Origin of the sequence: Winogradskyella immobilis (assembly GCF_021887715.1) — a bacterium.
Lineage (GTDB): Bacteria > Bacteroidota > Bacteroidia > Flavobacteriales > Flavobacteriaceae > Winogradskyella > Winogradskyella immobilis.
This window is the reverse complement of the sequence record NZ_JAIQXX010000016.1, coordinates 1-57,671: the sequence shown is the minus strand read 5'-3', so window position 1 is coordinate 57,671 and position 57,671 is coordinate 1. Positions and strand designations below refer to the sequence as shown.

At 31.6% G+C, this 57,671-nt stretch carries 54 protein-coding genes and 1 tRNA gene (1 of these 55 running past the window's edge); 24 read left to right on the top strand and 31 right to left on the bottom strand.

Features of this window, described 5'->3' with window-relative positions; all coding sequences use genetic code 11:
* From K8Z87_RS11265 to K8Z87_RS11245, 5 genes are all read left to right on the top strand, one after another.
* Positions 1-2,346, top strand: partial view of a M16 family metallopeptidase gene (locus K8Z87_RS11265; RefSeq protein WP_227477666.1) — the 3' portion only. It extends 501 nt beyond the left edge of the window; only the last 2,346 of its 2,847 coding nucleotides appear in the window; its start codon lies off the left edge, out of view; its stop codon occupies positions 2,344-2,346.
* A gap of 160 nt (positions 2,347-2,506) precedes the next feature.
* Entirely contained in the window at positions 2,507-3,469 is a 963-nt protein-coding gene (locus K8Z87_RS11260; RefSeq protein WP_227477665.1) for a hypothetical protein, read from the top strand.
* 154 nt (positions 3,470-3,623) lie between these two features.
* A complete protein-coding gene (locus K8Z87_RS11255; protein ID WP_227477664.1) occupies positions 3,624-4,361 on the top strand; it encodes a DUF6090 family protein in 738 nt (245 codons plus the stop codon).
* A gap of 324 nt (positions 4,362-4,685) precedes the next feature.
* Positions 4,686-5,639 carry a Fic family protein gene (locus K8Z87_RS11250; RefSeq protein WP_227477663.1) on the top strand — a complete coding sequence of 318 codons (954 nt, stop codon included), beginning with the start codon at positions 4,686-4,688 and terminating at the stop codon, positions 5,637-5,639.
* A 264-nt stretch (positions 5,640-5,903) separates the two neighbouring features.
* Complete coding sequence (locus K8Z87_RS11245; RefSeq protein WP_227477662.1) at positions 5,904-6,785, top strand: cyanophycinase; 882 nt, start codon at positions 5,904-5,906, stop codon at positions 6,783-6,785.
* Positions 6,786-6,873: 88 nt separating this feature from the next.
* Here K8Z87_RS11245 and K8Z87_RS11240 read toward each other — a convergent pair whose 3' ends face one another.
* Complete coding sequence (locus K8Z87_RS11240; protein ID WP_227477661.1) at positions 6,874-7,293, bottom strand: nucleoside-diphosphate kinase; 420 nt, start codon at positions 7,291-7,293, stop codon at positions 6,874-6,876.
* A gap of 90 nt (positions 7,294-7,383) precedes the next feature.
* A complete protein-coding gene (locus tag K8Z87_RS11235; RefSeq protein ID WP_227477660.1) occupies positions 7,384-8,406 on the bottom strand; it encodes an alkaline phosphatase D family protein in 1,023 nt (340 codons plus the stop codon).
* A gap of 85 nt (positions 8,407-8,491) precedes the next feature.
* On the opposite strand from K8Z87_RS11235, the gene K8Z87_RS11230 reads away from it, so the two are divergent.
* The 3 genes from K8Z87_RS11230 to K8Z87_RS11220 are packed head-to-tail and all read left to right on the top strand — an operon-like array spanning position 8,492 to position 11,233.
* Entirely contained in the window at positions 8,492-9,508 is a 1,017-nt protein-coding gene (locus tag K8Z87_RS11230) for a DHH family phosphoesterase (RefSeq protein WP_227477659.1), read from the top strand.
* Positions 9,505-10,050: a gliding motility-associated peptidyl-prolyl isomerase GldI gene (gldI, locus tag K8Z87_RS11225; RefSeq protein ID WP_227477658.1), complete on the top strand. Its 546-nt coding sequence runs from the start codon at positions 9,505-9,507 to the stop codon at positions 10,048-10,050. The genes K8Z87_RS11230 and gldI overlap by 4 nt, the downstream gene beginning before the upstream one ends.
* Complete coding sequence (locus K8Z87_RS11220; RefSeq protein WP_227477657.1) at positions 10,043-11,233, top strand: peptidylprolyl isomerase; 1,191 nt, start codon at positions 10,043-10,045, stop codon at positions 11,231-11,233. Before gldI ends, K8Z87_RS11220 begins: the two co-directional genes overlap by 8 nt.
* Positions 11,234-11,253: 20 nt before the next feature.
* On the opposite strand, the gene K8Z87_RS11215 is transcribed toward K8Z87_RS11220, so the two are convergent.
* The 3 genes from K8Z87_RS11215 to K8Z87_RS11205 all read right to left on the bottom strand — a co-directional run bounded on the left by K8Z87_RS11215 (position 11,254) and on the right by K8Z87_RS11205 (position 14,569).
* Positions 11,254-11,679, bottom strand: coding sequence for a VOC family protein (locus K8Z87_RS11215; protein WP_227477656.1), 426 nt, complete (start codon positions 11,677-11,679; stop codon positions 11,254-11,256).
* Positions 11,680-11,874: 195 nt separating this feature from the next.
* Positions 11,875-12,969, bottom strand: a complete 1,095-nt coding sequence (locus tag K8Z87_RS11210) for a DUF695 domain-containing protein (RefSeq protein WP_227477655.1) — start codon at positions 12,967-12,969, stop codon at positions 11,875-11,877.
* Positions 12,970-13,105: 136 nt separating this feature from the next.
* On the bottom strand, positions 13,106-14,569 hold the full coding sequence (locus tag K8Z87_RS11205) for an aminoacyl-histidine dipeptidase (protein WP_227477654.1): 1,464 nt from the start codon (positions 14,567-14,569) through the stop codon (positions 13,106-13,108).
* Positions 14,570-14,711: 142 nt separating this feature from the next.
* On the opposite strand from K8Z87_RS11205, the gene K8Z87_RS11200 reads away from it, so the two are divergent.
* The 4 genes from K8Z87_RS11200 to K8Z87_RS11185 all read left to right on the top strand — a co-directional run bounded on the left by K8Z87_RS11200 (position 14,712) and on the right by K8Z87_RS11185 (position 21,010).
* Positions 14,712-15,413: an FKBP-type peptidyl-prolyl cis-trans isomerase gene (locus K8Z87_RS11200; protein WP_227477653.1), complete on the top strand. Its 702-nt coding sequence runs from the start codon at positions 14,712-14,714 to the stop codon at positions 15,411-15,413.
* Between the two features lie 86 nt (positions 15,414-15,499).
* Complete coding sequence (locus K8Z87_RS11195) at positions 15,500-16,561, top strand: DUF3810 domain-containing protein (RefSeq protein ID WP_227477652.1); 1,062 nt, start codon at positions 15,500-15,502, stop codon at positions 16,559-16,561.
* A gap of 84 nt (positions 16,562-16,645) precedes the next feature.
* Positions 16,646-19,606, top strand: coding sequence for an amidohydrolase family protein (locus K8Z87_RS11190; RefSeq protein WP_227477651.1), 2,961 nt, complete (start codon positions 16,646-16,648; stop codon positions 19,604-19,606).
* A gap of 105 nt (positions 19,607-19,711) precedes the next feature.
* On the top strand, positions 19,712-21,010 hold the full coding sequence (locus K8Z87_RS11185) for an amidohydrolase family protein (RefSeq protein WP_227477650.1): 1,299 nt from the start codon (positions 19,712-19,714) through the stop codon (positions 21,008-21,010).
* Between the two features lie 99 nt (positions 21,011-21,109).
* On the opposite strand, the gene K8Z87_RS11180 is transcribed toward K8Z87_RS11185, so the two are convergent.
* A complete protein-coding gene (locus K8Z87_RS11180) occupies positions 21,110-21,904 on the bottom strand; it encodes a DUF6503 family protein (RefSeq protein ID WP_227477649.1) in 795 nt (264 codons plus the stop codon).
* Between the two features lie 82 nt (positions 21,905-21,986).
* Here K8Z87_RS11180 and K8Z87_RS11175 point away from each other — a divergent pair, with 82 nt between their 5' ends.
* From K8Z87_RS11175 to K8Z87_RS11150, 6 genes are all read left to right on the top strand, one after another.
* On the top strand, positions 21,987-22,784 hold the full coding sequence (locus K8Z87_RS11175; RefSeq protein ID WP_227477648.1) for a TrmH family RNA methyltransferase: 798 nt from the start codon (positions 21,987-21,989) through the stop codon (positions 22,782-22,784).
* A 9-nt stretch (positions 22,785-22,793) separates the two neighbouring features.
* Positions 22,794-23,396 (top strand): hypothetical protein, encoded by a 603-nt coding sequence (locus tag K8Z87_RS11170; RefSeq protein WP_227477647.1) that lies wholly within the window; start codon positions 22,794-22,796, stop codon positions 23,394-23,396.
* A 9-nt stretch (positions 23,397-23,405) separates the two neighbouring features.
* Positions 23,406-24,638 carry a M48 family metallopeptidase gene (locus K8Z87_RS11165; protein WP_227477646.1) on the top strand — a complete coding sequence of 411 codons (1,233 nt, stop codon included), beginning with the start codon at positions 23,406-23,408 and terminating at the stop codon, positions 24,636-24,638.
* 112 nt (positions 24,639-24,750) lie between these two features.
* Positions 24,751-25,914, top strand: coding sequence for a threonine synthase (locus tag K8Z87_RS11160; RefSeq protein ID WP_227477645.1), 1,164 nt, complete (start codon positions 24,751-24,753; stop codon positions 25,912-25,914).
* Positions 25,915-25,998: 84 nt separating this feature from the next.
* Positions 25,999-26,328, top strand: a complete 330-nt coding sequence (locus K8Z87_RS11155; protein ID WP_227477644.1) for a hypothetical protein — start codon at positions 25,999-26,001, stop codon at positions 26,326-26,328.
* Between the two features lie 82 nt (positions 26,329-26,410).
* Positions 26,411-27,160, top strand: coding sequence for an alpha/beta hydrolase (locus K8Z87_RS11150; protein WP_227477643.1), 750 nt, complete (start codon positions 26,411-26,413; stop codon positions 27,158-27,160).
* Here the strand turns inward: K8Z87_RS11150 and rimO are convergent.
* Positions 27,157-28,461, bottom strand: a complete 1,305-nt coding sequence (gene rimO / locus K8Z87_RS11145) for a 30S ribosomal protein S12 methylthiotransferase RimO (protein WP_227477642.1) — start codon at positions 28,459-28,461, stop codon at positions 27,157-27,159. The genes K8Z87_RS11150 and rimO overlap by 4 nt on opposite strands.
* Positions 28,462-28,542: 81 nt before the next feature.
* Between rimO and K8Z87_RS11140 the strand changes: the two genes are divergently transcribed.
* Positions 28,543-29,628 carry a serine hydrolase domain-containing protein gene (locus K8Z87_RS11140; RefSeq protein ID WP_227477641.1) on the top strand — a complete coding sequence of 362 codons (1,086 nt, stop codon included), beginning with the start codon at positions 28,543-28,545 and terminating at the stop codon, positions 29,626-29,628.
* Here the strand turns inward: K8Z87_RS11140 and K8Z87_RS11135 are convergent.
* From K8Z87_RS11135 to K8Z87_RS11095, 9 genes are all read right to left on the bottom strand, one after another.
* Positions 29,625-31,289, bottom strand: coding sequence for an amidase family protein (locus tag K8Z87_RS11135; RefSeq protein ID WP_227477640.1), 1,665 nt, complete (start codon positions 31,287-31,289; stop codon positions 29,625-29,627). The genes K8Z87_RS11140 and K8Z87_RS11135 overlap by 4 nt on opposite strands.
* A gap of 134 nt (positions 31,290-31,423) precedes the next feature.
* The gene (ftsY, locus tag K8Z87_RS11130; RefSeq protein WP_227477639.1) at positions 31,424-32,398 is read right to left on the bottom strand and encodes a signal recognition particle-docking protein FtsY; all 975 of its coding nucleotides are present in this window, start codon (positions 32,396-32,398) and stop codon (positions 31,424-31,426) included.
* Positions 32,399-32,558: 160 nt separating this feature from the next.
* Positions 32,559-32,711, bottom strand: coding sequence for a DUF4295 domain-containing protein (locus tag K8Z87_RS11125; protein WP_087491600.1), 153 nt, complete (start codon positions 32,709-32,711; stop codon positions 32,559-32,561).
* 7 nt (positions 32,712-32,718) lie between these two features.
* Positions 32,719-32,901, bottom strand: a complete 183-nt coding sequence (rpmG, locus tag K8Z87_RS11120) for a 50S ribosomal protein L33 (RefSeq protein ID WP_227477638.1) — start codon at positions 32,899-32,901, stop codon at positions 32,719-32,721.
* 25 nt (positions 32,902-32,926) lie between these two features.
* Entirely contained in the window at positions 32,927-33,163 is a 237-nt protein-coding gene (gene rpmB, locus K8Z87_RS11115) for a 50S ribosomal protein L28 (RefSeq protein WP_227477637.1), read from the bottom strand.
* A 79-nt stretch (positions 33,164-33,242) separates the two neighbouring features.
* Complete coding sequence (locus K8Z87_RS11110) at positions 33,243-34,490, bottom strand: competence/damage-inducible protein A (RefSeq protein WP_227477636.1); 1,248 nt, start codon at positions 34,488-34,490, stop codon at positions 33,243-33,245.
* Entirely contained in the window at positions 34,490-34,831 is a 342-nt protein-coding gene (locus K8Z87_RS11105; RefSeq protein ID WP_227477635.1) for an Hpt domain-containing protein, read from the bottom strand. The genes K8Z87_RS11110 and K8Z87_RS11105 overlap by 1 nt, the downstream gene beginning before the upstream one ends.
* 1 nt (position 34,832) lies before the next feature.
* Positions 34,833-35,444, bottom strand: a complete 612-nt coding sequence (locus tag K8Z87_RS11100; RefSeq protein WP_227477634.1) for a fumarylacetoacetate hydrolase family protein — start codon at positions 35,442-35,444, stop codon at positions 34,833-34,835.
* Positions 35,445-35,494: 50 nt separating this feature from the next.
* Complete coding sequence (locus K8Z87_RS11095) at positions 35,495-36,271, bottom strand: 3'-5' exonuclease (RefSeq protein WP_227477633.1); 777 nt, start codon at positions 36,269-36,271, stop codon at positions 35,495-35,497.
* A 201-nt stretch (positions 36,272-36,472) separates the two neighbouring features.
* Between K8Z87_RS11095 and K8Z87_RS11090 the strand changes: the two genes are divergently transcribed.
* Positions 36,473-36,874, top strand: a complete 402-nt coding sequence (locus K8Z87_RS11090) for a DoxX family protein (protein ID WP_227477632.1) — start codon at positions 36,473-36,475, stop codon at positions 36,872-36,874.
* A 152-nt stretch (positions 36,875-37,026) separates the two neighbouring features.
* Here K8Z87_RS11090 and K8Z87_RS11085 read toward each other — a convergent pair whose 3' ends face one another.
* The 5 genes from K8Z87_RS11085 to recR form a co-directional block, all read right to left on the bottom strand.
* Entirely contained in the window at positions 37,027-37,656 is a 630-nt protein-coding gene (locus tag K8Z87_RS11085; RefSeq protein WP_227477631.1) for an RloB family protein, read from the bottom strand.
* Between the two features lie 6 nt (positions 37,657-37,662).
* Positions 37,663-38,946, bottom strand: coding sequence for an AAA family ATPase (locus K8Z87_RS11080; RefSeq protein ID WP_227477630.1), 1,284 nt, complete (start codon positions 38,944-38,946; stop codon positions 37,663-37,665).
* A gap of 296 nt (positions 38,947-39,242) precedes the next feature.
* Positions 39,243-40,550 (bottom strand): dihydrolipoamide acetyltransferase family protein, encoded by a 1,308-nt coding sequence (locus K8Z87_RS11075; RefSeq protein WP_227477629.1) that lies wholly within the window; start codon positions 40,548-40,550, stop codon positions 39,243-39,245.
* Positions 40,551-40,637: 87 nt separating this feature from the next.
* On the bottom strand, positions 40,638-41,729 hold the full coding sequence (locus K8Z87_RS11070; protein WP_227477628.1) for a glycosyltransferase family 2 protein: 1,092 nt from the start codon (positions 41,727-41,729) through the stop codon (positions 40,638-40,640).
* A 5-nt stretch (positions 41,730-41,734) separates the two neighbouring features.
* Entirely contained in the window at positions 41,735-42,352 is a 618-nt protein-coding gene (gene recR / locus K8Z87_RS11065; protein WP_227477627.1) for a recombination mediator RecR, read from the bottom strand.
* Positions 42,353-42,442: 90 nt separating this feature from the next.
* Here recR and K8Z87_RS11060 point away from each other — a divergent pair, with 90 nt between their 5' ends.
* A complete protein-coding gene (locus K8Z87_RS11060; protein WP_227477626.1) occupies positions 42,443-43,915 on the top strand; it encodes a sodium:solute symporter in 1,473 nt (490 codons plus the stop codon).
* Here the strand turns inward: K8Z87_RS11060 and K8Z87_RS11055 are convergent.
* Positions 43,902-44,264 (bottom strand): CoA-binding protein, encoded by a 363-nt coding sequence (locus tag K8Z87_RS11055; protein WP_227477625.1) that lies wholly within the window; start codon positions 44,262-44,264, stop codon positions 43,902-43,904. The genes K8Z87_RS11060 and K8Z87_RS11055 overlap by 14 nt on opposite strands.
* A gap of 106 nt (positions 44,265-44,370) precedes the next feature.
* Between K8Z87_RS11055 and K8Z87_RS11050 the strand changes: the two genes are divergently transcribed.
* Complete coding sequence (locus K8Z87_RS11050) at positions 44,371-46,845, top strand: TonB-dependent receptor (RefSeq protein ID WP_227477624.1); 2,475 nt, start codon at positions 44,371-44,373, stop codon at positions 46,843-46,845.
* A gap of 504 nt (positions 46,846-47,349) precedes the next feature.
* Here the strand turns inward: K8Z87_RS11050 and K8Z87_RS11045 are convergent.
* Positions 47,350-48,354, bottom strand: a complete 1,005-nt coding sequence (locus K8Z87_RS11045; protein WP_227477623.1) for a 3-oxoacyl-ACP synthase III family protein — start codon at positions 48,352-48,354, stop codon at positions 47,350-47,352.
* 294 nt (positions 48,355-48,648) lie between these two features.
* On the opposite strand from K8Z87_RS11045, the gene htpG reads away from it, so the two are divergent.
* Positions 48,649-50,559 carry a molecular chaperone HtpG gene (gene htpG / locus K8Z87_RS11040; RefSeq protein WP_227477622.1) on the top strand — a complete coding sequence of 637 codons (1,911 nt, stop codon included), beginning with the start codon at positions 48,649-48,651 and terminating at the stop codon, positions 50,557-50,559.
* 163 nt (positions 50,560-50,722) lie between these two features.
* Positions 50,723-51,298 carry a Crp/Fnr family transcriptional regulator gene (locus K8Z87_RS11035; protein WP_227477621.1) on the top strand — a complete coding sequence of 192 codons (576 nt, stop codon included), beginning with the start codon at positions 50,723-50,725 and terminating at the stop codon, positions 51,296-51,298.
* A gap of 504 nt (positions 51,299-51,802) precedes the next feature.
* On the opposite strand, the gene K8Z87_RS11030 is transcribed toward K8Z87_RS11035, so the two are convergent.
* The 8 genes from K8Z87_RS11030 to K8Z87_RS10995 all read right to left on the bottom strand — a co-directional run.
* Positions 51,803-51,876, bottom strand: a tRNA-Thr gene (locus K8Z87_RS11030).
* Between the two features lie 15 nt (positions 51,877-51,891).
* Positions 51,892-52,161: a hypothetical protein gene (locus tag K8Z87_RS11025; protein ID WP_227477620.1), complete on the bottom strand. Its 270-nt coding sequence runs from the start codon at positions 52,159-52,161 to the stop codon at positions 51,892-51,894.
* Positions 52,162-52,233: 72 nt separating this feature from the next.
* Positions 52,234-53,205 carry a type I phosphomannose isomerase catalytic subunit gene (locus K8Z87_RS11020; protein WP_227477619.1) on the bottom strand — a complete coding sequence of 324 codons (972 nt, stop codon included), beginning with the start codon at positions 53,203-53,205 and terminating at the stop codon, positions 52,234-52,236.
* Between the two features lie 2 nt (positions 53,206-53,207).
* Positions 53,208-53,618: a 6-pyruvoyl trahydropterin synthase family protein gene (locus K8Z87_RS11015; protein WP_227477618.1), complete on the bottom strand. Its 411-nt coding sequence runs from the start codon at positions 53,616-53,618 to the stop codon at positions 53,208-53,210.
* Positions 53,618-54,142 (bottom strand): isopentenyl-diphosphate Delta-isomerase, encoded by a 525-nt coding sequence (idi, locus tag K8Z87_RS11010; protein WP_227477617.1) that lies wholly within the window; start codon positions 54,140-54,142, stop codon positions 53,618-53,620. The genes K8Z87_RS11015 and idi overlap by 1 nt, the downstream gene beginning before the upstream one ends.
* Positions 54,143-54,223: 81 nt before the next feature.
* Positions 54,224-56,188: an OmpA family protein gene (locus tag K8Z87_RS11005; RefSeq protein ID WP_227477616.1), complete on the bottom strand. Its 1,965-nt coding sequence runs from the start codon at positions 56,186-56,188 to the stop codon at positions 54,224-54,226.
* A 19-nt stretch (positions 56,189-56,207) separates the two neighbouring features.
* The gene (locus K8Z87_RS11000) at positions 56,208-57,137 is read right to left on the bottom strand and encodes a PorP/SprF family type IX secretion system membrane protein (protein WP_227477615.1); all 930 of its coding nucleotides are present in this window, start codon (positions 57,135-57,137) and stop codon (positions 56,208-56,210) included.
* 48 nt (positions 57,138-57,185) lie between these two features.
* On the bottom strand, positions 57,186-57,671 hold a 486-nt coding region (locus tag K8Z87_RS10995), incomplete at its 5' end, for a gliding motility-associated C-terminal domain-containing protein (protein WP_227477614.1).

Sequence of the window (57,671 nt, the reverse complement as noted above, 5' to 3'; positions counted from 1 at the left end):
GTAGATAATAGCCCTTATGGACATACTCAATATGTTATTGACCAAAATTTGTATCCGAAAGGACATCCATACAGTTGGCAAGTCATTGGGTCTTTAGAAGATTTACAAAATGCTACATTACAAGATGTCAAAGACTTTTTTAATCGATGGTATGTGCCAAACAATGTAATATTAACTATAGCTGGAGATTTTGATGTTGAGCAAACTAAAGCATGGGTTAAAAAATATTTTGATGAAATTCCTCGTGGTGAAGATATTCCTAAACTAGCAAAGCAACCTGCTATTTTAGATGCTTCAAAACATTTGTATTACGAAGATAATTTTGCACGCGCACCTCGCCTAACTATGGTTTGGCCAGGTGTACCACAATACCATGAAGATTCATATGCGCTTAATGTATTATCGCAATATTTAACCAATGGAAAAAAAGCGCCACTTTATAAAGTTTTAGTAGAAGATGAACAACTAACGAGTAATGTGGGTATGGGAGGTTACAATTCTGAAATCTCTGGTCAAATACAACTAAGTGTTACGGCATTCAATCAAGTAGATTTAAATGATCTCGCCAAAGCTTTTGATAAAGGGTTTAAAACTTTTGAAGAAAATGGTATTTCTGAAACAGATCTTAACCGTATTAAAGCAGGACAAGAAACTAATTTTTACGGTCGTTTATCTAGTGTTTTAGGTAAAGGGTCTCAGTTAACACAATACGAAATGTTTGCAGGAGACGCTGGTTATATTAGTGATGAAGTTAATAACATCTTAGCAGTAACGCCAGAAGATGTAATGCGTGTATATAACACATATATAAAAGGCAAAAACTATATCGCAACAAGTTTTGTTCCTCGTGGTCAGAAAAATTTAACATTAGTAAATTCTGAATTGGCAGAAATTGTAGAAGAACAAATTGTTGATGGAGCTGAAGAAAATTTTGATTCTTCTATTGCTGCAACATACGAGAAAACTCCTTCTAGTTTTGATCGTAGTATTGAGCCTCCATATGGAGAAAGCCCTGATGTAAAAGTACCTGAAGTTTGGAAAGAAAATCTAGATTCTGGTATTAAAGTCTTAGGCATAGAAAATAGTGAAGTACCTCTTGTACAATTTCAAATGCAAATTAAAGGCGGTATGTTATTAGAAAATAAAGATAAAATTGGTGTTTCTAATTTATTAGCGAGTTTAATGACACGTGGTACTGCCAATAAAACTCCAGAACAATTAGAAAATGAAATTGAAAGTTTAGGTGCACGTATTAATGCATTTGCAAGTAATGATGCTATTTTTATATCAGGAAACAGTTTATCTAAAAACTTTGATGCTACAATGGCTTTGGTTTCCGAAATTTTATTAGAACCACGTTGGGATGCTAAAGAATTTGAATTATTAAAGCAAAGTACTAAAAGTAGAATTCAACGTATAGCTGCTAATCCAAATGCTATAGCAGCTAATGAATATAATAAAATACTATATGGTGAAAATCATATTTTGGCTAATAACAATATTGGCACCGAAAGTTCTCTAGAAAGCATTACTATAGATGATTTAAAGGCTTATTACAATACTAATATTTCGCCAAACTTAGCTTCTATGCATATAGTAGGAGACATATCGCAATCTAATGCTATTGCAAATTTAGAATCCATTAATGCAAACTGGGAAGTTAAAGATATCACACTACCTAATCTTCCAGAAGTAAAACAACCAGCAAAATCTACAGTATATTTTTATGATGTACCAAATGCAAAGCAATCGGTATTACGTTTTGGTTATCCAGCGCCAAAAGCTACTGACAAAGATTATTATGCAGCAACAGTTATGAATTATCGTTTAGGTGGTGGAGGTTTTGCCTCTCAACTGACACAACAATTACGTGAAGGCAAAGGCTATACTTACGGTATTAGGTCTGGGTTTACTGGCAATGATAAAACGGGTAGTTTTGCTATTTCTAGTGGTGTACGCTCTAATGTCACTTATGAGTCTACAGCTTTAGTTAAAGAAATTTTAGAAAACTATGGAAAAGACTATGATTCAACAGATTTAGCGGTGACTAAAGGCTTTACCATTAAAAGTAATGCTAGAGCGTTTGAAACTTTAGGAGCTAAACTCAATATGCTTTCTAATATTAGTAATAATGGTTTGGCTGATGATTATGCAAAATCGAGAGAAGCTATCGTTAAAGCATTAACTATTGAAGATATGAAGGCCTTAGCAGAAAAATATATTACGCCAGATCAAATGATTTATTTAGTGGTTGGAGATGCTGCGACACAACTCGATAAATTAGAAAAACTTGGTTTTGGCAAGCCTGTATTATTAAACCCTGAATATGAAGGTTTAGATCAATAAAACCATCTAAAAAACGCTATAATATGCGTTTATTCTTTATTTTTAAAGACTGAACGCATTTTTTGTATAGTTATAATAGAAATATACACAATGCGTATATACAATAGTTAGGCAACATATGAAAAAAACAATCGGAATATTAATAATAATTTGTCTTTCATTGTGTAGTTGTTCTAAATCAACGAATACATTGAATGGAAATAATGATGTTTCTGATTACGGATTAAATGGACAAATAAAATCCATAGAAACAAATCTTTACAATTTCGATGTAGTAAATGATTCCATAATTATTGGTCAAGGAATGAATCATTTTGATTTTGATAGGTATTCATTTATGGAATTCAACAAAGACGGTTTTCTTACGTTTGAAAAAACGTATGAAAGTGAGTTAAACTATTATTTTGATTCTTCAAAACGTCTTTCCAAACAAACTGAAAAATACAATAATGAAGATTCACCTTCTGTTAGTTACGAGTATACCTATAATCAAAAAGATAGTCTGACAAAAACCATTTATAAAAATGATGGTTTCGAGAGAAGAATGGTATTTGAAAGAGACGAAAATAATAGAGGTATTAAACGAACTGACTATGTTAGTGATACTATTCAAATGACTTTTAAAGTTGACTACGATAAATCAGGAAATATAATCAAAGAAAATACATACTTAAAAAAATCAAAACCATCTAAATTAATATCACGAACATTTAATGAACAAAATTTAATACTTACTGAAAATATCACAGAATTTCGTTCTTATGACACTTTGAATTACAAAAACATATATTTATATAACGACGACTCAAAAGTTATCAAAATCAAAAATAATTTTATTGATGAAACGGACTATACAGAAGTTGTTAAAGAATATGATAATGATGGGAAATTAATTGAAGAACAGTGGATTCCAAAAGGTAGTAGTTATTTTGTTGTGACTACTCAAAAATTTGATAAATATGGAAATACTATTGAATTCTCAAGAACGCCAAATGACGATTCAGAGAGTGATGTATGGATTAGCAAATACAAATTTGATGAAAAAGAAAATTGGATTGAAAAACAGAAATTTAAAAACGATATACCAGTAGTTCTGGTAAAAAGAAAAATCGAATATTATTAATAAAAAATACGTTGCCTAACAATGGCTATAAGTAATTGCTTGTTCTCGCCTACTTCTGAAATTAAGTGCTAACACACGCAACTACTCATAGCCGAAACCATTAGCCTTCATTAAAACCAACCAATAAGATTCCCGCTTTCTCGGGAAATAGAATATGATAAAATTCTTTAGAAAAATTAGACAAAAAATGCTGACTGAAAACAAGTTCAGTAAATATTTGATTTATGCAATTGGAGAAATAATCCTTGTTGTTATTGGAATTTTAATTGCACTATCTATTAATAATTGGAATAATGATAAAAAAGATAAACAAGCTGAATTGAAATATCTTAATCAAATTAGAAAATCACTTCAAGAGAATAACTTAATTTTAAAAGAAAGAATTGTAAATGATGAAAGAACATTAAAATTTGGAGACCAGCTATATAACCACTTTAAGACTAAAAAAGAGATTAATGATTCAATTAAACGAATTTTAGTTGTTCTTCTAAATGACCAAATGATTTCATTCAATATTGCAGCATTTGAAAATCTAAAAAATGATGGCCTATCTTTTATTTCCAATGATGATTTAAAATTTGAAATCATAAATATTTATGACAAGGAATTAAAGTATATTCAAAATATATTTGCAAACCAATTTGAGAATTATTTAAGTGGAGTAATAAATCCTTTTTTTAGTAACAATTTTGAATTTGTTTCTAATGAAAAGTATATGAGCGCAGAACCAAATAACTATCAAGATTTATTAAGCAACAATAAAATCACCAATATAATTTCAATGGTTAATACTATGAGAAGTTATGCAATCTCAAATTATTCTAACACTCAAAAAAAAATAAATGAGATTATTATAAAATTAGATAAAGAGATAAAGACGCTGAATGAATAACACATTTCGACTAAAAAATAACGTGTTACAACAATGCATAACCACAATTCCGAGTGGATTCTACTACCCTTCGACTGCGCTCAGGACAGACCTAAACGAATCCACTTGGAATTGCAAGCGTTGATGCGTAATCGAAAAATAGCAAGTTAAAACCTATAACTTAAAGTTATACGAGACCCTTCGCTACTGCGAGATTGTATCTCGTGGTAAATTAACCTTACAATAGTTATATAGTTTCCAGTAAGTCTAATAAAAATATTACGTTTTTATCATAATTTTAAGTAATGATTGTATCTTTGATAGTATCAAATGATAGTATCATAAATGAAACCTCCATACGAGATTACATCTTCTATTTTAAAATTGATAACTTCTATTTCAGAAAAAATAGGAGAAGTAAATGCTAATCTATTAGATAGACCTTCCCCAAAATTGAGAAAACAGAATAAAATAAAAACTATTCATTCTTCATTAAAAATAGAAGGAAATACGCTTACTGAGCAACAAATAACTGCGCTTCTTGAAAACAAAAAGGTTGTTGGACCAAAAAAGGATGTTCTTGAAGTTTTAAATGCAATTAAAATCTATGAAAATATAGAACAATACAATCCTTCTAATGAAACATCTTTTTTAAAAGCACATAAAATCTTAATGCATGGTCTAATTGATAATCCTGGAAAATATAGAAATCAAAGCGTCGGAATTGTAAAAGGTTCAAAAGTTGAACATTTAGCGCCCTCATTTAAAAATGTTTCTCACTTAATGAAAAATCTTTTTAAATACTTGCAAAAATCAGATGAAATAGAATTAATTAAGAGTTGTGTTTTTCATTACGAAATGGAATTTATACATCCATTTTTAGATGGAAACGGAAGAATGGGTAGATTATGGCAAACTCTAATTTTAATGGAAAAATATCCAATATTTGAGTTTTTACCATTTGAAACTTTAATTAGCAATGACCAAGAAAAATATTATAAAACCTTAGCTGAAAGTGATAGATCCGGAAAATCAACAGTTTTTATTGAATATATGCTAAATGTAATTGACATTTCAATAAGCGAATTATTAGATTTCAATAATAGAACTTTAAGCGAAAAAGACCGATTAGAATATTATGTTTCATTAAATAAAACTGAATTTACAAGAAAAGATTATATGAATATCTTTAAAGACATTTCTTCTTCCACAGCAAGCAGAGATTTAAAGAAAGGTTGCGAATTAGGTTTATTTGAAAAAACAGGAGAAAAAAACAAATCTATTTATCGTTTAAAATAACTAAGCATCTAAACCTACACAAAACCAACGATGTACAATTATAACTAACTCATAAATCCCCGACCTTGATAGCTATCGAGATTGATGCTTTTACTGTAACAATAAACTAAAAAAGATTCCCACTTACGTGGAAAATAACATATGATAAAATTCTTTAGACTATGCGATTAAAAAGATTTTATAAGCCATTGAGAATATAATTTAAAAGTCGAAAATCGCATTCAATTATTTTTGTACCTTTTGAATCATTTTTTAAACCCCTATATGAGACTAAAAAAACTCACACTTCTAGTATTAACAGTACTAATAGCTAATCTTTCTAAGAAGAATATTACTGCTCAAAACAATAGTCAAGATCAAGAAACTATTGGTCCTAAAAATGGAACACTATTAATTGTTGGTGGTGCAGCTTCAGATTTATTTTATAAAAAATTTATGGAGCTTGTTGGCGGACCTGAAGCTCCGATTGTAGTTATTCCTACTGCAATTACTAGCAATACTTTAACTCAAGAGTTTTTAGATCGTTATAAACAAAGTTTTATCAACAGAGGTTTTAAAAATGTCACGGTGTTACATACTAGAGATCCTAAGGTATCGAATTCTGAAGCATTTATTGCGCCAATAAAAACAGCTAAAGGGGTTTGGTTTAGTGGTGGTCGTCAGTGGAGACATGCAGATTCTTATCTTAATACTAAAGCGCATGAAGCTTTTAATGCACTATTAGATCGTGGAGGAGTCATCTCAGGATCATCAGCTGGTGCAACCATACAAGGTTCATATCTCGCTCGCGGTGACACCAAAACAAACACCATAATGATGGGTGACCATGAAGAAGGTCTTAGCTTTCTCAAAAATGTAGCAATTGACCAGCATTTACTAGCCAGAAATAGACAGTTTGATCTGTTTGAAATTTTAGACAAAAAACCTCATCTTTTAGGTATAGGTCTAGATGAAGATACTGGTATTATTGTCAACAAAAATACATTTACTGTTATAGGCAAAAGTTATGTTGCTATATATGATGGCACGCGTTGGTCTGCCGATAAAAACAAAATATTTAAACTCCCAAAAGGAAGCCGAGAATTCTATATGCTAAAAGCTGGAGATCGCTATAATCTTAAAGATCGACAAATTATAAGAGAGTAACTCAAATAACGCGTATAGAAAAAGCGCAACGTATTCAATATCGTGTATTGAATACGTTGCGCTTTTGTATTAAATGGGTTTTATGCGACTAAAACATTTCTCTCTCTGAGAAATGAAATGCGCCTTCAATAGCTGCATTTTCATCACTATCACTACCATGTACTGCATTTTCTCCTATAGAAGCTGCATATAATTTACGGATGGTTCCTTCTGCTGCATCTGCAGGATTAGTAGCACCTATTAAAGTTCTAAAGTCTTCAACAGCATTATCTTTTTCTAATATTGCAGCTACAATAGGACCACGTGTCATATACTCTACTAAATCACCATAAAATGGACGCTCGCTGTGTACCGCATAAAATGCTTTAGCATCTTGTGTCGTCATATGCGTTAATTTTAATGCTACAATTCTAAATCCTGAAGCATTGATTTTTTCTAATATTGCGCCAATGTGTCCTTTTTCAACAGCATCTGGCTTTAACATTGTAAATGTTCTGTTAGTTGCCATGTAATTTATTTTTAATGGTTTATGCCAAAGTGATAACTACTTTGGTAAAATTCGATGCAAAAGTAATCTATTTTATAGAATTAACAAGCATCAATACTGTTGTATTAACTCTTGGAGTTTAACATCATTTTTACCTCGCATTTCCATACGGATGGTGTGTGTTTTAAAATCGAATTTTAGAAGTCCAAAACTTATTTCATGGACCACATCTCCTACTCTATCTGCATTAGGTTCTCCCGAAAAACTAGAATACGAATGCGTTAATCCGCTCGATGTAAAATCTATTAGTGGATAGTTTAAATTGTCTATAGATAGTTTTGAAAACTCAGAGATATGACGATCGCCAGATAATAACAAAACTCCTTTAGCTTTAGAACTTACAATAAGCTGGCTTAAACGCTCTACTTCATTAGGAAAATTACCCCACGTTTCAAATCCATGCTCGTCAGATAAAAACTGAATACTACTTACTATAATATTAAAATCTGCCTTAGTCGTATTAAGGGCGTTAGTTAACCATTGCCATTGCGCTTTTCCTAAAACAGTAGCACTAGGATCCGTATTTGGTTTGTATCGTTTTTTTGTATCTGTATCTGGAACTAAAGCCGTTCTAAAATAACGCGTATCTAAAACAATTACTTTAATAGTACCCTTTGATGTTGTTATCAATTCAGAATGATAAACCCCTTCACGTTGTCGTCTTGTATCATTTTTTGATACTCCCATAAAATCTAAAAACAACTCTTGGCTTTCGCTTTTTTTATGAAATTCTTCACCTCCGTCGTTTAGTCCGTAATCATGATCGTCCCATGTACCAAGTATTTTTGCAGAAGCTAGTAATTTTCCATAATTCTCATCTAACAACTGTTTATCATATTCCGTTTTTAACTTCACCATATCATCCGTATCTGCATAGATGTTGTCTCCTCCCCAAATCCAAACATCTGGTTGATGTTTTAATATAGAAGTCCATAAAAGATTAGGTTCATATTGTTTATTACAAGACCCAAAAGCTATGGTATAATCGTAGTTTTTACTTTGAGATTCTTTAGACGATTTGCATCCAATAAAAAGAAAACTAGTGATTAAAATGTAACTAATAAAATACCGCATATTAAAAAAATTAAAGCTGTAAGATAATCTAAAATATACTAAAAGTACATATCCCTTTTGTTATTAAATTGTATCTTCGTAGGCTATGACAACCGCCGATATTTTAGATATAAAGTCCTTGCTAAGTTCACCGAAGAACATAGTTATTATACCACATAAAAACCCTGACGGGGATGCCATTGGCTCTACTTTAGGGCTATACCATTATTTAAAACACTATAAACATAATGCCCTAGTCATTGCCCCTAATGATTATCCTGATTTTTTAAAGTGGATGCCTGGAGAATCTTCTATTTTAAAGTTTGAAAGTCAACGCTCAGAATCGGAAAAACATCTTAAAAATGCAGATCTTATTTTTACATTAGATTTTAATGCATTGCATCGTATTGGTGATATGGAAACCTCTGTTGAAGAATCTGAAGCATTAAAAATTATGATCGATCATCATCAACAGCCTGACGATTATGCAAAATATGTTTATTCAGATGTTAATATGTCTTCAACTTGTGAAATGGTATACAATTTTATTGAAATGCTTAACGATACAAAAGTTATAGATGCCTCTATTGCAACTTGTCTCTATGTTGGTATTATGACGGATACTGGGTCGTTTCGATTTCCAGCTACAACAAGTAGAACACATCAAGTTATTGGTCACTTAATTGACAAAGGTGCTAATAACTCTGAAATACATAATAGCATATATGACACTAATAGCTATGGACGTTTACAGCTTTTAGGAAGAGCTTTGCAAAACTTAAAAGTCATTCCAGAATTGCAAACGGCATACATCTCATTATCGCAAGAAGAATTAGATACTTTTAATTTTAAAAAAGGAGATACTGAAGGTTTTGTCAATTATGCACTTTCATTAAAAGGTATTATTCTCGCTGCTATTTTTATTGAAAGTAAACAAGATCAAATTATAAAAATCTCATTACGAAGTAAAGGTGAGTTCTCTGTTAATGAATTCTCTAGAAATCATTTTAATGGCGGCGGACATACTAACGCTGCAGGTGGCAGAAGTGATTCTTCATTAAGCGAAACCATTGATGAATTTATTAGTATATTGCCTAAATATAAAAGTGAATTAGCCTTATGAAACACCTACTTTTAATTCTTATTATCACTATAAGTTTGGCGAGTTGCAAATCTCCAGAAGCACGTTTACCTGAGTCTGTTCAATCTGGTTCGTTTATAAAACAATCTGCCGAACGCAACAAAATACTTATAGAAAACGAACGTCTTAAAATAGAAACTATAATAGATAAAGATTCTATAAAAGATTATATCGTTTCAGAAAATGGATTTTGGTATTACTACAATACGCGAGTAGAAAAAGACACTATTACTCCACAATTTGGGGATCGTGTTAATTTTAGTTACAATGTTTCCGATTTAAATGGAGCAACCATCTATTCTAAAGATGAAATCGGCACAAAAGATTATCTGATGGATCAAGAAATATTATTTACCGGATTACGAGAAGGTTTAAAATTGATGAAACCTTCAGAAATTATTACATTTATATTCCCGTCTCAAGTTGCCTATGGTTATTATGGAGATGATAATAAAATAGGAACTAATATTCCTATCGTTTGCGAAGTCACGTTAAACACTTTAATTCAAAATAAAAATGACTAAGAAAATTTTAATTCCTATAGTTTTAATTGCTTTATTAGTAACAATATCGTGTAAAAATGATTATTCCGATTTAGAAGACGGATTATATGCTGAGTTTGTAACGTCTAAAGATACAATGGTAGCTAAGTTATTTTTTAAAGAAGCACCAGTAACTGTTGCAAATTTTGTAGCACTTGCAGAAGGTGTTCATCCTCTAGTTAAAGAAGAACATAAAGATAAGAGGTATTATGATGGTACAACTTTTCATCGTGTTATGGATAAATTTATGATTCAAGGAGGTGACCCAACAGCTACTGGCTCTGGTGATCCTGGCTATAAGTTTGAAGATGAGTTTATTGAATCTTTAAGACATGATAAACCAGGTATATTATCTATGGCAAATTCTGGACAAAACACTAACGGATCTCAATTTTTTATTACAGAAATACCTACTCCGTTTCTAGATGCGTGGGATGCCAATGGAAATTTAAAAGATTGTGGTGGCTATAGAGTAAGCTGTCATGCTGTTTTTGGTGAATTGGTAAGAGGATTAGATGTACAAGATGCTATTTCTAATGTACAAGTAGCTCAAGGCACTAATAAACCTATTGAAGATGTTGTTATAGAGCAATTAAATATTATACGTGTTGGTTCTGAAGCACGTAAATTTGATGCAGCTAAAGTGTTTACTGAAGAATTACCAAAAATTAAAGAACGTATTGCAGAGCGCGAAGCTAAAGCAAAAGCTGAAAGAGAAGAAAAAGCACGTATTGCCAAAGAAAAATTCTTGAAACAGAATGAAGAATTAAAAGGGCGCCGCGTAGAGTCTCCAACAGGAATGGCAATGATATACTTAAATGAGCTTAGTGATGCTGTACAGCCAAACGCTAGTCAGAGTGTTTCTATAAATTGTGCAGGTTATTTTGAAAACGGAGAGTTATTCTGGACCACATGGAAAGATGTAGCGCAAGACAATGGCAAATACGATAAAAATCAAGATTATGCACCTTTTGTAATGCCATACAATCAGCAAGCCACATTAGTACCTGGTTTTAGAGAAGCCATGCTTAAAATGAAAGTTGGTGAAAGAGCACGTGTTTTTATGCCTTATTATTTAGGTTATGGCGAAGCTGGTAGAGCACCATTAATCCCTGCTAAAACCAATTTAGTATTTGACATAGAAGTTTCTGCTATTGCAGAGTAAATAGAATAGAACAATTAACATTAATTTTCTAAACCGTAGTTTATTTTCCAATTAATTCCAAATTGATCAATACACTGACCGTAATATGAACCCCAGAATGTTAAACCTACGGGTACTTTTATTTGCCCATTTTTAGAGAGTTTTTCAAATATTAGGTCAACTTCTTCTTTGCTATCGGCATGAATGATAAGAGAAAAAGACTTGTATTTTTTCATTTCTTTATAGGCTAATGAATTGTCTGAACCATTTAACATGGTTTCATTGCTTATAGGTAAGGTGGCATGCATAATTTTTTCATCAGATTCTTGAAAAAGATTTTTACCTGAATTTGGTACATCGCCGTATTTACTTATATGACTGATTTTTTTCTGAAAGACCAATTCATAAAAATTAAATGCTTCTTCGCAATTTCCATCAAAGTAGATATATGGATTTATAGTTATCATAGAATTTATTTTTTGAGTATTTATTCTATCTTGCTTGCCATTAACGGTCTCGGCTATGAGTAGTTGCGTGGTTTAGCGATTAACTTTGCAAGTATACACAAAGCTTAAAATCCGCGAGTCCCGATAGCTATCGGGATTCAGAAGTAGGTGAGAACCAGCAATTACTTATAGCCATTGTTATGTGCTGGGCTTTTTTCAATTCGGACTAAATCGGTTAAATGATTGCCAATATTTGTCTTTATAAATGTCAAAGTCCAACTCTATTTTATTTTTATATTCTTTTTTTATTTCGTGTAATACTTTTGATGGCTTTCTAAATTCAATACAGGCGAAATATACTTCTCGTACAGAATCTGCCGTTTGTCTTCCAATGTTTAAATAACCTTCACAATCTTTTAGTTCTTCCATTATTTTATCCTCAATTTCGTTTAGAATTTGATAAGTGGAATCATCAGGCATTCCATTGTTCTTTATTCCGTCATATTTAATTTCCATTACTGCAATCCAAGGATGAGACGCTTTACTATCCCAGTTCAATAAATCTGTGTTAATAACCGCAACCAATGGAAGTCCATTTTTTAGAGTCGCTTCGAGTCCAGAATAATTGTCGTTTTCGGTATTATGTCTGAAACCTTTATATTTTTCCACAAACTCTTTTTCTCTCCAATTCAAAAAGTTCTTTAGTTTTTCTAATGGAATTAAGTCCGAAGTAGCGTCTTTTGAGTTAATTATATTCACGTTGTCAATTGTGGTAACTGAATTCAATTCGCCAAGAGAATTATCTAAAGCAAGATAAACTCCATTTGTCATTACATCTCTATTTTCTTCGCTGAAATCTTTATGAGTAACTGTAATGTCAATCTCGTCTGGCATTTGTTTATGGTCAGTTGAATAAAAGTCCATCTTACTTCCATCAAATTTATAGTCGTCCATTTCAATTCTGTATTGATTTAGGTCAGACGGTTGTTTGAGTGCAGTAATTTTCCAATTATTCATTTTCGGTGCTGCCTGAACTAATTCTTCAACAAATACGATATTTTTGATAACTCCATCAGCTGTCAATATTAACTCCGCTGTGTTGTCATCATACATTCCTGCAAGGAACCAAAATCCATCTTTCAATTCATTGAGTTTTGGTGCGAGTTTGTCAAAAAACACTTTGTTGATATTGCCTTGTCCTTTAAGGATTTTATAAAATTTCTTTTCGTTCTGTTCAAACCAATTCCAAAAGTCAGCATATGAGTTTATGGGTTTCTCTTTTGTACTAAATATTGATTTTAATAAACTCATATTATTAATTAATTCGGGTGTTTTTCGCCTTGCACATAACAAATGAATATGATGACTAAGGTCATCATACACTTTCTATAGGCCTAATAAAGATAGTAAGAAAATTCGTTTATCTAATTAATATAATTAGATACACTTAACGCTTTGGTATATGCTTCAATGTCTCTAACACAAACCTCCAATATTTTTGCGTAGAAGAAATTTGTGCACGTTCGTCCGGTGAGTGAGCTCCTTTTATATTAGGTCCAAAACTAATCATATCTAGTTCTGGATAGTTTGTTCCTAGTATACCACATTCAAGCCCAGCATGGCATGCTGCTACATGAGGTTTCTCTCCATTGTTAAGTTGTTCGTAGATTGGCACCATCACTTTTAAAATATCAGAATCCATATTAGGAGTCCAACCCGGATAATCTCCAGAAAACTCTACTTCGCATCCTGTTAACTCAAATGTTGCTCTTAAGGTGTTTGCCAAATCAAGTTTAGAACTTTCTACAGAAGACCGTGTTAAGCAACCTATTTTAATTTGACCTTCTTTAATAATAACTCGCGCTATGTTATTAGATGTTTCTACCAAATCTTTAATATCCGCACTCATTCTGTGTACTCCATTACAAGCCGCATATAAGGCTCTTGTCACTCCTTCCTGTACTCCTAAATCCATAATCCGCTCAGGTATTTCTATCTTAGATATATTAATCTCTAAGTCGGGTTCCATGGTTTTTAGCTCTTGCTTAATAGTCGTAGCCAATTGTTTTAATTCAGTATTAAAAGCTTCTTCATGTACAGCATCTATAGCAACTATAGCATTACTTTCTCTAGGAATTGCATTACGTAAACTTCCTCCATCAACTTCTGAAATACGTAGACCATAATTTTCAAAACCATCAAATAATAAACGGTTCATAATTTTATTAGAATTACCTAAACCTTCATGAATCTGCATTCCTGAGTGTCCACCTTGTAACCCTTTAACTGTAATTTGATAACCGATTTTAAATTCTGGAGTGTCTTCTTCATTATAAGCTCGAGTTGCCGTAACATCAATACCACCAGCACAACCAACTCCAATTTCATCATCTTCTTCAGTATCTAAGTTTAATAAAATTTCGCCTTTAAGCAAACCGCCTTTTAAACCTTTAGCACCTGTCATTCCTGTTTCTTCATCAATAGTAAAAAGAGCTTCTATTGCAGGATGCACAATGGTATCACTTTCTAAAATTGCCATTATAGTTGCTACACCCAAACCATTATCAGCACCGAGCGTTGTGCCTTTGGCTTTTACCCAATCTCCTTCAATAATCATATCTATACCTTGCGTATCGAAATCAAATACGGTATCGTTATTTTTTTGATGCACCATATCTAAATGTGATTGCATTACTATAGTTTTTCGATCTTCCATACCTAAAGTTGCTGGCTTCTTAATAATAACATTACCAACTTCATCTTCAATAGTTTCAAGGTTTAAACGTGCACCAAAATCTTTCATAAATTGAATGACACGTTCTTCTTTTTTTGAAGCTCGTGGTACTGCATTTAAATCTGCAAACTTATTCCAAAGTACTTTAGGCTCGAGTTGTCTTATTTCGGTATTCATAATATTTAAAATAAAAGAGCTGTAAAGGTAACTATTAGCCATAAAGATTAATAATACATAAGCTCCTTTTTAAAATCTATTTTAAAAGGAAAAAATATCATAATTTTGCATCTGATTTATTAAAGAATAAAGACATAATAAAATGAAAAAAATACTATTATTAGCCATTTTACTAGCAACATTAGTTGCCTGTAATAAAAAAAGTAGAATAAACAGTAATGTTAATTTAGCGACCAATATCGATTCTGTTAGTTATGCCATTGGAGCCAATCAGGCAAAAGGTTTATTAAGCCAAGTACCAAATTTAAATATTGATGCTTTTATGAAAGGATATTTAGATGTATCTGATTCTACTGCATTAAAAATTACTGAAGAAAATTGCCAGATTATCCTTCAGGCTTATGGTCAAAAGTTACAACAAGAACAACGCGAAAAAGCACAAGCAGAATCTGTTAAAACTAAAGAAGATGGCGTAGCATTCTTAGAAGCTAATAAATCTAAACCAGGTGTAATTACTACTGAAAGTGGATTACAGTATATGGTTTTAAAAGAAGGCACAGGAAAACAACCGCAAAGCCCACAAGCAAATGTCACTGTTCATTATACAGGTACTACAACAGATGGAGTACAATTTGAAACCTCAACAAATGGTAACCCAGCAACTTTTAATTTAGACGGAGTGATTAAAGGTTGGACTGAAGGTGTTCAATTAATGAAAGAAGGTGCTAAATACAAGTTTTTTATTCCTGAAGAATTAGCTTATGGAGCTAACCCAAGACCAGGAGGAGCAATTAAGCCGTTTATGGCATTAATCTTTGAAATAGAATTAATTAAAATCAACTAATTTATATTTTAATCTAAATTTATTTAAAAAGCTTGAGTATTAATTTACTCAAGCTTTTTTTTGTTTAAATTGTCTATTTTTGAAAGATGCAGAAGTACAAAAAAGTTATCATCGCGTTTTCATTTGTTGGAGTACTTGGTATCACTTCTATTTTAAAATTAACACCGCAATTTGTAGAGACATATTATAGTAACGGTCTTTATATTGGTATTTCAAAATTAATGCGTTATGCTTTTGGATGGTTACCATTTTCTGTTGGAGATTTATTATATACACTTGCTACCATCTATATACTTAGATGGCTTTGGGAAAACAGAAAACGTGTTATAAAAGACACCAAAAACTGGTTGCTCGATGTTCTTGCAGCTTTCTCTATAGCTTATTTTGCATTTCACCTATTATGGGCTTTTAATTATTACCGTTTGCCACTTTATAAGTCATTAAACATCAGTCATGAGTATTCTACCGAACAATTAATAGAAGTTACCAAACAACTTATAACTAAAGCGAATAAAGCCCATGCTTTAATAGAACTTAATGACACTATCAAAATTGAAATTCCTTATACAAAAACTGAAATTCTTCATAAAGTTTCTAATGGTTATACAAGGCTTAAAAAAGAATTCCCGCAACTCAACTATAAACCTAGCAGTATTAAAAAATCACTGTATAGTTTGCCATTAACTTATATGGGTTATTCTGGGTATTTAAATCCATTTACTAATGAAGCTCAAATAGATGGCTTAATCCCTAAATTTAAAATACCGACAACGGCGAGTCACGAAGTTGCCCATCAATTAGGTTATGCTGCTGAAAACGAAGCTAATTTTATAGGCGCATTAGCTGCGATTAATAACGATGACAAATACTTTAAGTATTCTGGATATTCATCTATTGTACGCCATTGTCTTTTTGAAATTTATCGTCGTGAACCTGAAACTTATAGAGCATTAATCAATACATTAAACAAAGGCATACGCAAAAACTATGACGAAGCTTTAGAGTTTTGGTCGAGCTATGAAAACCCATTAGAACCTATTTTTAAAAGTACTTACGACACGTTTTTAAAGACCAATAACCAAGCTGGTGGCATAAACAGTTACAGCTATGTTGTTGCTCTATATGTCAATTATTTTGATCGTACGTAATGTATCCATGTTAAAACTTAAACAAGGTTTTAAACACAGCAACTTAATTCTTATCTTTCGATTTCTAATTTAACCACCATTTTTATGATAAAAAAGTATCTCTTTGCAATGTTGCTTATGTGTACATATACGATTATGGCACAAGAGCATTTTCCAAAAAATGATGGCGTAACATCAAAAAACACAAATTATACAGCATTTATAAATGCCAAAATTTATGTAACGCCAACAGAAGTTATTAATAAAGGTACACTTCTTATTAAAGAAGGAAAAGTAATCGCCTCTGGGTCTTCTGTAAAAATACCAGATAATGCCATAGTTGTAGATCTTTCAGATAAAAGTATCTATCCGTCTTTTATTGATATTTATTCAAATTTCGGAGTAAAAACACCTGAACGTCAAAGAGGCAATAGACGTCCTCAATATGATGCTGGACGAGAAGGTTTTTATTGGAATGACCATATCATGCCCGAACAAAACGCAATTGATAAATTTAACTTTGACAATAAATCAGCTTCCGATTTAAAGAAAGCAGGTTTTGGCGTTGTTAATACGCATATGCAAGATGGTGTTGTACGAGGTACGGGAGCATTAATTGCATTAACTAACCAAGGCGGAAATGCCGAACGCATTTTAGATGGACGCTCTGCGCAATACTTATCGCTAAGCAGAAGTGTAACTTCGGCGCAAGTATACCCATCATCTATTATGGGAACTACAGCCTTATTACGCCAAATGTATTACGATGCTGATTGGTACGAAAAAGGGAATGCTTCTGCCAAAGATAGATCTCTAGAAGCTTTAATTGCTAATAAAGGTTTAGTTCAAATTATTGAAGCTGGCAACAAACTTAATGATGTGCGTGTTGATAATGTGGGCGATGAGTTTGGTATTCAGTATGTCATTGTTGGAGGTGGTGATGAATACGAACGCATTGCAGATATAAAAGCTACAGGAGCAACTTATATACTTCCTGTAAATTTCCCTAAAGCTTACGATGTAGAGAATCCATTTTTAGCAAATACCTTAAGTGTTGCTGATATGAAAGAATGGAATCAAAAACCCATTAATCCAAAAACACTTGCTGATAATGGTATAAGGTTTGCCTTTACAACAGATAATTTAAAATCTCCTAAAGAACTTAAAACTAATATTCTTAAAGCTATTAGTTATGGATTAGATAAAACCAAAGCTTTGGAAGCCTTAACTACTATTCCTGCCAATATTCTAGGAAAATCAAATATGATTGGGTCTTTAAAAAATGGTGCTTATGCCAATTTTTTAATTACTTCTGGAGATATCTTTGAAAAAGAAACCACGCTCTATGAAAATTGGGTAAAAGGAGATAAAATGGTAATTGAATCTATGTCTGTTAAAGATATAAGAGGAAAATATAACGCAAATATTAATGGTACTTCTTACGATATTGCTATCTCGGGAAGTTTAAGTAAGCCTAGTGTTAAAATTTCTAGTGGCAGTTCTTCATTAGGAGCTAAAATCACTTATAAAGATGAATGGGTTAATATCATCGTTACTGATGTTGATGCCTCAAATAAAACATTTACACGTTTATCGTCTAGAGTATCTGATACAAATAATTTAGTTGGTAAAGCAACCTCATCTAATGGTAATGTGACTTCGTTTACAGCAAACAAAACGGGGAAATCTGAAAACAAAAAGAAGTCTTCTAAAAAAGACACTACCACACCAGATATAGTACCTGTAACTTATCCTAATACTGCTTATGGATTTGAGACTTTACCAAAACAAGAAACCTTGCTATTTAAAAATGCTACCGTTTGGACTAATGAAACTGAAGGAATTTTAGAAAATACAGATGTATTAATTAAAGACGGTAAAATTTCTGCTATCGGAAAAAATTTAAATGGTCGTGGAGCTAAAGTTATTGATGCTACTGGCAAACACATTACGGCTGGTATTATTGACGAACATTCTCATATAGCGACATCGAGTGTTAATGAAAGTGGTCATAATTCTACTGCAGAAGTGAGTATTGAAGAAGCTGTTGACCCTGACGATATTGATATTTACAGGAATCTTGCTGGTGGAGTGACTTCTATACAAATATTACACGGATCAGCAAACCCTATTGGTGGTCGCTCTGCGATTATTAAATTAAAATGGGGAGAATCTGCAGAGAATCTTATCTACGATAACTCACCTAAGTTTATCAAGTTTGCTCTAGGTGAAAATGTAAAACAATCAAATTGGGGAGATAATGAAACAGTCCGTTTTCCACAATCGCGTATGGGTGTTGAACAAGTATTTGTAGATTATTTTACGAGAGCTAGAGAGTATGAAGCTTTAAAAAATAGTGGCAAATCGTATCGTAAAGATGCTGAGATGGAAACACTTGTAGAGATTTTAAATGGCGAACGTTTTATCAGTTGTCACTCTTATGTACAAAGTGAAATTAATATGCTTATGAAAGTTGCTGAACAATTCAACTTTAAAGTGAATACGTTTACTCACATTTTAGAAGGATACAAAGTCGCTGATAAAATGGCTAAACACGGAGTTGGTGGTTCTACCTTTAGTGATTGGTGGGCATATAAATTTGAAGTTAATGATGCCATTCCGTACAATGCTTCCATAATGCATAATGCAGGTGTTACTGTAGCTATTAATAGTGATGACGGTGAAATGTCTCGTCGTTTAAACCAAGAAGCAGCTAAAACTGTAAAATACGGAGGTGTAAGCGAAGAAGATGCATGGAAATTTGTGACCCTTAATCCTGCTAAATTATTGCATTTAGATGATCGTGTTGGTAGCCTAAAAGTTGGTAAAGATGCTGATGTTGTGTTATGGACAGATCATCCAATGTCTATTTATGCTAAAGCTGAAAAAACGATTATAGAAGGAGTCACATATTTTGATTTAGCTCGCGATTTAGAATTAAGAGCTGCTATGAAAGCTGAGAAAAGCAAATTAACAAAATTAATGCTTCAAGATAAAAACAAAGGCTTAAAAACACAGCCAGTGAAAAATTCTAAAAAGCAACAATTACACTGTGATTCAGAATAATATAAAAACGAAGATTATGAAACGAGCATGTTGAAAGCTTTATCCCATAAGGGAATATTAATAGCGAACAACATGTGACCTTTGAAAAACAATAAATTTAAACACATGAAAAAATTCAAATATATATACGCGCTTTTAATGTTATGCTGTACCGTTGTTGTTGCTCAACAAACGCCAGCATCTAAGCAAAGTAAGGACATTGCAATTGTAGGCGCTACGGCACATATTGGTAATGGGCAAGTGATAGAAAATAGTATTATTACGTTTTCTAACGGAAAAATAACCAATGTCGCTGATGCAGCTTCGATTAGTGTTAACTCTAATACTATGGATATTATTGATGCTACAGGAAAACATGTATATCCTGGTTTTATTACTTCTAATTCGTCTTTAGGCCTTGTAGAAGTCAATGCTGTTAGAGCAAGTAACGATCAACGCGAAACAGGTAATATTAAGCCTCACATTAGAAGTTTAATTGCCTATAATGCAGAGTCTAAAGTAGTAGAGTCTATGCGCCCAAATGGTGTGTTAGTAGCGCAAATATCCCCAAAAGGAGGTCGTATTTCGGGCACATCATCTATTGTACAATTTGATGCTTGGAACTGGGAAGATGCTGCTATTAAAGTAGATGATGGTATCCATTTAACTTGGCCAAATCCTTATACGTTTGGACGTTGGTGGCTAGGAGAAGATCCTGGTGTAAAATTAAGTACAAACTATACGAACCAAGTTGAAGAATTAAACACGCTTATTAAAGATAGTAAAGCCTATTTAAAAGGATCTAAAACCACTAAAAATTTGCCTTTTGAAGCTATGAAAGGTTTGTATGATGGCTCGCAGCAATTATACATCCATGTGGAAGATGAAAGAGGTATTACTGATGCCATCGCCTATACAAAAGCGCATAATATAAAAAATATGGTGATTATTGGTGGTTATGAAGCACACAAAGTCACAGATCTATTAAAAGCAAATAATATAGGTGTGCTTATTGGGCATACGCATAGCTTACCTAATTCTAGTGATGACGATTACGATTTACCGTATAAAATGCCTAAATTATTAATAGATGCTGGTATTACCGTTGGTATGCATACTGGTAATGTTTCTAATTTTCAGACACGTAATTTGCCATTCTATATTGGTACTGCCGCAAGAGAAGGCATTGATAAAGAAGAGGCCTTAAAAATCATTACTTCGAACACCGCAAAATTATTAGGTATTGACGACCGCTTAGGGACTTTAGAAGTTGGTAAAGATGCTACGTTGTTTATCAGTGAAGGAGATGCTTTAGATATGCGTACTAATCAATTAACACATGCATTTATAGGTGGTAGATTGATTAGTTTAGAAACACATCAAACTGAACTTTGGAAACGCTATAGTAATAAGTATAAGAATTAAGTCCTTTTTGTGTCAACTTATTTCAATACGAAACAAAGAGTATAAAAAAAGCGAGTCCTAAGGACTCGCTTTTTTTATATCTAATTGAATAAGTTTAACTTATTCTATAACCTTACCTGTTTCTGGCATTGCAAACATCGTATTATCTGGTGCTTGCTCTGCAACTTTACCATCTATAAACTCAATTGTACCACGCATTTCTGTAGGCACATTGTTTTCAGATTTATATCTATCTATACTTTTTGGTAATAATAACCCATTGATAGTTTCCCAATTGTTATAACGGTTAAAATTAAAGTTTTTACTTTTTCCATCTCTTCCAAAAGTTACCGTATAACCTAACCATTCCATTTGACCTGTTTCAGCATCGTAATACACAATGTATTGATCATCTGGCGATGCTCCTACTCCTGCATTATACGAAATTAAAATTCCTGGGTATGTTTTACCTTCAAAAACTAAAGGTTCTACTTCTTCATATATAATACCATCATCACCTACAATAAATGGCATGGCATAGAAATACATCATTAAACCTTTATAAAACTTTGCATTACCTTTATATTCATTACCATCTTTTTCATTAACCCATAAATTACTACCGTCGTAACCTAAAGTATATGCTGGCGTATCTATTAACTCAGCTCTAGTCTTTAAATTATTAGTCGTAACCTCAGCACCATTAGGTTTATTCATTGTAAATGCAAGGGTTTGCATTTTATTCCAATTGTCTATACCTCCATGAGCATCAAATACTTTAGTAATGCTTTCTGGGTAAATACTTGTTGTAATGTCTTCAACTTCTACAACTTCTTCTACAGTAGTTTCTGCTGTTTTGTTTTTGCATGAAAATGCAAGTAATGCCACACAAATGGCTAGATATTTAATCTTCATTGTTGTTTGGTTTATATTAATATAAATGCTTTGACGTATTAACTGTTCGCAAATTACATTTATTATCCTAATTTTGTTATGTATGAATAAACTAATTACCAGTGTTAGTAATCCACTTATAAAACAATTGTTTTTACTCAAAGAAAAAGCAAGAGAACGCAAGCGTTCTGAAAAATTTTTAATTGAAGGTAAACGCGAATTATCATTAGCCATAAAAGCTGGTTATGCTATAGAAACACTTTTGTTTTTTCCTGATTTATTTTCAGAAAGTGAAGCTAGCGCTATGGCACATTACAATATTGATAGTATTGAAATTTCAAAAGTTGTTTTTCAAAAATTAGCGCATAGAGACACTACCGAAGGTATAATTGCTGTGGTGAAGTCTAAATCTCATAAGCTCGATGCTTTAAAACTGAAACAAAAGAACCCGTTAATTTTAGTTGCTGAAGCACCTGAAAAACCCGGAAATATAGGAGCCTTATTAAGAACCGCAGATGCTGCTAATGTGGATGCAGTGATTATTGCTAACCCAAAATCGGATTTATACAACCCTAATATTATACGTTCTAGTGTAGGTTGTGTGTTTACTACCGAAATAGCCATGGCAACTTCTGAAGAAGTCATTACCTATTTACAGCAGTACAATTTCAATATTTTTTCGGCAATATTACAAGAATCTGAGCCTTATTATACTCAAGATTACACCTTACCAACTGCTATAGTTGTAGGGACGGAAGCTACAGGTTTAACCCAAGAATGGCGTAATGCTGCAAAACAGAATATTAGTATCCCTATGCAAGGAATCATTGACTCAATGAACGTATCTGTTGCTGCGGGAATTCTTATTTTTGAAGCAAAACGCCAACGGAATTTTGAATAGATTTTTATTATGAGAATTTTCACCTTAGTAATTGTATTTTTATTTATAACGGATTGTTTTGGGCAAAAGAAATATTATGATAGATTCCATAATGAAATATCTAAGAAAGAATTTAATCTTCAAAAAGATAGTAGAAGGTATATCGTTCAAAAAATAAAAAATGATTCTTTAAATTATGAAAAACTTCTTTCTAGAAGTAATGTCACTCGATTAAATAAAGAACTAAGACTAAAAGTTGCAAAAGAACTTGAATTAATTTCAGGTTCTAAAATTGATAGTACTAATATCATTATCATCAATTTTTATTTTAAGCCGCCAAAAGAATATAAAGGTAGTTGTATTGATCATTATACATCCGATAAATCTTATAAACGATTTATTAAAAAACGTGCTGATGTTTCACAATATTTCATCACAGAAAAAGGATATCAATACAAAAGAAAAGAAGTTATAGAAGACAAAAATGGTTTAATAAGAGCTTTACTCTTTAGAGATAGAATTCCTTGCGGTAACTACGTTATAATAACACCAAAAAAATATTTATTTAAAACTATTGGCGAATATAGACAAAGCGAAATATCATTTATAATAGAAAATGAATTAAAGAATTAAACTTATGATATGATTTCACAAACATTATTCTATATCATCATAGGAATTATAGTTATCAATTTTGTAAAAGATAAAATTTTAGACGCACTTAATGCTAAACATTATAACGACCCAATTCCTGAAGCTTTAAATGATGTTTTTGACGCATCAGAATATAAAAAATCTCAAGATTATAAACGGACCAATTACAAATTTGGGGTTTGGTCATCATTATTCTCTATTGCATTAACATTAACCTTTCTTTTTTTAGATGGATTTGAATATGTAGACAACATTGCCAGAAGTTATGTTGATCACCCAATACTCGTCGCTTTACTATTTTTTGGTATTATTATGCTTGCTAGTGATATTATTACAACTCCATTTTCCTATTACAAAACTTTTATTATTGAAGAACAATTTGGGTTTAACAAAACCACAAAAAAACTCTTTGTTTTAGATAAATTAAAAGGCTTAGTAATGATGGCTGTATTAGGTGGTGGCATTTTAGCTTTAATCATTTGGTTCTACCAATTAACAGGAACACAATTTTGGCTTTATGCCTGGGGTATTGTAACTGTCTTCACTTTATTTATGAATCTATTTTATGCCAAACTCATTGTACCTTTATTCAATAAACAAACTCCCTTAGAAGAAGGCGAATTAAAAGATAAAATTTCGACTTACGCCAAATCTGTAGGCTTTCAATTAAATAACATTTTTATTATTGATGACTCTAAACGAAGCACAAAAGCCAACGCCTATTTTTCAGGCTTTGGAAGCGAAAAACGTGTTACACTATACGATACATTAGTCAATGATTTAGATGAGGAAGAAATTGTTGCTGTATTAGCCCATGAAGTCGGGCATTACAAACGAAAACACATTATTTTTAACCTTATAGCTTCCGTTTTATTAACAGGATTAACACTTTATATTTTATCTATATTTATAAATAATCCTTTACTATCCAATGCTATTGGTGTTTCAACACCAAGTTTTCATGTCGGTTTAATAGCTTTTGGATTATTGTATTCCCCTATTTCCGAGATTACAAGTTTAATCATGAATTATGTATCACGTCAATTTGAATATCAAGCCGATGATTATGCAAAAAATACATATAAAGCTAAACCATTAATTACTTCACTAAAAAAGTTGTCTAAAAACAGTTTGAGTAATTTAACACCTCATAAAGCTTATGTTTTTATGCATTATTCGCATCCTACACTTTTAGAACGTATTACTAATTTAGAGCGTTGATATTTTTCCTAAAAATAACTTAAAAACACAGTCATCTATTTAAGATTAAAGTATTTTTATATTCCCCTAGAAATCAGATAAAAGAATAGTTAGAAATCTCACTCATTTTATTATGAAAAAGAATTTTTATAGTCATCTTAAATGTCACTATTGTGGTAGAATTTATGACAAAAATGAAATAAATACGTTTTGTAAAGATGATAATCAACCTCTTGAAGCTGTATATGATTTGAATCAATCCTGGTCTAAAGAAAGTCTAAATGGTAGACCTTCTAACATGTGGCGTTATGAAGAAGTGCTACCCGTGCTAAAAAAAGAAAATCAGATGAGTTTGGGTGAAGGATTCTCACCGCTTCTAAATTTAGAAAAACTAGGAAAAATTTATAATCAATCGCAATTACTTTTAAAGGATGAATCTGGCAATCCAACAGGATCTTTTAAAGCTAGAGGTATTAGTATGGCCGTTAGTAAGGCAAAAGAATTAGGTGTTAAAGAAATGTGTATTCCTACTGCTGGAAATGCAGGAAGTGCTTTAAGCGCCTATTGTGCTAAAGCTGATATTAAAGCGCATATTTATATGCCCGAGGCAACACCCAAAGTATTTCAGCTAGATTGTGAAATTATGGGTGCCAATGTTACTAAAGTTAGTGGAAATATTTCTGATGCAGCACACCAAATGAAAATCGAAAATGATAGTTCATGGTTTGATATTACTACCTTAAAAGAGCCTTTTCGCTTAGAAGGTAAAAAAACAATGGGGTATGAAATTGCTGAGCAATTAAATTGGAAATTACCTGATGTTATTTTATATCCTACGGGAGGAGGAACAGGCCTTATTGGTATCTGGAAGGCTTTTAAAGAATTAAAAAAACTAGGTTGGATTGATACTATTCCTACACGAATGGTTGCGGTACAAGGAGATGGATGTGACCCTGTAGTTCAATCGTTTAATGAAAATCGAGAAGATGTAGATAAATACGAGAATCCTGCTGAAACTATAGCTAATGGGTTAAGAGTACCTAAACCATTTGGTGATAGAATGATAATGAAAACACTTTATGAGAGTAACGGTACTGCAATTGCTATCTCAGATGATGAGATGAAAGATGCTTTAAGTGAACTTTCTAAAACTGAAGGTTTATTTATATCACCTGAAGGAGCTGGTGTTTGGTCCGCCTACAAAAAATTAAAAGCTAACAATTGGATAAAAGCTAACGAATCTGTAGTGCTGCTAAATACCGGTTCTGCATATAAATATGTTGAGAATTTATATTAAGTTTTCTATATGATATTGATTACTAGGTCTCTATAATTGAATTTTTATTTTTTATGTTTAACTTTCTAATAGAAAACCACTATTATGAGTAAATGGAATGACACTTTAAAACTCTACGATAAACTTGTAGATCAATGTCCAGATTTTAAACGCAAAGGTAAGAGTATGATTTACACTTCTGCCAATGGCTATATGTTCTCACTTTTAAATAAAGCTGGTGAAATAGGATTTCGTTTACCAAAACCTGTAGCGGCAAAATTTATGGAAGATTATAATACAGGATACTATTATTCTTACGGAGCTAAAATGAAAGATTATGTTTTAGTTCCTGAATCGTTATATACTAATGAAGCTCTGCTCATCGATTTTTTAAATCAGAGTTATGCCTTTGTCATGTCTTTGCCTCCTAAGTAACTATTTTAGTATATAATGTATCGTATAACTATTTTTGTAGTTATACAATATTAAGCCTTATATTTGAATAAAAATTAAGTCTATGTTTTTCAAAAAAATTGCTCCGCTACTTCTATCAATATTATTCTGTGTAAGCTTAAATGCTCAAAAAAAGGAAAAATCTGCTAAATTAAGTTTAACAACTTCAGACAATCAAACCATAAGTGCCAAATTATTATTACCTGAAGCTGATGCAGAATCTTATCCTGCAATTATATTAATACACCAAGGTGGTTCTTCTAAAAAAGAATGGTTTAGTTTACCAATATCTAAACAACTTCTTAAAGAAGGTTATGCATTATTGGCTTATGATATTAGAATGCACGGAGAATCATCAAAAGATGTTGAAGGTGCTACTAGTATTTTTAAATTATTTGATGACCCAAATAGAGCTCCATTAGATTTAAAAGCTGTAATTGACTTTTTAAAGAACGATAAACGTATCGATAATTCTCGTATTGGCATTATGGGTGCTTCAGTTGGTGCCAATTTGGCCTGTGTCGCTTCTGCAACTTCTGAATATAATATTAAATCTATTGTAGTCTTGTCTGCAAAAACCTCTGCGGTTCAAAATCTATTTGGTAAAGATGAACCTATCGCTTTTAAAAATGGCTTTTTTATAGCTTCTGAAGGTGAAGGCAAACGCAAGGATTGGGCTAAAGAATTATATAATGTTACTTCTGGAGAACGCAAAATAGTTATTGCAGAAGGCAGCAAACATGGTTCTTTTATCTTAAAATCAAATAAAGCGTTAAGTAATGAAGTCGTTGAGTGGATTAAACAAACACTCTAATTAATTAATTCAGCATACAGATCAAAATCTTCTGCTTCTATAACTTTAACTCTAGCAAACTCACCAGTTTTTAAATAGGTTTTTGTGGCATCGATTAATACTTCGTTATCTACATCTGGCGAATCGTATTCTGTTCGACCCACAAAGTAATTACCTTCTTTACGGTCAATAATCACTTTAAACTCTTGCCCTATTTTAGCTTGGTTGAGTTCCCAAGAAATTTGAGATTGAATTTCCATAATTTCATTTGCACGCTGCATTTTTACTTCTTCAGGCACATCATCTTCTAAATTGTATGCATGCGTATTTTCTTCGTGCGAATATGTAAAACAACCTAAACGCTCAAAACGCATGTCTTTTACCCAATCTCTTAACGTTTCAAAATCAGCTTGAGTCTCGCCTGGATAGCCAACAATCAACGTCGTTCTTATAGTCATTTCTGGAACTTTAGATCTAAACGCTCTTAATAGCTTTGTTGTTTTCTCTTTTGTAGTTCCACGACGCATGCTTTTTAATATAGAATCGCTTATATGCTGCAACGGAATATCTAAATAGTTACAAATCTTTGGCTCACGATTCATAATGTCTAGCACATCCATTGGAAACCCTGTTGGAAATGCATAGTGTAAACGAATCCATTCAATACCTTCTACTTTTACTAAATGCTCTAAAAGCTCTGCAAGGTTTCTTTTCTTGTATATATCTAAACCATAATAAGTTAAATCTTGAGCAATTAAAATAAGCTCTTTTACACCATTTGCGGCTAATTTCTCAGCTTCAATCACTAAATTCTCAATCGGTGTAGACTTGTGCTTACCGCGCATTAAAGGAATAGCACAAAAACTACATGGTCTATCACAACCTTCTGCAATTTTTAAATACGCATAATTTTTTGGTGTTGTTGTTAAACGTTCCCCAATTAATTCGTGTTTATAATCTGCTCCTAATGCTTTTAATAATGCAGGCAGTTCTGTTGTTCCAAAATACTGATCTACGTTTGGTATTTCTTTTTCTAAATCTGGTTTATAACGTTCGCTCAAACAACCTGTTACAAAAACCTTATCAACATCACCATCTTCTTTCTTCTGCATGTATTCAAGTATGGTATTTACACTTTCTTCTTTAGCGTTATTTATAAAACCGCAAGTATTAATAACAACAACATTACCTTCTTCTTCATGTACAACATCTTTACCACTTGCTTTAAGCTGTCCCATTAAAACTTCGCTATCGTAAACATTTTTACTACAGCCTAATGTAATGACGTTAATCTTATTCTTTTTAAGGGTTTTAGTACGCATAATTATGTAAATCAGTGTGCAAAGATACGATGTATATTAAACCTTTAATATTTTTATAGGTCTAAAATAAAAACCCAAATAATGAAAGTTTTGAAATTAACCTACATTCTTTTAGCTCTTATTATATCATTCTCGTGTACATCAAGTGATTCTATTGAAATATCCGAACCCGAAGATGAAGGCCTTTATTTTCCACCGATCAATTCTGAAATATGGGAAACCTCATCGTTATCAGAATTAAACTGGAACGAAAATGCTTTGCAACCACTTTTAAATTTTTTGGATGACAGTGAAACAAAAGCTTTTATTATTTTGAAAGATGGTAGAATTGTTGTTGAATCTTATTTTAACGGTACAACGAGTACAACAAATAATCCATGGTTTTCAGCAGGAAAAACATTAACTGCATTTATGGTTGGTATTGCTCAAGAAGAAGGATTTTTATCTTTAACAGATCCTTCTAATACTTATCTAGGTGAAAACTGGAGTAGTCTTTCTGATTCGCAAGAAAATGCAATTACCGTTGAAAATCATATCACCATGACAACAGGTTTAGATTATAGATCTCAATTTGCATGCACAGATCCAGAATGTTTAACCTACTTAAATGCACCTGGTGGTTTTTGGTATTATCATAATGCTCCATATACATTAACCCAATCTATTGTTTCAGGTGCTGTGAATTCTGATTTTGATTCGTATTTTAATGAAAAACTACGCAACAGAATAGGAATGCAAGGAGTCTGGATTCCTTTTGGATTCAATAAATTTTACCTTAGTAATGCTCGTAGTATGGCACGCTTTGGCTTACTATGTTTGAATAAAGGAGTTTGGGAACAAGAAGCTATTCTTAATGATGAAAATTATTTCAATTCCATGACGAACACATCTCAACCAATGAATCCTTCTTACGGCTATCTTTGGTGGCTTAATGGGAAATCAAGTCATAGAGTACCAAGTTCTGAAACTTTAATCTCTGGAACTCTAATTCCAAATGCTCCAAGTGATTTAATCGCTGGCCTAGGAGCTAATGATCAAAAATTATATGTTATCCCAAGTGAAAACCTAGTGATTATCAGAATGGGTAGCGAAGGTAATGAAGGGCAATTAGGTCCTTCTAGTTATGATAATATACTATGGGAAAAAATAAACGATTTAATAAATTAGTTATAATTTTTAGGGGATACTCTCATCTTAGAAGCATCTTCATAAGCTTTTGCCCAACTGAGTAGTTTTAGTTCTTCTTTTGATTTTGCAATAAAAGTTAGACCTCTTGGCTGTCCATTATTTCTATAACCCATAGGTACTGTTAGTGCCGGATATAATGCTACTGCCGCAAAACCTGCATGGAAGTTATTAATAGATAGTATACCATCTAAATTATGCGCATCCATAGGCGTATCAAAAAACTTTCGTCCGTTTGTACGTAAAACATCTCGCATAGCATTTAGCTCGTCTTTTGTTGTAGAATCTGTTACAATACCATGAAACAAACGTTGCCCATAAGGTGCTGTTTTAAGAGAATCTAAATCATTAAAGGCAACAACATCTTTTGCATTTTTAAGATTTAAACTTTGATCACCATAATTGTTAAAATAAGTTGGCAAATCGATTTTCATTTCTGCAGTTAAAAACTGACTAAAACCAGGAAGATTAACACGCTCTTGATCAATTTCTACAATCTCAGCCCCTAAACCTTTTAATACATTAACCGCATTGGTATATAGTGTATCTTGTAGCAAACCTTTTATAGCACCAAAACGTTTTCCTTTTAAATCTACATTTAGGTTATCTGCATAGTTAAATCCATCCCCATGATTTACAAATGAAGCACTATCGTTATTATCTTTTCCTATCATTGCAGATAATACAATTGCATTATCAATAACATTTTTAGTGATTGGTCCTGTAGTATCTAAAGTACTAGAAATTGGTACCACTCCGCCTCTACTTAATAAGCCAATAGTAGGTTTAATACCTACAGCAGAATTACTACTTGCTGGAGATAAAATAGAACCCGCTGTTTCACTACCAATAGCTGCAACAGCGAAATTAGTAGTTGCTGATACTCCACTACCAGAACTTGATCCTCCTGTATCAAAAACACGACGCCCATAAGGATTTAACGTCTGCCCACCGTAAGCACTGTATCCACTTGGGCAATCACCACAGAAGAAATATGCCCATTCGCTAAGGTTTGCTTTTCCTAAGATAATAGCTCCGTTCTCCTTTAAACGTTCTACTACAAAAGCATCACTTACTTTATTATTAGCCAAAGCTGCTGCTCCTGCAGTAGTCATCATACCATCTGCATTAATATTATCTTTTAATAAAATTGGCATTCCAAAAACAGAATGTTGAATATCTTCTAATGTTTTTCCAGACGACTTAAGGATCTCGTCTTTTTGCTTTGCAGCTTCTACAGCATTTGCATTTAAGGCTATAATAGAGTTTAACGATAAATCATTATTTCTATCATATTTACCTATTCTGTACAAAAAGAACTTTGTAAGATTCTCGTACGATAATTTTCCGTTTAAAATATGACTTTGAAGTGTTGGAATATCTTGGTCAATGATTAATGCTTTTAATTCGTTATAATTACCTTCAGTAAATCCATCTAAATCGTCCTTAACAGAAAACATTACATATTCTGAGTTGATGTATTTAGAATCTAAAACTTTAAATTCTCTAAAATCTGTGGAATCTTGAACAACTTGCGTTTGTTCTATAACAATGTCTGCAAGTGTTTTTTCTGGAGTTTTTGGTTCTTCTTTACAAGAAACAATTACTAATGTAATTAGGAATAAAAGGCTGAGTTTTTTCATCGCGATAATTTTTATAAAAGTATAAAACTCATCGCAATGATGAATGTTTTACAGGTGTTAAAAATTTAATATCGAAGTTTCTATTTGTATTGAAATAAATTTCTTCCCGATAGTTATCGAGATTCACAAGGGTTTTACTTAAAAAACGAATCTACAAATTCATATTTATTGAATACCTGTAAATCTTCGATGCCTTCGCCTACTCCAATATATTTTACAGGAATTTGAAACTGATCACTAATACCAATCACTACTCCTCCTTTTGCTGTTCCATCTAACTTGGTCACAGCCAAAGCTGTTACTTCGGTTGCTGCTGTAAACTGTTTTGCTTGTTCAAACGCGTTTTGTCCGGTAGAGCCATCTAAAACTAATAATACATCGTGAGGTGAATTGTCAACCACTTTTTGCATGACACGTTTTACTTTAGTAAGCTCGTTCATAAGATTCACTTTATTATGTAAACGTCCTGCAGTGTCAATAATAATAACATCTGCATTTTGGTTAACACCAGATTGTAAAGCATCAAATGCAACAGAAGCTGGATCACTCCCCATATCTTGACGTACCATTGGAACATCTACACGATCAGCCCAAACCTGAAGTTGATCTATAGCTGCTGCTCTAAAGGTATCCGCGGCACCTAAAACAACATTTAAACCTTGCTTTTTAAATTGATATGCTAATTTACCTATCGTAGTGGTTTTACCAACTCCATTAACTCCAACCACCATAAGTACATATGGTGTTTTAGAGCCATCCTCGCGTTTTGGTAATTCAGGAATTATATAATCTGTAGCTTCCCCAGAATTGGTTTCGGATAGTAAAGCAGCTATTTCTTCTCTTAATATTTTATTAAGCTCTGATGTACCAAGATATTTATCTTTAGCGACTCGAGCTTCTATACGTTCTATAACTTTAAGCGTTGTATTAACTCCAACATCACTAGTAACTAACACTTCTTCAAGGTTATCTAATACATCGTCATCGACTTTAGATTTACCAGCTACAGCTTTATTTAGTTTATTGAAAAAAGAGGATTTTGATTTTTCTAATCCTTTATCTAAAGTTTCCTTCTTTTCTGAAGAAAATATTTTCTTAAAAAAACTCATTGTATTGTTTAATCGTTTTTTACTCTGTTATTCTTTAGAATATAGAGCAATTTCCTTGCCTAATCGTTTTACTGCTAAGATGTCATGAAAACGCTCAAATATAGCCATAAAAAAACTGCTTTCAAATGAAAGCAGTTTTATAAATATTTTTATTTAGCAATTATTTTTTTGCTAAAAAATCCTTGACAAATTCTGGTGCCATTACTGATTCTACAAAAGTGTAAGCTCCAGTTTTTGGTGATTTCACCATTTTAATCGCTTTTGTCAAACGTTTAGATCCTGTCTGTAGAGACGCTACTGATTTCTTTGCCATGGTGTAATTATTTTATCTCTTTATGAACTGTCATACGCTTAAGGATAGGATTAAATTTTTTAATCTCCATACGATCTGGCGTATTCTTTTTATTTTTAGTTGTGATATATCTTGAAGTACCTGCTTCACCAGAAGCTTTATGCTCTGTACATTCTAAGATAACTTGTATTCTATTTCCTTTCTTTGCCATTGTAAATTGACTTTAGCTTTCGCTCTTATTTGTAAAACCCTTTTGCTCTTGCCTCTTTTAAAGCTGCAGAAATACCAATTTTATTAATGGTTTTTAATGCAGAAGTAGACACTTTTAACGTTACCCATTTATCTTCTTCAGGAATATAAAAGCGTTTTTTAATTAAATTAGCACCAAACTTACGCTTAGTCTTATTCATAGCATGAGATACATTGTTCCCAACCATTGCTTTTTTCCCAGTAAGTTCACAAACTCTTGACATCTTTTTCTAACTTTAGGTATGTTTATTTTAAACAGGGTGCAAATTTAGTAAAACTTTACATTTCAACAAATTTAAAGACTTACTTTTTTTCAATTTCTTTTTGAAGCATTTCAAAGGCTTTATTTGTTGCCTTTTTAATCACTTTTTCTCTATGATTTCCAAAATCAAACATTTCTGAATAAATTCTGCCTTTACTAGCTATTGATATCCATACGGTTCCGACTTCTGCATCAGCATCTCCTTTAGATGGTCCGGCATTTCCTGTAGTGCTTATGGCATAGTTTGCGTCAAATAATTCTAAAACTCCTTTGGCCATAGCTTCAACAACTTCTCTACTAACTACAGAATGTTGTTTAATAGTATCTTCTGAAACATTTAATAACTTAATCTTTGATTCGGTTGCATAACTTACTACGCTTCCTTTATAATATTTTGATGCACCAGCATTTGCTGTTATAGACTGTGCTATACTTCCACCAGTACAACTCTCTGCTATTGCCAGAGTCTTTCCTAAATCAGTTAGTTGTTTTCCTATAGCTGCTTCGAGCGAAGCTTCGTCTTCATAACCAACAAAAATATCTTCTATCTGTGGCAATAAAAGATTAATCTGCTTTTCCATCTCTCTTTCAACCAAATCTTTATCCATTGCTTTTGCAGACAAACGCAAGCGCACTCTTCCTAGGTTTGGTAAATATGCTAATTTAATATACGATGGTAAACTATCTTCAAACACCTCAATGCGAGCCGCAAGTGCACTCTCGCCTAAACCGTGAGTTAAAAGTGTTTTGTGTAATATATAAGGATAATTAAATGTTTTTCTTAACTCTGGAATGACTTGATTACTAATTAAAGCTTTCATTTCATAAGGCACACCAGGAAGCGATACAAATATTTTTCCATTCTTTTCAATCCACATGCCTGGAGCAGTGCCAAAACGGTTGTTTAATACTTTTGCTTTTGACGGTACTAAAGCTTGCTGACGGTTTACATCAGAAATAGGCGAACTGATGTATTTTGAAAACAATACTTCTATATGTTGAAGTACATCTTTATTTTCTACCAGTTCATCATCAAAGTACTCACAAAGTGTGTGCTTTGTAATATCATCTTTTGTAGGTCCTAATCCACCAGTTATAATAATAATATCTGCGTTAGCTTCGGCTTCGGCTAATGCTTTTAAGATATGCGCTTTATCATCTTGAATAGAAGTAATTTGATAAACTGAAGCTCCTATTTTGTTCAGTTCTTTTCCTAAAAAAGCAGAATTTGTATCTATGATTTGTCCGATGAGAATTTCATCTCCAATGGTAATTATTTCAGCATTCATTACAACCCGAAATCTGACCGTATTTCATTTACAGCATTATCTATTGCTTGTAAAACTGATTTTAATTGCCCAGAAACATCTTCATTTGCTTTTTCGAACTTTCCCCAGTCTTGTATGTCTATAAGTTTATCTAAAACTCCAAGCTCAAACAAATCTATAGTGGGTTTCATTTTATGTGCTGCTTGGTAAGCTTCATAATAATCGTTATTAGGAACAGCAACTTTAAGACGCTCAGCATCTTCTGGTACTTCTTCTAAAAATGTTGCTGCTAATATAGCCACAAATTCTTCATCACCATCTGCCAATTCTCTTACACGATCTAACTTATAATGTTCTGTCATTTTATTTAACTTTTATTGAAAATAATTCTTCGTTCTCTATGAATCCTTTTAACTGATCTTCAGCAAAAACTTTACCAACTCCTGCCGGAGTTCCTGTAAAGATAATATCTCCAATTTTTAAAGTGAAATATTTTGACACATATTCGATGAGTTCATCAACTTTCCAGAGCATTAATTTTGTGTTTCCATTTTGTGCAATCTCCCCATTACGCTCTAAACGAAAATTAATATTATTAATATCAGCAAATTGCGATTTTGGCAACCACTCACTAACTACTGCTGCACCATCAAAAGCTTTCGCTTTTTCCCATGGATGTCCTTTTGCTTTTAATTGCGATTGTAAATCTCTTGCTGTAAAATCGATACCTAAGCCTATTTCATTATAATACTTATGTGCAAATTTTCTATCTATGTGCTTCCCTACTTTGTTAATCTTTATTAGTAATTCTACTTCATGATGAACATCATCAGAGAAATCTGGAATAAAAAACGGTTGCTTCTTTAATAGAATAGAAGTGTCTGGTTTTAAAAAGATAATTGGATCTTTTGGTTTTTCGTTTTCTAATTCTTCAATATGTGCCGTATAATTTCGACCTATGCAAATGAGTTTCAAAATGTATTACTTATTATCAATTATTATTATTTATTCTTTATTTAGAACAATTATCCTAGTTTATTATTAAACTGTCTCAACTTTATAGCGGTGAGTACTTTTTTAGTGTACAATGGAAAATCTGCATTGAGTAACCATCCAAAGTAACCAGGTTCTTTTTCTAAAATATCTACAACACGTTTTCCTTTATGCTTACCAAAAGAAAAACATTCTTCACCTTCTTTATTGTAATTTATAAAACCTGCAAAATCGGCAAACTTTTTATGCGAACTGAATTCTGCTAAAAATTTAGTGTTATTTTCTAGTTCATCATATCTTTCTAATTGTGCTTTTAAAACTTCAAAAGTGGCTTTGGTATCCGCTTCGGCACTATGTGCATCTTCCAAATTTTTATCGCAATAAAATTTATAGGCCGCACTTAATGTACGTTTCTCCATTTTATGAAAAATAGTTTGCACATCTACAGATTGTGTGTTTTTCATATCAAAATCTATGTCTGCGCGTAACAGTTCTTCAGCTAATAAAGGAATATCAAATCTGTTAGAGTTAAAACCACCTAAATCTGAATCTTTAATAATAGTATAAATCTCTTTTGATAATTCTTTAAACGTCGGTTTATCTACAACATCGGCATCAGAAATTCCATGTATGGCAGTTACTTCTGGCGGAATTGGCATTTCTGGATTTACAACCCATGTTTTAGTCTCTTCCTTACCATCTGGATACACTTTTAGAATTGAAATTTCTACAATTCTATCTTTAGAAATGTTGATTCCGGTAGTTTCTAAATCGAAAAAACAAATGGGTTTATTAAGGTTGAGCTGCATAAATTCTATTTTAAATACAAAGGTAACAGAATACCTAATAGTATTGAAAGTTTTAACGCATATGGTTAAAGTTCTATCTAAAATTATTTAGCTAACTTCGTTTAATGCAATTTTTATAGACTATCTGATATTAATAAGCGCATAAAAAAAGCACAAGAATATTATAACAACTAAGTTAGCTGTAATTAAAAATACAAAATTATGAATGACCTCTTAAACGCGACAACCTCAGCACAAATTATAACACTATTATTCTTAACCATCCTTTTTATACAATCTGGATTAGACAAGGTTTTTAACTATAAAGGAAATTATGAATACTTTAAATCGCATTTTGCAAAGAGCATTTTAAAAAACACCATTGGCATCCTTTTGCCAGTAATTACTCTATTAGAAGTTGCTGCTGGTATATGTTCGTTAATTGGAGTAGTACAGATTATTATAAATGGAAGTACTACTATAGGTTTAATAGGTGCACAATTATCTGCGCTATCAATACTAGCCCTATTTTTTGGTCAAAGAGTAGCCAATGAATATGAAGGCTCTAGTACTTTGGTGGGTTATTTTTTAGTCACCATTGTTAGTATATTTTTATTGGGATAGAAATTTTACAATGATTTTTTTTAAACCAACTGATAGTCATTTATTTGACTTTGTAAAGTAAATCAACTAACTTCGTTTAACATTCGATAAATTCAACTAGCATTGAGCTAGTCGAAGTGTTAAAACTGATTTTATCTTAGCATTGGCAGTAATTAAACGAGAGAGTACAAATATTCAACTAAATCATGAATATTTGAATATGCAGATAACTTATAAACTCTTTTTCCAGAATCTAATTCATCATTAAACTGTTCAATTACCCATTTACTATTTTTAATTCCAACTGCTTTATTTGGTAGTAAAACTTCAAATATGTTTGTTGCTTTTTCATAATCAGGAAGCCATTTTTTCTTTATTTGACTAATTACAGAATCACACTTTTTGAATGGTTTTGTTGTCTTCTCGAAATGTAATAAAACAAAGTATTCAAAGCATGGAACAGTAAAAGCAATATTTATTTTTGGACTTGAGACTCTTGCTACCTCGAAAGCTTCTGAAATTTTAGCATGACCATCTTTATCAAAAATGACCCAAACAAAGTCATATGCATTTTTTTCTCGTTTAGCTTCTTTAATTTTTGTTTTTGCATAATTCACAAGCCCTAAAGGAGAGTGGTCTTTAGGTTTAAATATTTTAACATCAATCGATGAAAATTTACGTCTATACTTATCTTGACTAATTAAACCCTGAAAATAATTTTCTTCAGTTTCTCCTTCACATAAAATTAAGCCTCTTTTATTAAAACTTATGTTTCTTCTTGATTTTCTGTATCCTCTTTTCATAAAACATTAATAGTGAAAATCAAGCTCATTTTCATTTATTACTGGTGTAGCACCAAACCTACCACTCATATACCACTTTTCATAAGGAATATTTCCTCTTACTCCAGGAATATCTGAAATTGAATAATAGTGACTAAATCCTTCAAACTCTTTTTCTGCAAACCAAACTTGGTCACGTCTAAACAATTCATTGTCCAGCAATGAAACATCATGCGTTGCAAAAATAAGTTGTGCATTATTAGGATTTAATTTTGGTGTTCTGAAGATATTAATTAACATTCTCGTTAATTTTGGGTGCAAGCTTTTATCAAGTTCGTCAATCACTAATGTTTGACCATCAGCTAAAGCTTCTAAAATCAAACCTCCAACAGCTAATAGCTTTAATGTTCCTGTAGATTCTTCAGCTAAATGAAAATCAATCTTTCCGACCTCTTCACCATTTTCAAACTCTTTATGTGATGTTCTAATTTTATACTTATATCTTTCAATAATTTCATCCTTGTCTTCATCAGTCATTTCTTCAGGCAAACTTTCTCTTTCTATTTCAGATTCTTGTATGTCAATAGAATGAATACCAGTATCAGCAACACACATTAATTTATTAATATTCTCTTTAAAAAAGGGAATATCATCATTTCCCATTTTATTAGTAAATAATTGTATCAGAACATTATCATATTCTGTATCATGTATATTGGAAACAAATAATCCTTCAGAGAAAAAAGAATATGGAATTGCTAACTGCTCATTTTTTTCTGTCCCAATTTTAGACAAGAAAAGCTGATTATCATATAATAAATCTTCGATATCTCTTTTCTTTCCTGTTAGAGATTCTCCATAATTTATTTTTTTTCCAATTTCCCTTCTGAACAACCAAGCTGGCTGCGATTTAGGATAATACCTCAATTTTTCATAAACAATCTTTTTTTCATTATAACCAACTGAATACTGATATCTAATTCCATCACTTCCAATAAAATCAATTAAAAATTCTACTGGTTGATTTCTAAAACCTTTATCTAACTTATATGGCTCATAAGGCGCAATTTTATCATCAACTTTAGAATCAGCCGAATAAATTACCATATATTGAATAGCCTTGAATGATTTTAATAAGTTACTTTTTCCAGAGGCATTTCTGCCATAAACAATTGCTGAATTGAGAATTTTATAACCTTTATAATCTACAACAGAATTTTCTAATTCTTTGACTTTATTCTCTGCAAGCATTGAGAAACTTTGCCAATCCTTGATTGAACGAAAGTTTTTTATTTTAAATTCTAATAACATAATCCGAAATTAACTAAAAAAATGTAGTTTTTATGCAAATTTAAGTTAAATTTAGAAAAATACTACCAACAACGTGTATAATTAATTGCTTTGGAAGTGATTATTTGGAAAATTCCTTCAGTATTTCCTCTGGTTCGTTTTCTTTTACTAATTTAGACCTAGCCAACGCAACTAACCATATACAACAACGTTAAACGAAACTTCTTGAAAAATCACAAAAAAGCACAGTTTTAAAACTGTGCCCTTTTATATTTTAATTTAAATCTCTTAGAATGAGATCCCCATTTTCATGGGAATTAAATTTCTCGATTTATATCCCAAGCCTCTAAATAATCTTTTACCGCTTTTACAAACTGTCCTCCAAGTGCGCCATTAACCACACGATGATCGTAAGAATGCGATAAAAACATTTTATAACGGATGCCTATAAAATCTCCTTCAGAAGTTTCTATAACAGCTGGTACTTTACGAATAGCACCTAATGCCAATATAGCTACTTGCGGTTGATTAATAATAGGTGTACCCATAATACTACCAAATGTACCTACATTAGTTACAGTGTAAGTTCCATCTTGTATGTCGTCAGGACTTAACTTATTGGTACGTGCTCGGTTAGCTAAATCATTAACTTGTTTAGCCATGCCTAATAAATTTAATTGATCTGCATTTTTAATGACTGGAACAATTAAATTACCATCAGCTAAAGCTGCTGCCATACCTAAATTGATGTTTTTCTTTTTAATGATTTTATCTCCTTGTACAGAGATATTAATCATAGGAAAATCACGGATCGCTTTTGCAACCGCTTCCATAAATATAGGAGTAAACGTTAAATTTTCGCCTTCTCTCTTTTTAAAACTGTCTTTATGTTTTTTACGCCAGTTCCAGATGTTAGTCACATCAGCCTCTATAAATGATTGAACATGTGCAGATGTTTGTACTGAATCTACCATATGTTTAGAAATAAGTTTGCCCATACGGCTCATTTCTATAATTTCATCTTCACCAGAAGCTATAACTGGAGCTTCTGCTTTTGGTGCATTTTCAGTTTTAGCTGGTTTAGCTGGTGTTTGTGATACTGGAGCTGGAGCTGAACCACGAGATGCTAAATAATTTTTTATGTCATTTTTAGTGACTCTTCCGTCTTTTCCTGTACCTGGAATAGTATCTAATTCGGTTTGAGATATTCCTTCTTGTTTCGCTATATTTTTTACTAAAGGTGAATAAAAACGGTCTCCCGAAGTTATAATTGGTTCTATAGTATTCTGAGCAGCAACGACTGTTTGAGATACTTCTTCTACTACTTTAGTTGTCTCAGTTTTTTCTTCTTTAGCTGAAGCTTTAACTTCTATAGTGCCTCCGCCTTCTGTTTCTATAACAGCGATAATCTGCCCTACTTGTACAACATCATCAACATTGAATAATTTTTCTACTAATACTCCATCAACTTCACTCGGCACTTCACTATCTACTTTATCAGTAGCTATTTCTAATACAGCTTCGTCAGCTTCAATTGTATCTCCTATATCTTTTAACCAAGCAGTAATTGTTGCCTCTGCAACACTCTCCCCCATCTTGGGTAGTTTAAGTTCAAAATTTGCCATATCTATAATTTGATAGTCTTAATTCGGTGATTGAATGCAAAATTACTAAAAAAAGTAGTCTTTTATTGATGTTAATTCAAAATTTAATCAAAATTTAATAACTTCACCTTGCGATATTGCACTATCACTTCCAAGGCTAAAATTACTCTTTTTTGGTAAAATTCTATAGGTTAGGCTTTTGTTTTTTGCATTTGTTTTCATTGTCTTTAATATTGTTTTATATGAAAACATTTCAGCATCCAAAATAATAAGACTATGATCTTCTATTAAATTTAAATCCGTATACACCTTTATCTGTTGTGTTAATTTTGATTTTAATGTTTTTAAGTCTCTGCTAGAAAAAATCTGTGTTTGCTGTGGTTTTGTAATTGCTATAGGGTCTGATTTTTTTATTAAATAAGCTAATTTAATTCCTGTAAAAACTACAGTGTTAAAAATAATATTTCGTTTAAAATGCTTTTTGTAGAAAATATGCATTGCCCCGTAAAAACGTTTTAGATAGTTTTTATCTTTTAATGTGCTTTCTCCTTTAAAGTGAAGTACAGAGGTTTGTCCGTAATAATAATTTGTATGAGTTTTCGATACCTTATATGACAAATCAATATCTTCTCCATACATAAAATAGTCTTCGTCAAATCCGCTAACACTATGATAAACTTCTTTTTTAAGAAGCATAAATGCACCGACTAGAACATCTACTTTTCCTATAGCTTCTTCATCTAAGTTATTATAATATTGAGATCCATTTCCTAACATTTTTTGAAATGCCACATAAGGTTTAGGAATATTTCGTTTACTCTCTGGCAAAAAATTTCCTTTACCATCTATAAGTTGACATCCTAAAATGCCTAAATCTGTTTTTGAATCCGCAAATTCTAGAAGCGTTACAAATGTGTCTTCAGCTACTACTGTATCTGGGTTAAGGATACATACATATTCTCCTTTAGCGGCTTTTACTCCAATATTATTTCCTTTTGAAAACCCTAAATTATTTGTGTTTTTAATAAGAATCACATCTGGGAATAGAGTTTCTACTATTGAGCAACTGTCATCACTAGAGTTATTGTCAACAACAATAATCTCTGCGTCGATATCATCTATGGCTTCTGTAACACTCTGTAAACATAGCTCCAAAAAGTAGCGTACATTATAATTAAGTATAACAACAGATAATTTCAAAACGATTAAGATTTTAATGAGGCTTCAAATGGAATTCGGTCTATAATGCTTCGACCTAAAGTAATTTCATCTGCGTATTCGAGTTCATTACCTGCAGCAATTCCTCTAGCTATAGTGGATGTTTTTATATTATAATCTTGAATCTGTCTGTAAATGTAGAAGTTAGTAGTATCTCCTTCCATTGTCGGACTCATAGCAAAAATTAACTCTGTTACAGTTCCATCTTTTACCTTATCAATTAAGGTTGTAATATTTAAATCTTGAGGACCAATACCATCCATTGGTGATATTTTACCACCTAACACATGATATAAGCCTTTAAAAGATCCTGTGCTTTCTATAGCCATAACATCTCTAATATCTTCTACGATACAAATAAGTGATTTATTTCGCATTGGGTTATCACAAATCTCACAAAGTGTTTTATCACTAATATTATGGCAAGATTTACAAAAATTAATTTCTTCTCTAACGGTTTTTAAAGCTTCAGATAATAATAGCGCTTGTTCTTTAGGCTGACGTAATAAATGCAATACTAAACGTAATGCTGTACGTTTACCTATACCTGGTAATTGCGCCATTTCATTAACTGCTTTCTCTAATAATTTTGAAGAAAATTCCATGATTGCGAAGGTACTTAATTTTTAAATTTAAGAATGATAGCTATTAATTTTTATAAAAAGATTATTTTCGGAATAATAAATTCTTTAGTTATGTCTCCTACCACAATACTAATTTTAATAGCCTCATATTTTGGGGTTCTAATTTTAATATCCTACTTCACTGGAAAAGAAGATTCTAATGCTGCTTTTTTTAAGGCTAATAAATCTGCTCCGTGGTATTTAGTAGCCTTTGGAATGATTGGCACATCGCTTTCTGGTGTAACATTTATTTCTGTGCCCGGATTAATTGGTGGACAACAATTTGGCTATATGCAAGGCGTATTGGGATTTTTTGTAGGCTATTTTGTTATCGTTTTTATTCTTTTACCTATTTATTATAAACTTAATGTCACTTCTATATACGAATATTTAGAACAACGTTTTGGTAAAGTAAGTTATAAAACTGGCGCATTTTTCTTTTTATTATCTCGTGTTACAGGCGCTTCTTTTCGATTGTTTTTGGTTGCATTAGCAATGCAATATGTCGTTTTTGAAAGTATAGGTGTACCGTTTTGGATTACCGTTGTAATTTCTATATTACTAATTTGGATATATACATTTAAAGGTGGTATAAAAACTATTATTTGGACTGATACTTTACAAACTCTAGCCATGCTGAGTGCTGTAGGATTAGCCATCTACTTAATTAACGAGAAATTAGATTGGACTTACTTAGAATTTTTAAACTCTGATAGTTTTTCTGAAAAAGGAAAAATTTTCTTCTTTGATGACCCTAATGCTGCTGTCTATTTTTGGAAATATTTTATAGGAGGTATATTTATAACTATTGCAATGACTGGACTAGACCAAGATATGATGCAGAAAAATTTAGCCTGCAAAAACAAAAAAGAAGCTCAGAAGAATATGATAAGCATGTCTGTTCTGCTCGTTATTGTCAATTTTGCATTCTTATCTCTTGGTGCATTACTGTTTATATACGCAGAACAATTTGGAATAGACATTCCTATAGTGGATGGAAGGACAAGAACCGATTTATTATTTCCTGAGATTGCAATGAATCAAAACTTAGGAAAACCTTTAGCTATTATTTTTATTATTGGTTTAATCGCTGCCGCGTATTCTAGCGCAGATTCTGCCTTAACTTCATTAACCACTTCTTTTTCTGTTGATTTTTTAAATATTAATAACAAACCAGAAGCCGAACAAAAACCGCTTCGTAAAAGAGTACACGTCTATGTTTCTATAGTACTAGCGTTTGTTGTTATTCTATTTAATTATTTAGATGGAAACGTTGTTAGTAACCTTTTTAAGTTTGCAACTTTTACTTATGGACCTTTGCTTGGGCTTTTTGCATTTGGTATTTTAACCAAACGACAAATAAGAGATAAATATGCATGGATTGTTGGGTTGTTATCTATACTTATAACATTCGGCATCACTTCTCTCCCAGAAAGTATTATTGGTGCTTACCAATTTCATTGGGAAATTCTTCCTATAAATGGATTTATAACCTTTATAGGATTGCTAATTATAACTAAAAAAGAGATTATTAATACTGATTAGTACCTAACAATACTAGCGTACAAGCTATTTCAAATTCTATTTGATTTGCTTTAAGCAAATTATAGAATTCTATATTTTCTGTTCCTGGATTAAAAATTACACGTTTAGGCTTTAAACCTATAATGTAATCATAAAGTTCAACTTGCCGTTTTGGATTTAAATATAGTGTTACAGTATCTATTGCTTTATAATTTAAACGTTCAGTATCTATAGAGACTCCTTCAACTTCACCTTTTCTTAAACCTAATGCTTTAACTTCATGGCCTTTATCAATTAAACGACGTATTGCTTTATTAGAATAACGATGTGTTTTTAGTGAGGCTCCGACAACTAATGTTTTTTTCTTCATGTGTTAAAAAGATGTTAAAGGGTTTAATAAAAAGTAACATCATACAAAAGTAGTCGTCTATATTTTAATTACTATCATCAAATCAATCAAAAAACAATCACAATCAATGAAACATTTACTTGTTATGTTTGCTATGCTAATTTCTTTAGCAGCATTTCCCCAACCCAATTCAAATTCAGAAATCAAAAATGGTTCCATCTCTGGAAGAGTTATGGACGCAGAATTAAACCAACCACTTCCTTATGTTAATGTTGTAATTAAAGACAATGCTGGCAAAATAATTACTGGAGGCATTACTTCTGAAGACGGAAAATTTAAAATTGAAAAAGTCCCAGAAGGCACTGTTAGTGTAGAGATACAATACATTGGTTATAAAACTATTGCTAAATCAGTTACACTAGCCAAAGGCAATTATAATCCTAATATTGGTGATATTATGCTAACAGAAGATGCCGAAAGCTTAGATGAAGTTACGGTAGTAGCTGAAGTCTCCACTATTCAGCAAAAAGTAGACAGAAAAGTTATTAATGTTGGTAAAGATTTAACAACATCAGGACCAACAGCATCGGATATTATGAACAATATTCCGTCTGTTAATGTAGATCAACAAACTGGAGCTATTGCATTACGAGGTAATCAAAACGTACAAGTAATGGTTGATGGAAAATTATCAAATATTCCTGCAGCACAATTGCTTAAGCAAATTCCTTCCACATCTATTAAGCAAATTGAATTAATAACTAATCCTTCTGCAAAATACAATCCTGAAGGCATGAGTGGTATTATCAATATTATTCTACATAAAAACACCATGGTAGGATTTAATGGAAATTTTAATGTAGGACTTACTCGCGAGATAGAGCCTAAATTTAATAGTTCATTGGATCTAAATTATAGAAGTGGAAAATTTAATTTCTATGGCAGTTATGGCAATAATATATCAGACAACATCCAAACCGTAGATTTAGAACAAATTGATACTGGGTTAAATCAATCTCTAAATGTTTTAGACGATCAAAATTCGCATTTATTTAAAGTGGGTGTCGATTATTACATCAATGATAAGAATACAGTCTCTTTCTTTACAAACCAAAATATTTTTGATGGTGGAGCTGGTGTAAATACTCTATTAACTTTTGATAATGCACCTAACAATAATCAAAATCAGTTTATAAATAATGAAAACTCTAATGATAGCCAACAATATAACTTTAACTACAAATTAGATTTTGATGATGAAGGTCATAATATAGAGTTAGAAGTTGATCATAATATTTTTGATAGCTCCATTTTTTCTGACAATTTATTTTCAGGAGCTAATACACGTCCAAATTTTGAAGAAAATACCGGTATAGACCGTAACAGAACAACCATAAACTTAGATTATGTAAATCCGTTATCTGATAAAGCAAAATTAGAATTAGGGCTACAAGCCCGTTTATTTGAAAACACTATTAATTACAATTCTGATGCGCGTGTAAGAAATGAGTTTGGAGATTTTATTCCTACATCTACTGCTTTTGATTATACTAGAGATATTTTTTCTGCTTATGCTAGCTACGGTAAAGCTTTAGACAAGTGGTCATATCAATTAGGGCTTAGAGCTGAATTTGTTGATGTGAATGCATTAGCTATAGATACGGATTTAATAAATAATAGTGCTACGGATTTCCCATTTGAAAATGATTATTTTCAAATATACCCATCTGCATTTTTAACGTATAATCCATCTGAAAAAAATTCATACCAATTTAGTTTTAGTAGACGTGTAGATCGCCCAGGTGTTGGGCAGGTAAATCCTATTCCTGAATTTAATACTGCTTTGATTTCTCAATTTGGCAATCCTGAACTAGAACCTCAATTTACTAATTCTGTTGAAGTTAATTACACTCGTAAATTAAAAAAAGGTAGTCTTACAGGAGGTGTTTTCTATAGACTTATAGAAGATGAAATTAATCAAGGTGTATTTGTAGATCGATCTAATTTAGGTTCTGGACGCGTCATTTTAACTAATGATAATTTTGATAACACTTCAGCTTACGGTATAGAAATTTCTAGTAACTATAGACCAACTAAATGGTGGAGTATTAATGCAAGTTTCGATTTATTTGCTAGACAACAAACGGGTATTGCTGAAACATTAGACCAGAGTATAACAAACCCAACCATAGATGATATTAGTATTAACGAAACAGAAGTTGACAATATCATATACAACTTTAGAGTATTTAATAATTTTAGAGTAAACAAGAGTTTATCACTATCTGCATTTGCATTATATAGAGGGCCAGATACTGGATTAAATTTTGAAATAGACCCTATTTATTTTGTCAATCTTGGTTTGAGATATAATTTCTTACAAGATGATAGAGCGACGTTTAGTCTAAACTTTAATAATGTTTTTGATACACAAGAAATATCTATTGAGAGTCGTCGTCCTTTTAGACAAAATGTAGAAGTCGATAGAGAATTCAGCACCATTTTTGCTGGGTTATCTTACCGATTTGGAGGTGGAAAATACCGAGCTAAATCTCGTAAAAGGCGTGATAACGATGAAAAATCTGGAGGAGGATTTATATAAAAAAAATATAATTTAATAGTCGACATAAATAGTTGATGGTTAGTGTTAATGTTAGACTATTAAATAAGAAAACCCGAAGTTTTTTCTTCGGGTTTTTATTTGGCATATTATTTGATAATTTTTATATCGTAATGAAAAAGAATTGATTACGACTTATGCTATAACTAATTATAGTTTACAATTATTTGAGTTAGTCTTCAAGATAAAAAAACTAAAATTAATATATAGTAAGAGTCCAAAGGTTGTCCGCCTTTGGACTCTTTTGTGTTAATATCACGTTAAATCTAAAATCCTTTGCAATAAAAATAGAATTGTTACGTCTACATAGTAGATAAGTTTTAAGTAATAAGTGTTATAAAATTTATTTTATAACCGTAGTGTTAGTTAAAGTTGGTTAATAGCTGAAAAAGTCGGAACTCTAAAATTCCGACTTTTTTTATATTATTATCTCTCATCCCAAAATAAGAAGTACACTACCTCTTTTTTAGGTCTTTTATACATTAGTTACCATTTTATAATAGCACTTGCCCAAGTAAATCCACTGCCAAAAGCAGCTAACACCACATTATCACCTTCTTTAATTTTACCTTCTTCCCAAGCTTCAGTTAAAGCAATAATAACAGATGCTGCTGTTGTATTACCGTATTTCATAATGTTATTAAACACCTGATCATCCCTTAAACTAAATTTCTTTTGAATAAACTGAGCTATTCTTAAGTTAGCCTGATGAGGAATGAGCATATCAATATCTTCGCGTTGCAAGCCGTTTTGTATTAAACCTTCCATAATCACTTCACTAAAACGTACTACTGCATTTTTAAATACAAAAGTGCCATCCATGTATGGAAAATAGGATATATCTTCATCTCCTGCTTCAATAATTTCTGGTACCCAATGCGAAATACTAGGTGAAGCTACTGTGAGTTTATCTGCATATTTACCTTCACTATGCAAGTGCGTAGACAAAATACCTTTAGAATTATCTTCTTCTCTACTTAAAACTGCAGCTCCTGCTCCATCACCAAAAATAACAGTAACTCCACGACCTCTTGTACTCTTGTCTAATCCGTTACTATGATATTCAGCACCAATAACTAAAATATTTTTATACATGCCTGTTTTAATAAACTGATCTGCTACAGAAATAGCATATACAAAACCAGAACATTGATTACGTATATCTAATGCTCCAACAGTTGGCATATCTAATAAGTCTTGTATTTGCACACCACAACCTGGAAAATAATAATCAGGACTTAAGGTAGCAAACACTATAAAATCGATATCATCTTTTGTTAAGCCAGCACGTTCTATTGCAATTTTTGAAGCTTTCGCTCCCATTACCGCAGAAGTATCTTCTGTTCCTTCTTTTATCCAACGGCGTTCTTTTATACCTGTACGTTCTTGTATCCACTCATCATTAGTATCCATAATTTTAGATAGATCATCATTAGTTACTACATTATCTGGAAGGTACTTTCCTAAACCTATTATTTTTGAATTATACATAAAAAAATGATTGTTATAATCGCTCTTATTCAGAGGTTTTCATTATTATATTATAGTTATTAAATATATGACAAATTTAGTCAATCTTTACTCTATTTAATTACAACGCATAAAACCATTTTTATAGAGTATTATAAACTTTAACAAATGAGTAATTTATTTTTTTATAAAAGTTGGTGTCAGTTTGTCATATTTACTGAATTGGCATTTTTGTTGCCTATCTCTCATCAAGACAATTAAAACAAAAAACTAAACAGTTTTCCACAGACGTGGAAATATTTAATACATTAAATTATGACAAAAGGAAGTATTAATGTGTCGGTAGAGAATATCTTTCCGCTTATTAAAAAATTCTTATACAGTGATCACGAAATCTTTCTACGTGAACTTATTAGTAATGGCACTGATGCCACACTAAAGTTAAAACACTTAGCTAGCATTGGAGAATCTAAATCTGAATATGGAAATCCACAAATTGAGATTAAAATAGATAAGGACGCTAAAAAGCTTCATATTATTGATCAAGGTATTGGTATGACAGCTGAAGAGGTTGAAAAATATATTAACCAAGTAGCGTTTTCTGGAGCTGAAGAATTTTTAGATCAGTATAAAGATTCTGCAAAAGATTCTGGTATTATAGGTCATTTTGGTTTAGGTTTCTATTCTGCATTTATGGTAGCAGAAAAAGTAGAAATTATCACTAAGTCGCATACTGGAGCTCCTGCTGCTCATTGGACTTGTGATGGTTCTCCAGAATTTACATTAGTTGAAGCTGATAAAGAAGATAGAGGAACAGAAATTATTCTTCATATTGCTGAAGATTCTACAGAGTTTTTAGAAGACACTAGAATCCGAGAGTTACTAAACAAGTATAATAAGTTTATGCCTATTCCAATTAAATTTGGAACTAAAGAAATTAACGATCCTGAGTTTACGCCAAAGACAACTAAAGATAAAGATGGTAAAGAAACTACAGAACCTCATAAGCAAATTACAGTTGATGATATTATCAATAACCCTAATCCGGCTTGGACAAAACAACCAACAGAATTAGAAGACCAAAACTATAAAGACTTTTATAGAGAATTGTATCCAATGCAATTTGAAGAGCCTTTATTCAATATTCATTTAAATGTAGATTATCCGTTCAACTTAACAGGAATCTTGTATTTCCCTAAGATGACGAATGATATGAATATGCAAAAGGATAAAATTCAACTTTATCAAAATCAAGTTTTTGTTACTGATAATGTAGAAGGTATTGTTCCTGAGTTTTTAACGATGTTACGTGGTGTTATTGATTCTCCAGATATTCCGTTAAACGTATCTCGTAGTTACTTACAAGCTGATGGTAATGTAAAAAAAATATCTTCTTACATTACACGTAAGGTCGCTGATAAATTAAGATCATTATTTAACTCTAATCGTGAAGATTTTGAAGCTAAATGGGATGATATTAAAATTGTTATTGAATATGGAATGCTTTCTGAAGAAAAATTCTTTGAAAAAGCTGATGCATTTGCGTTATACCCAACAGTAGATGGTACGTATTACACTTATGAAGAATTATATAATAAGATAAAGGCCAATCAAACGGATAAAGATGATAAGCTGGTTATATTATATGCCTCTAACAAAGATGAACAACATAGTTATATCGAAGCTGCAAAAACCAAAGGTTACGAAGTTTTACTATTAGATTCGCCTATTGTAAGTCATTTAATTCAGAAATTAGAAACTAGTAAAGAGAAGATTTCATTTACTCGTGTCGATGGAGATCATATTGACAACCTTATTAAAAAAGAGGATACTGCGATTTCTAAACTAACAGAAGAACAAAAAACTGAATTAGATACACTTTTAAAAGAAGTTATTCCTTCTGAAAAGTTTACAGTTCAGTTAGAAGCTATGGATAGTGAAGCTTCACCGTTTATGATAACACAGCCAGAATTTATGCGCCGTATGAAAGAGATGCAAGCTACTGGCGGTGGTGGTATGAATATGTTTGGTAATATGCCAGAGATGTACAATTTGGTGGTTAACACTAATTCTAGTTTAGTTAATGATATTTTAGAAACTAAAACAAAGAAGAAACAAGAACGTTTAATTAATCAAAGTTTAGACTTAGCACGTTTATCTCAAGGTTTATTAAAAGGTGAAGAACTCACTAGTTTTATTAAACGTAGCTATGATATGATTAAATAGGTAATAGATAATTCCTAATTCTTAAAAATTTAAACCATCATAATCTTTATGATGGTTTTTCTTATATAAAAATGCTTATAAACAATTATTTAAGAGGTTATAACCGTTTTTTATAACTTATTAAAAATTTTAACTTAACTTAAGTTCACCAATTAATTTCAAAGTGCATTTCGACAATTCCAAAATCAAAGAAATATTTAAAGATCTTGTATTTACAAATGAGGAAATAAAGATTATTGAATCCGTTTTTAATAAAGTTAATGTAAATAAAGGTACTATTCTGCTTAATACAAATGATATTGTCAATGAACAATATTACATACTAGAAGGTTGCTTAAGATCTTACTATGTGGATTCAAATGGTAAGGAGTACACTTTACAATTTGGAATTAAAGATTGGTGGATTAGCGATTATACTGCTTTCTTTTCCTCATCTAAAGCAAATATGACTATCGAGGTTATTCAAGATGCCACACTTTATAAAATCACAAAAGAAAACAAGGATTATTTATACAAACAAATCCCTAAAATAGATCGTTTTTTTAGAATAAAACTTGAGCGTGCATTTGCTGCATTTCAAAAAAGAATATTATCTAATCTCTCACAATCTGCAACCGAGCGTTATCTTAGTTTTATTAAAACTTATCCTAATATCGAAAAAAACATAAAAAACTATCATATAGCATCATACTTAGGCATTACTACAGAAAGCTTAAGTAGAATACGAAAAGAAATATAAGACAATTCTATTTATTAACATATGGTAATTTTTTAATGCAATAATAGTTTTAGTTTTGTATCACCAAAAAGATTTTAAGATGTTACATCTTATGGTTATTAGCACTAAAGCGTAAGTTCATAGAACTTACGCTTTTTTTTTTAGAATCACACCGCACCAAATTTTGCACATAGCATTAGTATAAATCATTCTATTTTAACTTTTACAATGGGTAAAACACAACCATTAACACATAAAAAAACTCTAACTATTTTATATAGTTAGAGTTAAATATTTTAGAGCCGATGGAGGACTTACTTCAACTACGCTCAGTATAAACTTCTCGTCCCTTTTTGATTAAATTTAGATTAAAATCTAAAATTCATTTCAATTATCATTTCAAATTTAAAAGAGCCGATGGAGGGACTTACTTCGACTACGCTCAGTATAAACTTCTCGTCCCTTTTTGATTAAATTTAGATTAAAATTTAAAATTCATTTCAATTACCATTTCAAATTTAAAAGAGCCGATGGAGGGACTCGAACCCACGACCTGCTGATTACAAATCAGCTGCTCTAGCCAGCTGAGCTACATCGGCAAAAATAATCTAAGATTATCCTAATTTATTAATTTTATCTATTAATGCTCTTCCTTTAGATTCTAATTCTGCATTAATCCCTTTAAAATGTGCTTTTTTATTTTCTACACTTCTGTCATTTACTTTTGTGATTAACTCATCAAACGTAGATATAGCCTCATCTATAATAGCATCACTTTCTTTAGTTGGTTTTTCTGCATGCGATAATTCCCAAACATAAACAGCTTCAATAATATCTCCTAATACGTAGTTTATATCTTTTTTTAAATCTCTTTTATTCGCCATAATATCTTCAATTTATTTGTAGCAAAAGTACTAAATCATTTTCTTCTTTAATTAAAATATTTAAAGAAGATATTAAACATAAACTTCTAACAATTTTGCATTACCAGCACTTAATTTGTAATTTTTTATTGCTGCTGGAAGTAATAGTGTTTCGCCCTTTTTTATAACTTCAATTCCGCTACTGGTTTTTACTTCTACTTCACCATCAACACACATATATATTATAAATGAATCTTGTGTATTCTCTTTTTCTAGCACTGTATTCAGCTCTAAATAATTGGTTGTAAAATATGGACAATTAACCATTTTATTAGAAACATTCTTGTTCTTAGAATAAGATACACTAAAGTTATCTTCCATTTCAAAATCTATAGCATCTATAGCTAGATCGTTATGCAGTTCACGCTCATTACCATTAGCATCTACACGATCCCAATCGTATACACGATAAGTAATATCACTGGTTTGTTGTATCTCTGCAAGCATAACTCCAGCACCTATGGCATGCACACGACCAACTTCAATAAAATAAGTGTCCCCAGGTTTTACTTTATTGAAATTTAATATTTCAGTTAATCTTTTATCTTGTAAATGTCTTAAATAGATTTCTGGTGTTACTTTCTGATTAAAACCAACAATTAAATTAGAATTTTCATCAGCCTGCATTACATACCACATCTCTGTTTTTCCAAAACAATTATGTCTTTTCGCGGCGAGTTTATCATTAGGGTGTAATTGAATACTTAAATCGTATTTAGCATCAATGAATTTAATAAGTAAAGGAAATCTTTCTCCATATTGCTTATAATTTTTATCCCCTAATAAATCTGCTTTATAATCTACCAATAATTGTTGAAGCGACTGTCCTTTAAATACACCATTAGTCACTATTGAAATGTCTCCTTCTACATCACTAATCTCCCAGCTCTCACCCACATTATGTGAATCTAAAGTTTTGTTTAAATGTGTTTTTAGTTTTTGGCCTCCCCAGATTTTATCTTTTAAAATAGGCTGGAACTTTAGTGGGTATAAGATATTAGACATGTTTATTCTCCTGAATATTTTACAAAATTTCTTGGTGTTTCGTATAACGTAATTTCTAAATCGAGTTTTGAGTCTAATTTAGCTTTCAATTTATTGTAAATAATTACGACTATATTTTCTGCAGTAGGGTTTAGGTCTTTAAATTCTGGGACTTCTAGATTTAAATTTTTATGATCAAAAGCATCTTCAACTTCAGATTTAATAAGGTCTTTCAATACTTTAATATCTATAACGTAACCTGTTTCTGGGTCAATATCTCCTGTTACACTAGCTATTAATTCGTAATTATGACCATGAAAATTAGGGTTATTACATTTACCAAAAACAGCATTATTCTTCTCAGCATTCCAATCTTTTCTATATAATCTATGTGCTGCATTGAAATGCGCGCGCCTACTAACGGTTACTTTCATTATTGATTGACGTTTATATATTTATAAAACTTTTCAAATATAATTTTAAACCAGGCAGTATATAGCTCTGGTTTTAATTCTATATCTTTTTTTACATTTTCTAAAGACATCCATTTCCATGCTTCAACTTCTTCTTTATTTATCTCTGGTGCATTCTCATAATATCCTATCATAATATGATCTAGTTCATGCTCTGTCAACCCATTATCAAAAGGAGCTTTGTATATAAAAGAAGTGGTTTCTTTAAGTTCTGTAACAAAACCCATTTCTTCTAGTAAACGGCGTTTACCTGCTTTTATATTTGTTTCTCCATTACGCTGATGACTACAACATGTATTCGTCCATAAGCCTGGAGAATGGTATTTATGCATGGCACGCTGCTGGAGCATTAGCTCGTTATTTTCATTAAAAATAAATACAGAAAATGCGCGATGCAAAACAGCTTTTTCGTGCGCTTCGAGTTTAGGCATTAATCCAATCTGATTATCATTTTTGTCAACTAAAATGACTTGTTCTTCTTTCATAATGTAAAAATACTACTTAAGGTATAATAAAAAAAGCATCTATAGTTATAGATGCTTTTTTAAACAGTGTTTATTTGTTAATTAATTTTCTATAACAATAAATTCACTTCTACGGTTTAGTTGATGCTCTTCCTTAGTACATTTTACTCCATTTTTGCATTTATTCTTAAGTTGAGTTTCACCATATCCTTTACCTGTAATTCTATCTATTGAAATTTTTCCTGCTGTTAGAATATAATCTTTAGTTGATTTATTTCTTCGTTCTGAAAGCGCTAAGTTATAAGCATCTCTTCCTCGACTATCTGTGTGAGATCTAACATCAATTTTTATTGTAGGATGCTCTTTCATAAAGGCAATTATTTTTTTCAATTCTATTTCTGCATCCGAACGTATAAATGATTTATCATAATCAAAATAGATAGGTTTTAAATCTAATAACTCAAATAAATCTGTCCCTATTTCAACTACAGGTTTTTCTGGTTGAAGATTTAAAATTATTTCAAGTTCTTCTGATGTATTAGTTGGGCCATAAGTATATACTTTTTTGTCTTCAATAAAAGATGTTTTGCTTCCTCTAATTGAATATTTTGTTTCTTCACTACAGTCTATATCATAACTAAATGCTCCATTTGTATCTGACTTAAAATCTGTAACTGGCTTTCCTTCTATTGAGATATAGACATCGGCATTAGCTATAGATTCTCCTGTAGCTCCATTTTTTACGACACCTCTTATTTGTGTTTTACAATTTTCTACTAATGGTTTTATTTCTTTAAATCTATATATATCGTCATTACCAATCCCTCCATGTCTATTAGACGTAAAATAGCCATTGTTATTTTGGTCTATTATAAATGCGAAGTCATCCTTTTCACTATTCAATGGTTTACCAACATTATAGATGTTCTCGGCATCTGGCTTATTAATATCTGTACATATAAAAACATCTAAACCACCCAAACCGATATGTCCATCTGATGCAAAATATAACTTCCCTGATTTATCAATAAAAGGAAAAGTATCTCTACCTTCAGTATTTATCTGACTTCCTAAATTTTGGGGTTTACTAAAACTACCATCTTCGTTAATATCAACTACAAAAATATCGCTTAATCCATATGTACCAGGCATATCTGAAGCAAAATACAAATGCTTTCCATCACTAGACAATGTCGGATGCGCTATAGAATAATCCGAGCTATTATATGGGAATTCTTTAATATTACCCCATTCTCCATTTACTTTATTAGCAATGTAAAGTTTAAGTCTAACTATATCTAAACTATCTTTAATGTATGTATTAGACACTTCATCATAACTATTTCTTGTAAAATACATTGTATTACCATCTTGAGTAAAAGCTACTGTAGATTCATTAAGTTTTTTATTAAAATCTCCGTTGAATTTTTCTACAGTATCAAAATCTCCTTTTAATCCTTGCTTTACTTTATACAACTCTAAAAAAGAAGTACCAGTCCATGCGTGTTTTCTTTTAATAGCAGAGCCCTGGTTTCGATTAGAAGAAAACACAATCTCTTCACCATTGAATGCTGGTGCAAACTCAGAATATTCAGTATTAAATGAAACAAGTTCTACTTCATACCTATTAGACTGTATTTCTATTTTTTTTAGATATTCAGGGTCATATTTAAATTCATTTCCTCTAGAATCCTTAACATTTAATTCTGCTAATTTAGACATCCAAATATCAGATTCATCATACTTTTTAATCCCTTTTAAAGCTTGAGCATATCTAAAATAATATTCACCACTAAGAGTTGGCAAATAAGATTCTGTAAGACGCTTATACCATATTACTGCATTTTCCATATCCGCATTCTCATAATAAGAATCTGCTAAATTGGCAAACAAATTAATTGATTCTTCTCCTTTATCTATTGCTTTTTTATAAATTTCAATGGCATCATTAAAAGCATAGTTATAAAACTGCTTATCTCCTTTCTTGGTAAATTTTCCAACTTGAGCTTGGACTAAAAAGCTATAAGCGAAAATATTTATTATCATTAATAATTTTATAGTCTTCATACTTTATATAATTATTAGTTTAAAAGAATCTTGGTGAAATGATTCCTCCTTTATTTGACTTAAATTCAAATCTTAAAAAGATTTCGTGAGAACCATCATTGAATCTTCTTAAAGCATTAGTATCTCTATCATAAGAATAACCGATTGTTAATGCATCTGAAATTTGAAATGAAACTAACCCACTTATAGCTGCATCTAATCTGTAATTGATTCCTGCAGAAAATTTTTCATTAAACAATAAACTTCCTGATATATCAAGGCCTATAGGAGCACCACTTACTGCTCGGAGTAATGTAGCCGGTTTTAATTTTATATCATCAGTGATATCAAATACATATCCTGCTATAATATTATGTGTGACTCTGTCTCTTGCTAAAAATGAAGAGTTATTACTTCCTTCACCATCAAAAAATCTAGTTTGCAATAATGTTGGTGTAGAATATCCTATATAAAACTTATCTGTATAATAATATATCCCAGCTCCTATATTAGGAGAAAAATTATTTTCAACATTATTAGCACTTGAAAAATCATCACCAAAGCCATCCTCAGGATTCAATCTAGCAAAATCTACATTGAACAATTGAAATCCACCTCTGATACCAAATGCTAATTTCCCTTTTGAAGATGTGTTTATAGTATAAGAAAAGTCTATATCTACAAAGGTCTCATCTATAATAAAAATATTATCTCTTATAATTGACACGCCTAATCCCAACTTCTCATTCCTTAACGGACTATTAGCTGAAAATGAGAATGTACGAGGTGTACCATCTAATCCTAATTGCTGATCTCTATAAACTGCTATTAAACTTAATGCGTCTCTAGATCCTGCATAAGCTGGATTAATATTAATTGTATTATATACATATTGAGTAAATTGCGCATCTTGTTGTGCATATGTCGGAAATGCAAACAAAATTACAAATAGGAATAAAAAATTTTTCATCGTTTTTCTTTTATCTAATTACTATAGATTTTTTTTATCTTAATATGACTATCTTCTAATATATAGAGGTCCTGCCCTTCTAATGGTTTCACCATTTCGTTCATATGTCACTATATAATAATATACTCCTGATGGTAATTCGCTATTTGCATTAATAGTAGATCTTCCATTAGATCTTCCTCTAAAAAATGGTCCTAAATGATATGCATTTTGATTAAATACTTCTACTTGTAGTCTATTAAATATTCTAACATTATTATTTGGGAAATTCTCAAGACCTCTAACTGTAAATGTATCATTAACTCCATCTCCATCAGGTGTAATTCCGTCAAAAATCTCTATATCTTCCTGATCATCTTCTAATATTATTGTAACTGTTGGATCATCTGGATCTCCATCTCCATCTGGATCTACATCCGTCGAATCTGTTGGATCATCCGAATCATCACTAACTGGATCCCCATTTGGATCGTCTCCTTCTGCTGTCGCTTGGTTCATTACAAAGCCTGCATCTATATCATCTTGATCTAATGT

Coding starts and splice junctions, on each gene's coding strand:
- K8Z87_RS11255 (WP_227477664.1), top strand. CDS start 3,624: ATGATAAAATTCTTTAGAAAAATTAGACAAAAAATGCTGACTGAAAAC.
- K8Z87_RS11250 (WP_227477663.1), top strand. CDS start 4,686: ATGAAACCTCCATACGAGATTACATCTTCTATTTTAAAATTGATAACT.
- K8Z87_RS11245 (WP_227477662.1), top strand. CDS start 5,904: ATGAGACTAAAAAAACTCACACTTCTAGTATTAACAGTACTAATAGCT.
- K8Z87_RS11240 (WP_227477661.1), bottom strand. CDS start 7,293: ATGGCAACTAACAGAACATTTACAATGTTAAAGCCAGATGCTGTTGAA.
- K8Z87_RS11235 (WP_227477660.1), bottom strand. CDS start 8,406: ATGCGGTATTTTATTAGTTACATTTTAATCACTAGTTTTCTTTTTATT.
- K8Z87_RS11230 (WP_227477659.1), top strand. CDS start 8,492: ATGACAACCGCCGATATTTTAGATATAAAGTCCTTGCTAAGTTCACCG.
- gldI (WP_227477658.1), top strand. CDS start 9,505: ATGAAACACCTACTTTTAATTCTTATTATCACTATAAGTTTGGCGAGT.
- K8Z87_RS11220 (WP_227477657.1), top strand. CDS start 10,043: ATGACTAAGAAAATTTTAATTCCTATAGTTTTAATTGCTTTATTAGTA.
- K8Z87_RS11215 (WP_227477656.1), bottom strand. CDS start 11,679: ATGATAACTATAAATCCATATATCTACTTTGATGGAAATTGCGAAGAA.
- K8Z87_RS11210 (WP_227477655.1), bottom strand. CDS start 12,969: ATGAGTTTATTAAAATCAATATTTAGTACAAAAGAGAAACCCATAAAC.
- K8Z87_RS11205 (WP_227477654.1), bottom strand. CDS start 14,569: ATGAATACCGAAATAAGACAACTCGAGCCTAAAGTACTTTGGAATAAG.
- K8Z87_RS11200 (WP_227477653.1), top strand. CDS start 14,712: ATGAAAAAAATACTATTATTAGCCATTTTACTAGCAACATTAGTTGCC.
- K8Z87_RS11195 (WP_227477652.1), top strand. CDS start 15,500: ATGCAGAAGTACAAAAAAGTTATCATCGCGTTTTCATTTGTTGGAGTA.
- K8Z87_RS11190 (WP_227477651.1), top strand. CDS start 16,646: ATGATAAAAAAGTATCTCTTTGCAATGTTGCTTATGTGTACATATACG.
- K8Z87_RS11185 (WP_227477650.1), top strand. CDS start 19,712: ATGAAAAAATTCAAATATATATACGCGCTTTTAATGTTATGCTGTACC.
- K8Z87_RS11180 (WP_227477649.1), bottom strand. CDS start 21,904: ATGAAGATTAAATATCTAGCCATTTGTGTGGCATTACTTGCATTTTCA.
- K8Z87_RS11175 (WP_227477648.1), top strand. CDS start 21,987: ATGAATAAACTAATTACCAGTGTTAGTAATCCACTTATAAAACAATTG.
- K8Z87_RS11170 (WP_227477647.1), top strand. CDS start 22,794: ATGAGAATTTTCACCTTAGTAATTGTATTTTTATTTATAACGGATTGT.
- K8Z87_RS11165 (WP_227477646.1), top strand. CDS start 23,406: ATGATTTCACAAACATTATTCTATATCATCATAGGAATTATAGTTATC.
- K8Z87_RS11160 (WP_227477645.1), top strand. CDS start 24,751: ATGAAAAAGAATTTTTATAGTCATCTTAAATGTCACTATTGTGGTAGA.
- K8Z87_RS11155 (WP_227477644.1), top strand. CDS start 25,999: ATGAGTAAATGGAATGACACTTTAAAACTCTACGATAAACTTGTAGAT.
- K8Z87_RS11150 (WP_227477643.1), top strand. CDS start 26,411: ATGTTTTTCAAAAAAATTGCTCCGCTACTTCTATCAATATTATTCTGT.
- rimO (WP_227477642.1), bottom strand. CDS start 28,461: ATGCGTACTAAAACCCTTAAAAAGAATAAGATTAACGTCATTACATTA.
- K8Z87_RS11140 (WP_227477641.1), top strand. CDS start 28,543: ATGAAAGTTTTGAAATTAACCTACATTCTTTTAGCTCTTATTATATCA.
- K8Z87_RS11135 (WP_227477640.1), bottom strand. CDS start 31,289: ATGAAAAAACTCAGCCTTTTATTCCTAATTACATTAGTAATTGTTTCT.
- ftsY (WP_227477639.1), bottom strand. CDS start 32,398: ATGAGTTTTTTTAAGAAAATATTTTCTTCAGAAAAGAAGGAAACTTTA.
- K8Z87_RS11125 (WP_087491600.1), bottom strand. CDS start 32,711: ATGGCAAAGAAATCAGTAGCGTCTCTACAGACAGGATCTAAACGTTTG.
- rpmG (WP_227477638.1), bottom strand. CDS start 32,901: ATGGCAAAGAAAGGAAATAGAATACAAGTTATCTTAGAATGTACAGAG.
- rpmB (WP_227477637.1), bottom strand. CDS start 33,163: ATGTCAAGAGTTTGTGAACTTACTGGGAAAAAAGCAATGGTTGGGAAC.
- K8Z87_RS11110 (WP_227477636.1), bottom strand. CDS start 34,490: ATGAATGCTGAAATAATTACCATTGGAGATGAAATTCTCATCGGACAA.
- K8Z87_RS11105 (WP_227477635.1), bottom strand. CDS start 34,831: ATGACAGAACATTATAAGTTAGATCGTGTAAGAGAATTGGCAGATGGT.
- K8Z87_RS11095 (WP_227477633.1), bottom strand. CDS start 36,271: ATGCAGCTCAACCTTAATAAACCCATTTGTTTTTTCGATTTAGAAACT.
- K8Z87_RS11090 (WP_227477632.1), top strand. CDS start 36,473: ATGAATGACCTCTTAAACGCGACAACCTCAGCACAAATTATAACACTA.
- K8Z87_RS11085 (WP_227477631.1), bottom strand. CDS start 37,656: ATGAAAAGAGGATACAGAAAATCAAGAAGAAACATAAGTTTTAATAAA.
- K8Z87_RS11080 (WP_227477630.1), bottom strand. CDS start 38,946: ATGTTATTAGAATTTAAAATAAAAAACTTTCGTTCAATCAAGGATTGG.
- K8Z87_RS11075 (WP_227477629.1), bottom strand. CDS start 40,550: ATGGCAAATTTTGAACTTAAACTACCCAAGATGGGGGAGAGTGTTGCA.
- recR (WP_227477627.1), bottom strand. CDS start 42,352: ATGGAATTTTCTTCAAAATTATTAGAGAAAGCAGTTAATGAAATGGCG.
- K8Z87_RS11060 (WP_227477626.1), top strand. CDS start 42,443: ATGTCTCCTACCACAATACTAATTTTAATAGCCTCATATTTTGGGGTT.
- K8Z87_RS11055 (WP_227477625.1), bottom strand. CDS start 44,264: ATGAAGAAAAAAACATTAGTTGTCGGAGCCTCACTAAAAACACATCGT.
- K8Z87_RS11050 (WP_227477624.1), top strand. CDS start 44,371: ATGAAACATTTACTTGTTATGTTTGCTATGCTAATTTCTTTAGCAGCA.
- K8Z87_RS11045 (WP_227477623.1), bottom strand. CDS start 48,354: ATGTATAATTCAAAAATAATAGGTTTAGGAAAGTACCTTCCAGATAAT.
- htpG (WP_227477622.1), top strand. CDS start 48,649: ATGACAAAAGGAAGTATTAATGTGTCGGTAGAGAATATCTTTCCGCTT.
- K8Z87_RS11025 (WP_227477620.1), bottom strand. CDS start 52,161: ATGGCGAATAAAAGAGATTTAAAAAAAGATATAAACTACGTATTAGGA.
- K8Z87_RS11020 (WP_227477619.1), bottom strand. CDS start 53,205: ATGTCTAATATCTTATACCCACTAAAGTTCCAGCCTATTTTAAAAGAT.
- K8Z87_RS11015 (WP_227477618.1), bottom strand. CDS start 53,618: ATGAAAGTAACCGTTAGTAGGCGCGCGCATTTCAATGCAGCACATAGA.
- idi (WP_227477617.1), bottom strand. CDS start 54,142: ATGAAAGAAGAACAAGTCATTTTAGTTGACAAAAATGATAATCAGATT.
- K8Z87_RS11005 (WP_227477616.1), bottom strand. CDS start 56,188: ATGAAGACTATAAAATTATTAATGATAATAAATATTTTCGCTTATAGC.
- K8Z87_RS11000 (WP_227477615.1), bottom strand. CDS start 57,137: ATGAAAAATTTTTTATTCCTATTTGTAATTTTGTTTGCATTTCCGACA.